The sequence below is a fragment of the Pseudomonas sp. 30_B genome (assembly GCF_017491605.1).
Lineage (GTDB): Bacteria > Pseudomonadota > Gammaproteobacteria > Pseudomonadales > Pseudomonadaceae > Pseudomonas.
Genome location: NZ_JAFGYY010000022.1, coordinates 57,672 through 99,347, shown reverse-complemented (window position 1 = coordinate 99,347; position 41,676 = coordinate 57,672). Strand labels below are relative to the sequence as shown.

Sequence of the window (41,676 nt, the reverse complement as noted above, 5' to 3'; positions counted from 1 at the left end):
AAGACCTTTGGTTACTTTGCGTCGTTTGGCAAAGTAACTCGCCCGAGGGGGCGAAACAAAATCTTCCAGCACACGCCGAAGCGGCGCAGAAACACCTAAACCCAGAAACGGCGGATAACGCCTTAGGCGTTATGCGCCCTACGAAAGCAGGAGCATCGCGGACGGAGAGGGGGAGTTCGCAGTGCTCAGACCAACGGAAGGCTAAAGCAGAACATCGTCCCGCAGGGCTCGACATTCTCCGCCCAGATATCCCCGCGATGGCGGCCGATGATGTTGTTGCACAACGCCAGCCCGATCCCGTTGCCGCTGACCTTGGAACTAAAAAAGCCGTCGAACAGCTTCTCCCGCGCGCCAGCGTCGATGCCCCGGCCACGGTCTTCCACGCAGAACCGGGCCTTGCCGTCGTCGATGCGGGTATGCAGGCGCAGTACGCGGCGCTCGGCCGGCAGGTCGGCCATCTCCTCGATGGCGTTGAACGCCAGGTTCAGGATCACCTGGCCGACCAGCACCTTCTCGCAGCTCACCCGCAGCGGCTCGGCGCTCGGCTCCACCTCCAGGCGAACCCCGGCATCCTGTGCCTTGAGGCTGATGAAGTAGCGGGTCTCGTGCAGCAGGTCGTTGAGGTCGACCACCTGTTCCGCCTGCTCCAGCTTCACCACGTACTCGCGCACGCTCTTGATGATCAGCGAGGCGTGCTCGATCTGCCGCACCGCGCTGTCCAGGCCCCAGGCCACCGAGGGGTCGATTTCGCCTTTCTGCGCGAGGCGGATGCTGGTGCCTTCGATGAAGTTGCGCGTCGCCGCCAGCGGCTGGCTCAGCTCGTGGGCGATGGCCACGGCCATCTCGCCCATGGCGTTGTAGCGCGCCAGGTATTCCAGCTTGCGCTCGCTCTGCCGGCGCGACTCCTCGGCGCGCACCTGCTCGGTCACGTCGCGGAACAGCAGCAGGTGGCCTTCCAGGTCGTCCTCGATCTCGATGTAGCGGCAGGTCGCATGGTGCCAGCGCCATTCGCCGTCGCGCCGCTGCAGGTGGTAGTAGACGCTGTACGGCGCGCGGTCGGGCGGGTTCAGCGCCAGGCGCGGGGCCAGGCGCTCGCGGGAGGGTTCGTCGCACCAGGCGAGGAAGTTCTCGCCCGGCAGGCTGTGTTCATCACCCTCCAGCAGGCGCGCCGCCGATTCGCTGAGGAAGCGGATATCGCCGGTGGGGCCGAGCACCACCACGCCCTCGGCGAGGTCCTGCATGAAGGCGTGCAGGCGGCTCTCGGTGCGCTTGAGGTCGCGCTTGACCTGCTCTTCGCGGGAGATGTCGCGGAACTGCACCATCAGCACGTCGCGCTCGGCCAGGTGCACCAGGGTGGCGACCGCCTCGGCGAGGATTTCCTCGCCCTGCTTGGAGCGATAGCACCACTCGATGGCGCGCTGGCCGGTGCGCGCCGCGCCTTCCAGCCAGCGCAGGCCGACCGAGCGGCGGTACTGCGGCGCGTGCTTGGTCATGTCCGGCGCCTTCAGCGGGATCAGCTCCTCCAGGGTGAAACCCAGCACCGTCAGGGCGGCGCGGTTGGCCCAGAGGATCTCCTTGGTCTGCGCATCGTGCAGGAGGATGCACAGCGGCAGGGCTTCGATCAGTTGCTGGAAGTCTTTCTCGGCGGGCTGCATGGAATGGCTCTCGCGGTGTACCCGCCCGTTATACCCGAGTGGGCCTCCGGCGACGCCTGGAATTTACCAGCGCGGGGCTAGGGGAAACCTTTAGTGGCCGGGCTGCACGCCCCAATAGAGGGGCTTTGGCCGGGCTCCCTACACTGGCCCCAATCGCCGCACCAGCGGTCTGGCCCGAACAAAAAATAACAACGGAGATGACGCCCATGCTGAGCCCAGCCGTCGCCGCACCAGAAGCGCCCCGCGAAGCCGTCGTGGACTTCGAGCAGGTACTCGACGAGGTGCGTCTGCGCCGCCAGGAATTCGACCTGCGCAGCCACGTTCCGCGCGACATGATCGAGCGCTTCAAGGATGTCGGCATCTATCGCGCGGCCACCCCGAAATGCTTCGGTGGCACCGCCATGGCGCCGGCCGATTTCCTCCGCCTGATCGAGCGCATCTCGGAAGCCGACGGCTCCGCCGGCTGGGTCGCCAGCTTCGGCAGCGCCAGCACCTACCTCGCCGCGCTGCCCAGGGAAAGCCAGGCCGAGCTGTACGCCAAGGGCCCGGACCTGGTGTTCGCCGGCGGCCTGTTCCCGCTGCAGCCGGCCGAGCAGGTGGAAGGCGGCTGGAAGGTCACCGGCACCTGGAAATTCGCCAGCGGCTGCAAGGGCGCCGACGTGCTCGGCGTCGGCATCGGCGCCGCCGGCCCCGGCGGGCGCCCGCGCACCGCGCTGCTGCCGGCCAGCCAGGTGGAAATCGTCGAGAACTGGGATGTGGTCGGCCTCAAGGGCACCGGCAGCCATGACCTGCGTCTGGACGGCGCCTTCGTCGAGGACCGCTGGACCTTCATCCGCGGCGGCGAAGCGACCATCGACGAACCTCTGTATCGCTACCCGACCATCGCCTACGCCGCCCAGGTGCTCGCCGTGGTCAACCTCGGCCTGGGCCGCGCCGCGCTCGACGAAGTGACCCGCATGGCCTCCGGCGGCGGCATCACCGGCGCGCCGAAACTGGCCGATCGCGCCTACGTGCGCCTCGAAGTGGGCAAGGCGGAAGCCGACCTGCGCGGCGCCCGCAGCTTCTTCTACGACGCCACCGAGGAAGTCTGGGCATCGATCCTCGCCGGCAACCCGGTCACCCCCGAGCAGGTCAGCCTGCTGCGCCTGGCTGCCGTACATGTGTCCCGCGCCGGCGCCGCCGCCGTGCAGCGCGCCTACGGCCTGGCCGGCACCTCGGCGATCTACCTGGGCAACCCGCTGCAGCGCTACCTGCGCGACGCCATGGTGGTCACCCAGCACGCCTTCCTCAGCGACGGCATGTACGACGGCGCCGGCGCGGTGTTCCTCGGCGTGCCGCCGATCCCCGGTTACCTGTAATCGCCCACGACAAGATCAAGGATTTTCAGCATGACCCAAGCCACCCAGGAACCCTTGCGCGTACTGTTCTGCATCGGCATCACGCAGAACTTCTTCGACCTCCCCACCGGCGAAGGCCTCGCCGTGTGGAAGGGCTTCAGCCAGATGATGGGCTCGCTCGGCGCGCTGCCCGGCGTGACCGTGCTCGGCGCGCTGGATGACGACCGCCTGATGGTCGGCGCTTCCACCACCTCGCCGTGGACCGTCTACATCATGGCCGACGTCGACTGCCACCAGACCGTGATCGACGCCTGCAACCTGTTCCGCACCACCCCGGTGAACGAATACAGCCTGTGGAAGTACGCCAAGGTCGAGGCCCGCATCGGCCGTCCGCTGACCATTCCCGAAGCCGCGCGGACCTGAACCATGGGCGATCTGGCGAACCTGCAACGCCGCCTGGCTGTGCTCGAAGCCGAGAGCCAGGTGCGCCGCCTGATGGCGCGCTACATGGACCTCTGCGATGTGCCGCGCAGCCCCCGTGCCAGTGAGGCCGAGCTGGCCGCGCTGTTCAGCGAGGATGCCGTCTGGGAAGGCGTCGGCCGCGAGACCGCGCAGACCTTCGGCAGCCACCAGGGCCGCGCGGACGTGGCGGCCTTTGTCGCTGCCTACCTGCCGCCGTCGCCGCACTTCGCGCTGAACCTGCACTTCCTCACCAGCGAAGCGATTCGCGTGGACGGCGAGGGTGCGCGCGGGCAGTGGCTGATGCAGCAGATTTCGACCTACGAAGGCGGCCGCAGCGAACTGTTCGGCACGCGCCTCGACATCGATTTCCGCTGCATCGACGGCACCTGGCTGATCAGCCATTTCCGCACCCAGCGCCTGTACCAGCAGCCGCTCGGCGCCACCCGCGAGGAGCAACCCGCATGAGTGTATTCGTCAGCGAATTCCAGCTTGGCGGCGACGGCCTGCGCGTCGCGGTCAAGGACACCCTCGACATCGCCGGCCACCCGACCCGTTGCGGCAGCCGCGCGCTGGCCGACGCCGCGCCGGCCGAACGCAATGCCGAGGTGGTCGACGCCGTGCTGGCTGCCGGCTGGCGCATCGTCGGCAAGACCAACCTGCACGAGCTGGCCTTCGGCGTCACCGGCATCAACGACTGGACCGGTACTCCGGGCAACCCGCAGGCGCCGGAACGTGTGCCGGGCGGTTCGTCCAGCGGTTCGGCGGTCGCCGTCGCCGCCGGGCTTGCCAATATCGCCCTGGGCACCGACACCGGTGGCTCGGTGCGCGTACCGGCGGCCTGCTGCGGGGTCGCCGGCCTGAAGCCGACCTACGGCCGCGTCAGCCGCGCTGGCGTGCATCCCGCTGCCAGCAGCCTGGACTGCGTCGGCCCGTTCGCGGCGAGCATGGAACAGCTGATCGCCGCGATGCAGGTGATCTGCCCGGGCTTCGGCGCCGTCGTCGCCCCCGAGGCCGGCGCCCGCGTGGCGCTGCTGGAGGTGGCCGCCGAGCCGAACCTGCTGTCGCGCATCGGCGTCGCCGCCGACCGCGCCGGCTGGCGCCGCGACAGCCTGCGCCTGGAGGGCTTCGACGAAGCCTTCGCCGCCGGCCTGACGGTGATCAATCACGAAAACTGGGCGGCCCTCGGCAGCCTGACCGGCAAGGGCCTGCTGGGCGCCGACATCGAACAGCGCCTGCTGGCCGCCAGCCTCACCGATGCGCTGGCACTGGCCGAGGCGGAGGCCGTGCGCCAGCGCTTCAGCCGGGCGGTGGACTCGGCCCTGGAGGACTACGACGTGCTGCTGCTGCCGACCCTGCCGGGCCTGCCGCCGCTGCTGCGCGAAGCCCGCGCCGGCGGCCGGATGATCGCCGGCCTGACCTCCCTGGTACGGCCTTTCAACCTCAGCGGTCATCCGGCGCTGACGGTGCCGGTGGAACTGGAAAGCGGCGGGCTGAAGATCGGCCTGCAGATCGTCGGCCGCAAGGGCGCCGACGAACGTGTCTGCGCCTTTGGCGCGCAACTGGAACAAGCACTGGCCGCCGAGCGGCCGGCCAACAAGAAAACGGCTTGAGGAGAAGCGCATGAACCTTATCGCCACCTCGCGCAGCACCGACGAACTGGTCCGGGGCGACCGCGTCGATGTTTCGCTGTACACCGACCCGGCGCTGTTCGAGGTCGAGATGGACAAGATCTTCTACCGCACCTGGGTGTGGGTCGCCCACGAGAGCGAAGTCCGCAACCCCGGCGACTTCAAGACCGCCACCATCGGCCGCCGCCCGGTGATCGTGGTGCACGACAAGAAGGGCAGCATCAACGTGCTGGAAAATCGCTGCCGCCACCGCGGCGCCACCGTGTGCGAGAAGCACAAGGGCAACGCCACCGGCTTCACCTGCCCGTACCACAGCTGGTCCTACGGCCTGGACGGCAAGCTGCGCGCGCTGCCGTACCCGGACGGTTACGAGGACATCCTCGACAAGTCCGAGCTGCCGCTGACCAGCCTGCGCGTGGGCAGCTACGCCGGCATGATCTTCGCCACCTACAACGACGAAGCCGAGCCGCTGGAAGACTTCCTCGGCGGGGCGAAGCACTGGATGGACCTGTTCATGAAGCAGGGCGCCGGCTACCCGATCAAGACCCAGGGCGAACACAAGTTCACCTTCAAGGGCAACTGGAAGATCCAGCTGGAAAACACCACCGACGGCTACCACTTCCCCATCGTGCACAAGTCGTTCATGTCCTCGGTGGACGAGGAAACCGAGGAAATGCTCTCGTTCATGACCGACCCGCAGGCGGTGACCCACGCCCTGGGCAACGGCCACAGCGTGATGGTGATGGTGCCCGAACACGTCGACCTCGACCACGACGACGGCACCGAGCAGCTCCAGGAGCGCTTCGCCCACGTCACCGAGGAACTGTCCAAGACCATGGAACCGGCACAGGTGCGCCGCATCGTCCGCTCGCTGCACGGCGCCGGCTTCAACCTCAACCTGTTCCCCAACGTCGCCATGTCGATGTCGTTCTTCCGCGTGCTGCGGCCGATCTCGGTGACCGAGACGGAAATCCGCCACGTGGCGCTGGGCATGGACGGCGGGCCCGAAATCGCCAACCGCGAGCGGATGCGCATCCACGAGCACTTCCAGGGCCCGTTCGGCTTCGGCAGCCCGGATGATGCCGAAGCCTGGGACCGCGTGCAGCGCGGCGCGCAGGCCAGCCCGAAGGCACCGATCCTGGTCAACCGCGGCCTGAACCGCGAAGTGATTGCCGAGAACGGCGACAAGGTCTCCCACGCCACCGACGAGGGCGGCATGCGCGAGGCGTACCAGATGTGGAAAAGGATGATGAGCCAATGAGCACTCTCGACACCCTGAACGGTCTGTCCGGCCCGCTGGCCCAGGCCATCGAATTCATCTGGCGCGAGGCCGAGCTGCTGGACCGCAAGGCCTATGCCGAGTGGACGTCGCTGTGGAGCGAGGAGGGCATCTACGTGGTGCCGATCGACCCGGACACCACCGACTTCGCCGCCAGCCTCAACTACGCCTACGACGACGCGCGCATGCGTGGCCTGCGCATCGAGCGCCTGACCTCCGGCCATTCGCCGTCGGCGGCGGACGCGGCGAAGACCGTGCGCAGCGTCTCGCGCTTCCGCCTGGTGGAAGCCGCCGGTGACGTGGTGGAAGTGAACTCCGCGCAGATCCTCTACGCCTACAAGCGCGGCGTGCACACCCCGTTCGTGGCCGACCTGACCCACCGCATCCGCTTCAGCAACGGCGTCGCCCGCCTGGAGCAGAAGGTGGTGCGCCTGATCAACTCCACCGATGCGCTCGCCGCGCTCGGCTTCCTGCTGTAAGGAGCGTCGCATGTCCCGAGTCGCACTGATTACCGGCGCGTCGCGCGGCCTGGGCGAGTGCATCGCCCGCCGCCTGCACGCCGCCGGCTACCGCGTGGCGCTGGCCGATGTGCGGCTCGACGCCGTGCAGCGCAACGCCGACCTGCTCGACCCGTCCGGTGCCACGGCCGTGGCCGTCGAACTGGACGTGCGCGAGAAGGCCGACTTCCAGCGCGCCCGCGACCTGCTCGCGGAACGCTGGGGCGGCTGCGACATCCTGGTGAACAACGCCGGGGTGTCGAAGGTCGCGCCGCTGATGGAGATCACCCCGGAAGAGTTCGACGCCTCGATGGCGGTCAACCTGCGCGGCACCTTCGTGGCGTCCCAGGTGTTCGGCGCGCACTTCGCCGAGCGCGGCTTCGGCCGGATCGTCAACATCGCCTCGCTGGCCGGGCAGAACGGCGGCACCGCCACCGGCGCGCATTACGCGGCGGCCAAGGGCGGCGTGGCGACCCTGACCAAGGTCTTCGCCCGCGAACTGGCCGGGCGTGGCGTGACGGTCAACAGCATCTCCCCGGGCCCGCTGGACCTGCCGGTGGTGCGCGAGACCGTGGCGCCGGAGCGGCTGGAGCAGATCCTGCAGATGATCCCGGTGGGCAGCCTCGGCTCGCCCGAGTACATCGCCGATACCGTGCTGCTGCTGGTGTCCGATAACGCGGCTTCGGTGACCGGGGCGTGCTGGGACATCAATGGTGGTCTGTTCATGCGTTGAGGATGTGGGGTGAGGGCAAAAGCCTCGCTCCGTTACCAACCGACGAACCCGTTCACTCTCCACAGGGGCCGGGTAGGGACCACAGAGCCCGCACCAAAGCCTTGCAAGGTAACGCCATGATGAAGGTAAGAATCGAAAGCATCGTCGACGAAGCCCTGGATATCCGGTCCTTCCGCCTCGTGCGCAGTGACGGCCAGCCGTTCGACATTTATGAGCCGGGCGCCCATGTCGACGTCACCGGTCCCACCGGGGTGACCCGCCAGTATTCGCTGTGCAGCCCGCCGGACGACCGCGTCGCCTACCTGGTGGCGGTGAAGAAGGAAGCCGCCTCGCGCGGCGGCTCCAGCGCGCTGCACGAGCAAGTCAGGGAAGGCATGGAGCTGGAGATGGGCGCGCCGCGCAACCTGTTCCGCATCGCCCCGGAGGCGAGCGAGCACGTGCTGTTCGCCGCCGGCATCGGCGTTACGCCGCTGCTGTCCATGGCCTACAAGCTCAACGCCAGCGGCCAGCCGTACCGCCTGCACTATTTTGCCCGCTCACCGGAGCACGCGGCCTTCGCCGGCCTGCTGGAGAGCGAGGCCTTCGCCGGCAAGGTGGAGTTCCACTACGGCGTCGAACCGGCGGACCTGGATGGCGAGCTGTCCGCCTGCGTGGAGCGCGCCAGCACGGCCGCTCACGTCTACACCTGCGGCCCGGCGCCGTTCATGAACAAGGTGGTGGAAGTCGCTTCGCGCACGCGCCCGGCGGACAACATCCACCTGGAACACTTCCAGGCGGACCCGGCGGCGAACTCCGCGCCGGCCGGTTCGTTCGAGGTGGAGCTGGCGAGCTCCGGCGTGGTACTGCAGGTGCCGGCGGACGCCAGCCTGGTCGACGTGCTGCAGGCCCACGGCTGCGACATCGACACCGAATGCCGCGAGGGCATCTGCGGGACCTGCATCGTCGAGGTGCTCGACGGCGAGCCGGAGCATCGCGACAACTGCCTGTCGACCAAGGAGAAGGCCGCCAACAAGCAGATCTGCGCCTGCGTCTCGCGGGCCCGGAGTGCGCGGTTGGTGTTGGATCTGTGATGCCCGAGTGAGCCGTGTAGCGGCGGCACGGCTCTCGTAGGACCTTGTCCGCGAAATCCAATGCGGCCGACTCGGAGTTCCATGTGAACGCTGGCGTCATGCGCTCGCGTAGGAGCGGACTTCGTCCGCGATGCTCTTGCTCTTCGTAGGGCGAATAACGCCTAAGGCGTTATCCGCCGAATCGAGGGTGGGTGTTTCTGCGCCGCTTTGGCTTGTGCTGAGAGATTTTGTTTCGCCCCCTCGGGCGAGTCCCTTTTGTCAAACGACACAAAAGGAACCAAAAGGTCTTGCCCCATCATCCGGCCCCGGCTTCGCCGGGGTTCCCTCGCTCCATCGAATTTTCAGGGGCCCGCGTCGACGGGCCATCCATGGCCCAACGACGCTCTCGCGGCATCCATGCCGCTCAACCCCTGAAACTCCGATTCCACTCGGCCTCCTGAAGGGGCGCTCGGAGTGCGCGGATATTTTTCTGGAAGTCTTCAAGAGCCAGAGCCGAAGCTGCGCTCCTCCGTAGGAGCGGACCTTGTCCGCGAAATCCATCTGCGAAATCCATGCTGACAGGAAGACGCCTGGGTTTGTCGCCGACCTGTAGGGCCGAGGGGGACGCCCAGTCCTTGCTCGCGAACCAAGGCTGATCGCGGACGGAGTCCGCTCCTACAAGAGCCACATGTGTTCGTAGGAGCGGACTCCGTCCGCGATGCTCCAGCGCTTCGCAGGGCGTGCGGAACGTCGGTGGGAACTCACTCCCGCTCCATCCCCGCCCAGTCCGTCCCCCGCACCAGCACGTCGCTCAGCGCCTGCGCCGCGCTGGAGAGCTTGTGCTCCGCCAGGCAGAACAACCCGATGCGCCGCTCGATGCGCGGCTCGTGCAGCGCCACGCAGCGCGCGCCCAGCTCTTCCATCTGCTGCCGGCACAGCCGTGGCACGGCGCTGACGCCAAGCCCCTCGGCTACCATCCGCCCTACCGTCACCAACTGGTGGCTCTCGAACGCCACCGGCAAGCGGCCGTGCCGCGCCGCCAGGCGGTCTTCCAGCAGAAGACGCACGGCGGACGGGCGTTGCAGGGTGATGAAGTTGTCTTCCAGCAATTGATCCCAGGTGACCTTGCTGCACTGCGCGAGCGGCGAATCCGCCGGCACCACGGCGACGAAACGGTCGGTGTAGAAGGGCGTGAACGCCAGGCCGTCGAAGCTGTCCGGCTCCAGGGCGATGCCCAGCTCCACCCGGCGGTTGCGCACCATCTCCAGCACCTGCTCGTTGATCACGTCGTGCACTGCCACGTTCACCTTCGGATAGCGGTCGCGGAAGGTGCGCAGCACGGCGGGCAGCAGGTTGCCGGCGAAGGAGGGCATGGCGGCGATGGAGACCTTGCCTAGCTGCAGGGTGAAGTGCTGGCGCATCAGCTCTTCGGCGTTGTCCCAGTCCGCCAGCAAGCTGCGGGCCACCGGCAGCAATGTCTCGCCCTCCGGCGTCAGCGCCACGCTGCGGGTGGTGCGCACCAGCAACTGGCCGCCGAGGGATTCCTCCAGGCTCTTGATCGCCAGGCTCAGCGCCGGCTGCGACAGGTGCAGGCGCTCGCAGGCCTGGGCGAAGCTGAGGGTCTGGGCCACGGCGAGAAAGGCGCGAAGCTGCTTGACGGTCATTGATAAGAAAACCGGATTAATCAATTGGAAAAACAAACTTAACAAATCAGTTGAGAGCGGTGAAGCTGCAACCGCTCTCTGACCAATGAGTCGGAAATTCCAAATACAAGAGGCAGCAGCAACATGGCAGGACTCGACAAGCGTGTAGGCAGTTACGAGGAAGCCCTGGCCGGGCTCACCGACGACATGACGGTAGTGGCTGGCGGCTTCGGCATCTGCGGCATCCCGGAAAACCTCATCGCGCAGATCCGCAGGATGGGCGTGAAGGGCCTGACCGTGGTCTCCAACAACTGCGGTATCGACGGCTTCGGCCTGGGCGTGCTGCTGGAAGACCGGCAGATCCGCAAGATGATTGCCTCCTACGTCGGCGAGAACGCCCTGTTCGAGCAGCAGCTGCTGTCCGGTGAACTGGAGGTCGAACTGACCCCGCAGGGCACCCTGGCGGAAAAACTCCGCGCGGGCGGCGCCGGCATCCCGGCCTTCTTCACCGCCACCGGCTACGGCACCCCGGTCGCCGACGGCAAGGAAGTGCGCGAGTTCGAAGGCCGCCACTACGTGATGGAGCGCGCCATCACCGGCGACTTCGCCATCGTCAAGGGCTGGAAAGCCGACCACTACGGCAACGTCATCTACCGCCACACCGCGCAGAACTTCAATCCGGTGGTCGCCACCGCGGGCCGCATCACCGTGGTCGAGGTGGAGGAGATCGTCGAGCCGGGCGAACTGGACCCCACCCAGATCCACACCCCCGGCATCTACGTCGACCGCATCATCCAAGGCACCTTCGAGAAGCGCATCGAGAAGCGCACCGTTCGTTCCTGAGCCCACCGGACAAGAGAGACAAGAACATGGCACTGACCCGCGAACAAATGGCTCAGCGCGTGGCGCGCGAGCTGCAGGACGGCTTCTACGTGAACCTGGGCATCGGCATCCCGACCCTGGTTGCCAACTACGTGCCCGAGGGCATGGAAGTGATGCTGCAATCGGAGAACGGCCTGCTCGGCATGGGCGCGTTCCCCACCGAGGACGAAGTCGACGCCGACATGATCAACGCCGGCAAGCAGACCGTCACCGCCGTGAAAGGCGCGTCGATCTTCTCCTCCGCCGAATCCTTCGCGATGATCCGTGGCGGCCACGTCGACCTCACCGTGCTCGGTGCCTTCGAAGTGGACGTGCAGGGCAACATCGCCTCCTGGATGATCCCCGGCAAGCTGGTGAAGGGCATGGGCGGCGCCATGGACCTGGTGGCCGGCGCGGACAACATCATCGTCACCATGACCCACGCCTCCAAGGACGGCGAGTCCAAGCTGCTGGAGCGTTGCTCGCTGCCGTTGACGGGCGCCGGCTGCATCCGCAAAGTGCTGACCGACCTGGCCTACCTCGAGATCGAGGACGGTGCCTTCATCCTGCGCGAAACCGCGCCGGGCGTGAGCGTCGCCGAGATCGCCGAGAAAACCGCCGGCCGCCTGATCGTTCCGGACGATGTCAAGGAAATGACTTTCTGATTCCCTGTACAGGAACGCACCATGCCCGCCAATCGCGCGCATGGCGCGCTCCTACAGGAAAAGCCTGCTTCGGAGTATCCAGATGCAAGACGTAGTGATTGTTGCCGCCACCCGTACCGCCATCGGCGCCTTCCAGGGCAGCCTGGCGAACATCCCCGCCCATGAACTGGGCAGCCTGGTCATCCGCTCGCTGCTCGAACGCAGCGGCGTGAAGCCCGAGCAGATCGACGAAGTCATCCTCGGCCAGGTGCTCACCGCCGGCGCCGGCCAGAACCCCGCACGCCAGGCCGCCATCGGCGCCGGCCTGCCGGTGGAAGTGCCGTCGATGACCATCAACAAGCTCTGCGGCTCGGGCCTGAAATCGCTGTTCCTCGGCGTCCAGGCCATCCGTTGCGGCGACGCCAGCGCGGTGATCGCCGGCGGCCAGGAGAGCATGAGCCTGGCGCCCTACGTGCTGCCCAAGGCCCGTACCGGCCTGCGCATGGGCCACGCCGAGCTGCAGGACACCCTGCTGCGCGACGGCCTGATCGATGCCTTCAACGACTATCACATGGGCATCACCGCCGAGAACCTGGCGGAGAAGTTCGGCATCAGCCGCGAGGCGCAGGACGCCTTCTCCGCGCAGTCGCAGCTCAAGGCCGCCTCGGCAATCGAGGCCGGGCGCTTCAAGGACGAGATCACCCCGGTGCTGATTCCCCAGCGCAAGGGCGAGCCGCTGTCCTTCGACACCGACGAGCAGCCGCGCGCCGGCACCACCGCCGAGTCCCTGGCCAAGCTCAAGCCGGCCTTCAAGAAGGACGGCACCGTCACCGCCGGCAACGCCTCCACCCTCAACGACGGCGCCGCCGCCGTGCTGCTGATGAGCGCCGACAAGGCCCGCGAACTGGGCCTGCCGGTCCTGGCGCGCATCCAGGCCTACGCCAGCAGTGGCGTCGACCCGTCGATCATGGGCATCGCCCCGGTCACCGCCACCCGTCGCTGCCTGGAGAAGGCCGGCTGGTCGCTGGACGAGGTCGAGCTGATCGAAGCCAACGAAGCCTTCGCCGCCCAGGCCCTGTCGGTCGGCAAGGAGCTGGGTTGGAACGCCGAGAAGGTCAACGTCAACGGCGGCGCCGTCGCCCTCGGTCACCCCATCGGTGCCTCGGGCTGCCGCGTACTGGTGACCCTGCTCCACGAAATGCTCCGCCGCGATGCCAAGAAAGGTCTGGCGACCCTCTGCATCGGCGGTGGCCAGGGCGTCGCCCTGGCGTTGGTCCGCGACTGACCAGGACGCGTTATTGGCGAGTACCGGGCCGTCCCCTGCATCGGCCCGGTCAGCGTGATGGGCGGTGGGCACACCGACAGACGGCATCACGCTGATCCGGCCCAGGCGATGTTCCCCGGCATTCGCCAAGGCCCTTGCGTCACCGCCCGGCCCGATTGGGTCGGGCGGCTTCTCTTGGAAGACCGGTTACACCTGCAGCATCTGCCATCGGTCCTGCCGTAGCCACGCACTCGGCGCCGGTGACAGCACGCCCGGATGTCGCAAGACATCCGGGTTTTTTATTGGACGATTGTGCACTTCCGTCCCTGCGAGACCGTCCGGCGTGCAGGAGCGATGGTCCTTGACCGGTCCGCCCGCGCTATCCTCGACCGCTAAACGCTCGCCTGCCTTGAGATGCGGGGTTGATCTAGGTTGGCTGCGGCGAGCCTGTGGTGGAGGGCGACCTGCCGGCGGCGCGGGATTCAGGTCAGGGGGCCGCGCGGCGATTCCCGATAGGTTTGAACGGGCGCCGCTGCCTATGGGTCATCCGTTATGGTCTCATCCACACGTCCGGGTCACCCCGTGCGTCGCCAGCATCCTGCTGGAAGGCGGCGCGGTGGTGGCGGAGAACATCCTTTGGACCTTGAGCGCCGGGAACTGCTCTACACCCTGGGCCGGTTACGACGGCTGGCGAGCTTCGCCCGGTGGAGTGCGCGGCAAGGCGTGCAAGGGCCTGATGGCAGAGGAGGTGCAGCATGGAACGATTCACCGGTGGTTGCCTGTGCGGCAACGTCCGTCTCGTGGCGTCAGGGCGTCCCTATCGGGTTGGCCTGTGCCACTGTCTCGACTGTCGAAAGCATCACGGCGCGCTGTTCCATGCGTCGGCGATATTCCCCCGGGAGGCGGTGGACATCGAAGGCGAAACCCGCGACTACGCCGGGCGGCATTTCTGTCCGCGCTGCGGGTCGTCGGTGTTCGGGCGCAGCGGCGATGAAGTGGAAGTGAGCCTGGGGGCGCTGGATGCCCCTGACCAGTTCCGGCCGACCTATGAGCTCTGGACTATTCGCCGCGAGGCCTGGCTGCCGCCATTTCCCCTGTCGCGGCACTACGAGCGGGACCGCGACACCTCGGAGCGCTCCGAGGAGTAGTCAGTCCGACTCGTCATCCGCCTGCCTGTTCAGGTGGAAGCGGCAGACCTCTCCGCCCCGGTGCATGCATTCGAGGTGTTCGACGGGATGCCCGCCCAGGGTGCCGATCAGTGCCAGGTCCAGCTCGCAGACTTCGGGGTGGAGGTCGGCCAGGTGATGGAACACGCAGTTGTGCGCGACGATTTCCAGCTCTCCCGAGCTGCGGGCGATGATCCGCGCTTCGTAGCCCGTTTCGTTCAGGTGCTCGGCGATGCGCGGCTCCGCCACCGGCTCGGGCTCCAGTTCAGCGGCCAGGCGCGTGCCGAGGTTGCGCATCATCCTGAGCAGGGCGTCATGCCCGATGAGTTGCGCGACCTCGCCGATCAGCAGGTCGGCGAGCAGTTGGTACTGCCGGGGAAACAGCTCCCGCCCGTGTGCGCTGAGCAGATACAGCTGCTCCGGACGGCGCCCGGTCGGGCGGGTGGGGCCGCGCACCACCAGGTCGTCGCGCTCCAGCGCCGCCAGGTGCTGGCGCACGGCGGTGCGGGTCACCGCCAGTTGTTCGGCCAACTCATCGATGCTCATGCCGCCCGCCCGGTAGAGCAGGGCGGCGAGCAGGTCCTGCTGGGTGCGGCCCATGCCCTGAAGCATTCGGCCTATGCCTTGAAGCATTCGCTTACCTCGCTCAGAACTTGTCCGGGAACTGCTTGACCAGCGCACCGTTCAGCGCGTCGGCGAGCATCAGGATGTGATGTCGCATGGCGTCCCAGGTCCTGGCTTCGCCGGCGTAGTCGTGGGCGCCGAACTGGTCGATCTGGGCGATGTGCTGGGCGCCATGGGTGCTGAGCATGGCTACCAGGTCCTTTTCGGGCAAGTTGGGGTTGGCCGAGGAAAGGAACTTGGCGATGGCGCCGGCATTGCTGGTGAGGTCGGCGATGGCGGCTTTGCGCCCGGCGGCGTCCTTGGCGACGCTGGCGTCACTGTAGTGCTTCACGGCCGTCCAGTGGCCGGCCAGCAGTTTGAGCAACTGGTCGGCGGCGGGCTGGCCGTAGAGCGGCGCGATGGCGTTGGCGATGGTCGTGGCGTTGGCCACCACCTGCTCGGCGGCGACCTTGGCCTGGGCCTTGTCGCCGTTCTGGTTGGCTTGCACGTAGTCGCGAATCCAGAAGATGTGCTCCCCCCACAGGTCGCGCAGGGCCAGGCGGTTGTCCTGCGCGGCAGTGGATGTCGCGGCCATCCCGGAGTGGGTGGCGGTTGCTGCGAAGGTCGGGGCGCAGAGCAGGGTGACGAGGGCGAAGAGTATCGATGAGCCGATTTTCATGACGGTAGCCTCTGAGGGTCGGTGATACTGCAAAATCAATTTAGGCATATAAAAATGCCGTAATTGATTTATCCGATGAGAGGTTATCTCCATGACGAAAGGAGGCTGCGTCGAGGTGGACGGGCTGCGACGGAAAATAGGTGCGGGAAAGGCTCGGTGTCCGCTTGGGTTGTGGACTCGACCGGCCGAGAGCCGCAATCGGCCGGAAGCAAAAAAGGAACAGCAACGGATGCAAAGTCATCGGGCTGGCGAGCCGCCGCCAGCCCGATGACGATGCACTGCCTCACCAGTTGTGCGTATAGCTGGCAGTCAGCACGGTACCCGGGGCGGGCAGGTGACTGGTGTTGTTGTTATTGCGCAGCAGTTGGCTGTACAGCGGGTAGTAGTCGCGATTGAACAGGTTCTGTATTCCGAGGCTCAGCTGGTCATCGGGAGTGACCCGGTACTGGCTGATCAGATCCACCGTCGTGTAGGTGTCCACCTCATGGCGACCAAAGCTCTCCACGCCATCAAGCCGATAGTCCTTGGAGTCGAAGAAGGTGGCCTGCAGACGGTTGTTCCAGTCCGAGGTCGGCTGGTACTGGACGTAGGCGGTCAGCTTCAGCGGCGGAACGCGGTAGCCCGTCATGTCCTGCCAGTCCTTGCCATCCGGCTTTTCACGTCCGCGCATCCAGGTGGCGCTGCCGCCTGCGCCCCACACCTCGTCGTCCGTCAGCCAGTCCGCGCTGGCTTCGGCACCGTAGATGCGCTCCTGGGTGCGGGTGAGAATCAGGCCATTGTTGAAGCTCTGCACGTCGCCCAGCTTGGAGGTGGTGTAGAACAGCGCCAGGGTGCCCAGCGTGTTGCTGCCAATGGCGCCGCGCCAGCCGAGCTCGTAGTTGTTGGTCTTGACCGGTTCCAGGTTCGAGGAGTCGATGTCGAAACCTCGGCGGGCATTGCGCAACTGAATGCCCACATCCGGAAGCTGGAAGCCCTGGCTGAAGGAGGCATAGATTTCCTGGCCGGCCACCGGCGAATAGACGATGCCGAGGTTCGACAGCACCGCGTCGTAGTTGATGTCGCCCCCTTTGACGGCCACGGGGGCGGCGGCCTTGGACTCGGACAACGGGACGAAGTCATCGAACTGGGCGGTGGAGTATTCGTAGCGTAGGCCGCCATCAACGGACCAGTGCTCGTCGAAGCGATGCTGCAACTGTGCGAATGCGCCGGCGCTGCGGGTCTTGAGCGGCGGCATGTAGGTGAGTTTGCCGGTCTTGTCGAAGACCAGGCCGCCACTGGCGTCATAGGCCGCCGGGTCGAACACGTCGAGCGGCATGTCGCTGCGCTCCTGGTTGTAGTCGCCGCCCCACACCAGTTCGGTATTGCCGCTTTCACCCAGCGGAGTGCGCAGGGTCAGACGGCTGCCGAAGACTTCGCTGTTCTGCATCACCTGGTCCACGTTGCCGCCGCGGGTTGCAACCGCGCGGGCATCGAACGGGGTGAAGCGGGTGAAGTAGTCCCGGTAGTACATCTGCGCCGAGAGCCGACTGCCGAGAATGTCGAGGTTCTCGTACTCCAGGTTCACCAGCGTGTTGCGGATGCGGTTCTGCTCATCGAGTTCCAGGCCCTTGATGGCGTTGGCGGGAACTGAGCCTGCCGGCAGTTTGGCGACACTGGGGTCCGTGGCGTAGTCCGTGTCCTGGCGGGCGTCGTAATGGCTGACCGCGAGCTGCACACGCTGGTCTTCGTCGATGTGCAGTCCGAGCTTGCCGCCGATGTTATAGATGTTCGAGTCGAACAGGTCACCCTGGCTCGGCTCCGGCGCAATGCGGTCGCCGTGGGCATCATAGGAGGCACCGATATGGCGGGTGCCGAAATCGAACGAGTAATCCACCGCGCCCTGGGAGCCCGCGAAGTACTGCTGGAACTGCCCGCCCAGCCCATCTTTGCCCAGACGGGTAAGCGGGGAAGTGGCGCTGAGGCTGGTTTCTGCACGATTCTCGCCACCGGCGGGACGCGTGGTGATGGAGATGATGCCGCCAGTGGCGCCGCTGCCGTAAATGGCGCTGCTGCCGCGTATGACTTCGACCCGCTCGATCAGCGCCGGATCGATGTTGGCCAGGTTGCGTGAGGAGTCGCGGTTGGTGTTGAGCGGGACGCCATCGACCATGACCAGCATGCTGCGCCCGCGCAGGGTCTGCCCGTATTCGGTGACGGTGCGGCTGGAATCGGACATGCCCGGAACCGCCTTGGCCAGCACGGTGGCCAGGCTTTCCGAGCCCTGACGCAGTTCCTCAAGCTGGGCATGCTCAATGACGGTGGACTGCCGCGTCGCAGAGACCAGGTCGCTGCTGGTACGTGAGGCGGTGATTTCCATCTGCTCCATTTCCAGGGGTTCGCTCCGGGGCGACGGAGAGGCCGCCGATGTCTCCTGGGCCTGGCTGGATGGGACGATGATGAAGGTATGCGAGTCCTTGGCCTGCACGTGCAGGCCACTGTCCCTGAGCAGTTGCTGAAGTGCTTCCTCCGGTGTGAAACGACCCTTTACCGCAGGTGCCTGCCGGCCCGCGCCCAGATCGCCTGCGAAGATGATCTGTACCGAGGACTGATGCGCAAGAGCGTTGATGGCCTGGCCAAGCGGGGCGGCAGGCAGATCCACGTCCACCTTTTCCTGGCCTTGGGCCGACATCGCGGTAAGCAGGCCGCTGGCGAGCAATGACAGGCGCAGGTGGCGACTCCGGAGGGAAAAATGCACTTCTCGTTTTCCTTTGCAGGTTGGCTATTCCTGGATAGCCGCCGTGGGAGTCGAGAAACCCTACCTGCGTTTGAGAATTATTTTCTTATGGACTTGCCTTGGATCTGAACGGCGCCGTCCCCTTGCCGCAGGACGACAACGGGCAGGATGCTCGGCAGCAGGTCGAGCAGCAGGTCGGCGTTATGCGCCTCGAAGACACCGGTTACTTTCAGGGAGGCCAGGCTCGGGTCGCTCATGAGAATGGGCGCCCGGCGATACTGGCGCAGCAGGGACACCGCTTCGCCCAGGGGCGTCTGCTCGAACACGATTCGATCATCTTTCCAGGCCATTGCAGTGGACGGGTCCACCTTGGCGACCAGCTTCAGTTGCCCGCGAATCGAATCGACCTGCTGCCCCGGCGTGAGGAAGACGGGCGATTGTGCTGCGTTTTCTCCGTCGACTTCGACACGTCCCCTGGCCAGGGTCACACGGACGTTGTCGTCATCCAGGCGACGAACATTGAACAGGGTTCCGAGCACCTGGACGCGCGTCGAGCCCGCGGACACCACGAAGGGGCGGTACAGGGCCGGGGACACATCGAAGAGCACCTGTCCCGAGTGCAGATCGACCTGGCGACTGCGCAGGTGCCAGCTGACATCGACATGGCTGCCACTGTCGAGCAGGAGCGTGCTGCCATCGTCCAGTACGACCGCACGCCGCTCGCCGATGGCGGTGCTGAAGCTCTCGCTCTTGTAGGCCGGGTTCAGCCAGGCCAGTGCCCCGGCGGCCACTGCGAGCAACAGGGCAGTACCGGCGGCCTTGTTCGATTTGCGAGGTTTCGGCTTGGGCGAGGGAAGCGGAAACAGCTTCTTCAGCTCTTCACGATGGCGTCCCAGCGCCTCATCCAGCGGGGCCTGCGAGGAGTTCTCCGAGGGCGACCGAGTCATGCGCGTACCTCGTTGCGGCCAAGCAATTCCCTGCAAGCCGTCAGCCCCAGGCGCAGATGCTTTTCCACGGTCTTGATGGAGATACCGAGGCGCTCGGCGACTTCTGCCTGGGGAATGTCGTGGATCTTGTGCATCACAAAGACTGCCTGGCAGCGGGGGGGAAGGCCTGCGATGGCATCGACGAGCAGCTGGAACTCCCGCTCGGCCTCGTATCGGCTGACCGGAGTTGCCGCCGTACAGGCCACGTCGGGGAGCTCGGGGACAGCTTGCACCCAGGTGGCTCGGCGGCGGTCGCTACGATAGCGGCTCACGGCAGTGTCGTGGGAGATTTTCCGCAACAAGGCAAGGGGCGTGTGGACATCCTCTTTCTCTCCGCGCTCCAGCAACTGCACGCAGACATCATGCACAACCTCGCGCGCCATGCCCTTGTCGCCGAAGCGCCGGCGAATGTGATCCACGAGCTCGTCGTAGTGACGAACCAATGTGGACAGCAGCGTAGGCTTGGCGGAATCGAACGACACAATGCACCCGGAAAAGGAGGCTGGCTCCGAAGAAAGTGGGCGATTGTAAATGAGAAACAGTTGCGATTTAAGTGCTGCCTATCTCCAAGCGATAGTCGAACATTCGCCCGGCCAGGCGACCAACCTTCGCTTCGGGTCTGAAGTTGCCGTCTGCTGGTAGTTGCACGATTGCGTTGGGACCGACTCCATGCACCGTGAACCGGGAAATCAATCCCTCCGACTTTCCGCAGGGCTTGCAGAAAGTCCTTGGCAAAGCCCGCCACTGGACTATAGTTAGCCATATGGCTAACTATGAAGCGGCAATCAGCGATGTTTTCCATGCGCTGGCGGACCCCACCCGCTGCGCCATCATCGGCGCGCTCGGTCTCGGCGCGCAGCCGGTGTCGACCCTGGCGGCGCCGTTCGACATGGCGCTGCCGTCCTTCATGAAGCACCTGACGGTGCTTGAACGCAGCGGACTCATCCGCAGCCACAAGCAAGGCCGGACCCGCACCTGCGAGCTGGTGCCGCAACGGCTCGTACAGGCCGAGCAGTGGATCGCCGAGCAGCGCGCCCTGTGGGAAGCGCGCTCGGACCGCATGGCCGAATTCGTCGAACAACTTCACCAAAAGGAGCAGGACCATGACCCGGAATGCTGAACGCGCCGACTCGCGCGACCTGATCATCACCCGCGTACTCAACGCCCCACGCAGCGCCCTGTGGCGTGCGTGGTCGGACCCCGCGCTGCTCAAGGAGTGGTGGTGCCCCAAGCCCTGGACCACCGAGGTTCTGGCCTTCGAGCTGAAGCCCGGCGGCGCCTTCCATACCCTGATGAAGGGGCCGGACGGCGGTGTCAGCGACAACCCCGGCAGTTTCCTTGAAGTCGTGCCCGGCGAGCGCCTGGTGTTCACCTCGATGCTCACCGAAGGTTGGCGGCCGAACACGCCCTGGATGGGTTTCACCGCGATCATCAGCATGACCGACGAAGGCAGCGGCTGCCGCTATACCGCCCACGTCATGCACCCCGACGACGCCTCACGGGAAAAGCATGAAGAGATGGGCTTCTTCGAGGGCTGGGGCACCGTCATCACCCAGCTCGAAGCTTTCGCCGCCACACTGGGTTGATCAGTTATTGCGCTGCTTTCACGTGCTGGAAGGCTACTCATGATTTGAAGTCAAAAGACTTTGCCGTGCCGGCGTCTTAATCGCACAAGGCGAAGCCGGCAGACTGGGCTCCATTGGAACCGATCAACCTTCCTGGAGCCCCAAACATGAGCATTCCTTCCTTCGGCCTCGGCACCTTCCGTCTGACTGGCCAAGCTGTCATCGACTCGGTACGCACCGCGCTTGAGCTGGGCTACCGCACCATCGACACCGCGCAGATCTACGGCAACGAGGCCGACATCGGCCAGGCCATTGCCGAGAGCGGCGTACCGCGCTCCGAGCTGTTCCTCACCACCAAGATCTGGGTGGAGAACTACGCCGCCGACAAACTGATCCCCAGCCTGCGCGACAGCCTCGCCAAGCTGCGCACCGATCACGTCGACCTGACCCTAATCCACTGGCCGGCGCCGGGCAATGGCGTCGAGCTGCCCGAATACATGGCCGCGCTGGCCGAGGCCAAGAAGCTGGGCCTGACCCGCCAGATCGGCATCTCCAACTTCAACATCGACCTGACCCGCCAGGCCATCGCCGCCGTGGGCGAGGGCGAGATCGCCACCAACCAGATCGAGCTCAGCCCCTACCTGCAGAACCCGGCGCTGACCGCCTTCCTGAAAGAGCAGGGCATCAAGGTCACCTCCTACATGACCCTGGCCTACGGCAAGGTGCTGAAGGACCCGCTGCTGGCCGAGATCGCCGCCAAGCACAACGCCACCGTCGCGCAGGTCGCCCTGGCCTGGGCGCTGCAGCTGGGTTATGCGGTGATCCCGTCCTCGACACGTCGCGAGAACCTCGCCAGCAATCTGCTCGCCCAGGAGCTGCGCCTGGATGCCGACGACATGGCGAAGATCGCCACGCTGGAACGCAACGGCCGTGAAGTCAGCCCGGAAGGCCTGGCTCCGATCTGGGATTGATCGCCATGTCCGCACCCCTTGATCGCCTGACCGCCGGCGGCTTCAGCGTCGGCCTCGAAGCCCCGCTGGACAATGACTGGACGCCCGCCGGCGAACGGGCACGGCAACAGGCCGGCCGCCGTCACGGCGAGCCGGACCTGGCGCAGCACGCGATGCTTGCCCAACTGGCCGACCGCCTCGGTTTCCGGGCCCTGTGGGTGCGCGACGTCCCGCTCTACGACCCGTCGTTCGGCGACGCCGCCCAGGTCTTCGAGGTGTTTTCCTACCTCGGCTACCTGGCCGGCGTGACCCGCGACATCCTGCTCGGCACTGCCGCCGTGGTGCTGCCGATCCGCGAGCCGCTGCTGACCCTGAAGTCGGCGGCGAGCGTGCAACGTCTGAGCGGCGACCGCCTGCTGCTCGGCGTGGCCAGCGGCGACCGGCCGGTGGAATACCCGCTGTTCGGCCGCGACTTCGAAGGCCGCGGCGGCAACTTCCGCGAGCAGATCGCACTGCTGCGTGATGCCGCGCGGTCGAGCCTGCCCGAAGGCATGGCCGTGCTGCCGGCGCCGGCTTCACCGCTGCCGCTGCTGGTGGCGGGGCTGGCGCAGCAGAGCCCGGACTGGATCGGTGCGAACCTGGACGGCTGCCTGGCCTATCCCGGTACGCCGGAGGACCACCAGCGCCGCGTCGCCAACTGGCGCGCGGTGGCCGGGGCCAAGCCTTATTCGAGTTTCATCCACCTGGACCTGGCCGAGCGCGCCGACGAGCCCCTGCGGCGCTGGCGCTTCGGTTTCCGTGGCGGCCGCGACGCGCTGGCCGCCGAACTGCGCGCGCTGCGTGCCGCCGGCGTCGACCACGTCGGCCTGCAACTGCGGCGCAACCTGCGGCCCCTCGACGAGACCCTGCACGAGATCGCCGAGTACGTGCTGCCCGAATTCCATGCCCAATCGACCACGGCGGTCGCGCCGCTGGAGGAGATTTGCAATGTCTGAGAATGCATCCCCGCTGTTCCAATCCCATGCCCTGGGCGGCCTCGAACTGCCCAACCGCATCGTCATGCCGCCGATGACCCGTTCCCGCGCCAGCCAGCCGGGCGACGTGCCCAACGAGCTGATGGCCGAGTACTACGCCCAGCGCGCCAGCGCCGGCCTGATCGTCAGCGAGGGCACCTGGATTTCCCCGCTGGGCAAGGGCTACGCCTGGACGCCGGGCATCCATTCGCCGGCCCAGGTTGCCGGTTGGCGCAAGGTCACCCAGGCGGTACACGCCGCCGGTGGGCGCATCTTCGCCCAGCTCTGGCATGTCGGCCGGCTGAGCCACATCAGCCTGCTCGACGGGCAGTCCCCGGTGTCCTCGTCGGCCCTGCAGGCCGAAGGCGTCAACGTCTTCGTCGCCGAGACCGACGGCACTCCCGGTTTCGTCCAGGCTTCTAAACCGCGCGCACTGAAGACCGAGGAAATCCAGGGCATCGTCGACGAATACCGCCAGGCCGCGCGCAATGCCATGGCTGCCGGTTTCGATGGCGTCGAGCTGCACGCCGCCAATGGCTACCTGGTCAACCAGTTCATCGACTCCAACGCCAACGACCGCACTGACCAGTACGGCGGCTCGCTGGAGAACCGCCTGCGCTTCCTCGGTGAAGTGGCCCGGGCGCTGATTGAAGGCACCGGCGACAAGAGCCGCGTCGGCATCCGCCTGGCGCCGCTGACCACCCTCAACGGTTGCGTCGACGCCGACCCGGAAACGACTTATCTGGCCGCCGCGCGCCTGCTGGGCGAGATCGGTGTGGGCTACATCCATATCGCCGAAGCCGACTGGGACGACGCCCCGCACATGCCGCTGGCATTCAAGCGGCGCCTGCGCGAAGTCTTCCCCGGCACCCTGATCTACGCCGGCAAGTACACCGCCGAACGCGCCAATGCAGCGTTGAACGAAGGCTGGGCGGACCTGATCGCCTTCGGCCGGCCCTTCGTCGCCAACCCCGACCTGCCCGAACGCCTGCGCCAGGGCGCGCCGCTCAATGCGCACCAGCGCGAAACCCTGTTCGGCGGCGGCGCCGTTGGCCTCACCGATTACCCCCGCCTGGCCGTCCAATGACCCGGGCCGTGTCACCGCCTCACGGGTTCTCCTGCGGGAACGCCAGCGGCGGCTGGTCCAGGTCGATGGCGCTCTGGGTGGTGCTGGCGACACGGGCCTTGAGCCATTCGCTGAAGGCCTTCACCACGGCCCGCTCGGCCTTCAGCGGGTCGGTCACCAGGAAGTAGCCGCGGTTGGACTGGATGGTGATGTCGAAAGGGCGCACCAGCAGGCCACGGCTCAGGGCGTCGCCGCTGAGCAGGTTGTCGCCGATGGCCACGCCCTGGCCGGCGATGCAGGCGGCGATGGTGCTGGTGGCGTCGGCGAACAGCACGCCGGAGGTGAACTCGATGTCCCGCGCGCCGACCGCGCCCAGCCACAGGCGCCAGTCGGCGAAGTCGTTCATGTGCAGCAGCGTCTGGCCGGCCAGGTCGCCCGGTGATTTCAGGCCGTTGCGGGCGTTGAGCAGCCGCGGGCTGCACACCGGGAAGAAGTGCAGGGCGACGATGGGCTCGACGATCTGGTTGGGCCAGTCGCCGGTGCCGTAGGCGATGAACAGGTCGGCCTCCGCCGCGCTGGTGTCCTGCGGTGTGCGGGGCGTGACCACGTGCAGTTGCACCTGCGGGTACTGCGCGAGGAAGTCGCCCAGGTGCTGGCACAGCCAGTAGGTGGCGAAGCCCGGATTGCAACTGATGCAGAGGCGGCCGATGACCTGCTTTTCGTCGAAGCTGCTGCCGGCCAGTTGTACCTCGGCGAGGATGCGCCGCACGTCGCGGGCGTAGCGCTCGCCCCGCCAGGTGAGGCGCACGCCGCGTCCGGTGCGCTCGGTCAGGGCGAAGCCCAGGCGCTCCTCCAGGGTCGCGATGCGGTGGCTGACTGCGCTGCGGGTGAGGTTCAGCTCCGTCGCGGCGGCGGACACGCTGCCCAGCCGGGCCACGGCATCCAGCGCGCGCAGGGCGGTCATCGAGGGAAAGTGCATGGGGTTTCCTGGTCGGCAATTGGTGAAACTATCTGGACAAACTAGCCAAATTGTTTCGCTTGTTGTGAATTCTGCTTCACCAATACTAGGCCACACGACAACCACAACAGGCAACGATGAGGAAGCCCGCCATGTCGAAGTTCAAGGCCTACGTCCAGCAATGGATCGACGAGCACCGCCAGCAGCTGTCCGACTGGCACCAGGTGATCTGGCATTTCGCCGAGCCGGCCTTCCGCGAGTACAAGTCCTGTGCCTGGTACGTGGAACTGCTGCGCAAGGAAGGCTTCACGGTGGAAGAGGGCAGCGGCGGCATGCCCACCGCCTTCGTCGCCACCTTCAGCAATGGCGAGGGCCCGGTGCTCGCCACCTATGCCGAGTACGATGCGGTGCCCGGCAACTGCCAGGCGGCGGCCACCCGGCAGATGCCGCGCGAGGGGCTGTCGAAGTACGCGCCGGGCCACACCGACCCGCACTCCGCGCTGGGCATGAGCGCTCTGGGCGGCGTGCTGGCGGCCAAGGCGGCGATGCTGGAATTCGGCGTCAAGGGCACCATCAAGTTCTTCGGCGAGCCGGCGGAAAAGCTCCGCGCCTCCAAGCCGGTGCATGCCGCCAAGGGCTACTACGACGACATCGACGCGGCCGTCAGCTTCCACCCCACCTACATGCTGCCGCTGAACAACACCACCACCTGGGACACTCACTGCGGCATTGCCTACTCGTACATCTACACCTTCACCTGCGAAGACCCGCAGAACTGGATCGCCGCCGACCGCTACAGCCCGATTCCGCAGAACCACCTGGCGGCTCGTGCTCCCGGCGCCAACGATGCGCTGGTGCACTTCTACACCCTGAACGAAAGCCTGCGCCGCTCGACGCTGCCGTTCACCGGCCTGTGGAGCTTCAACGAAGCCATCCTTACCGCAGGGCAGGCCACCGCCGACAACCTGCCGCCGCACATCTCGCAGATCCAGTACCTGCTGCGCTGCGACTCCATCGAGCAGGCCGAGACCATTTCCACGGTGATGGACAACAACGCCGCCGCAGCCGCCATGGCCACCGGCTGCAAGTGGAAGAAAACCTGGGTCTGCAAGTCCCGTGGCGGCCTGGCCAACCACGCGCTGGCCCAGGCCTGCTACGACAACCTGGCGCAGGTCGGTGCGCCGACCTGGGGCGAAGCGGCGATTGCAGTCGCCCGCGAGATCCAGAGCAACCTCGGCCTCGAACCGATGGAGGAACCCTTCCTGCCGGCCACCGAAGCCCTGATCGAGCCGCAGGAGTGCGAGCGTCAGCTGCGCCTGCAGATGCCGGCCTGGCAGAAGTACCTGACCTCCGACGACTACCCCGAGTACACCTGGCATTGCCCGACCGTGCGCCTCTACGTGGCGCGGCCGATGCTCAGCGCGCCGGCCGGCTACACCTACCCGGACTGGGTCGCCAACGCGCTGGGCGGCATCCGCGAGACCATCGACCCGATGATCGAGGTGGCGTCGAAGACCATCGGCAGCACCCTGATCGAGCTGTTCACCGAGCCCGACCTGCTGGCCGAGGCCACCCGCGAGTTCAACGAACGCACCGGCGGTGGCATCGGTGGCACGCAGTGGCAGGCACCGCTGCTGCCGAAGGACTTCCAGGTGCCGCACCGCTTCCGCTGGCCGGAATACATCCGCACGGTGCGGGGCGAGGAATGGTGGATTCCCGCGCGCGACGATGAGTGAGCGCAGCGTCTGATCGAACCGGCGCCAGGCCTTGAGCCTGGCGCTGGCGGGCGTTCGCCCCCACGAGCCGGCGCAATCCTTGGCCTCTGGCCCGACCAGCGGCCGCCTTCCCGGCCAGATGATTGATCCATGTCCATGAACCGCCTGGGAAGCGTTGTCCCGCAGCCTGACCTGCTACAGACTTTTGCCTCTTGTATACAGTTGGAGGTTCGAATCATGCGCAGATCATTCGCTGCATTGGCATTCACTGTTCTGGCATCGCAGGGCGTCATTGCCGGGGAAACCACCAACACGGCGGTCGGTGGTGGCGTCGGTGGCGCCTTGGGAAGCGTGGTTGGCCAGGCGGTGGGTGGAAGCACCGGCGCGGCGATCGGCGCGGGTGTCGGTGGCGCCGCAGGGGGCGCGATGTCGGCAAAGGACGGCAAGAAAACCGAAGCGGCCATCGGCGGTGGCCTTGGCGCTGCAGGCGGTCAAGTGATTGGCAACAAGGTGGGTGGCTCGACCGGAGGCGCCATCGGTGCCGGGCTGGGTGGCGCAGCGGGCAGCGCCATTGGCAACAACCTGGCGGATGACGACAACCACGACCACCACAAGTCCAGCCACAAGCACAAACATAAGCACAAGTAAGTCGGGTGCTTGGCCAAAGGGCCCGCTTTTCGCGGGCCTTGTTGTTTGGCTGCAGGGAAGAAAACGCTCCGCGACGGTCGCTGCCCCTGGCGCGGGTCCGGCACTTTCTGCCTGAACCGGCGCAGCGGCGGGCTCAGCCCTGGGGTGTGTTCGCAGATGGGCTGGCCTGGGCCTTCGCAATCACGATGAGCAGATTGTTCTCCCGATAGACCTCCGCGCCAGGCGGTATCCACGCCGGCACGGCGCCGCCGGATTTTCCGGAAAGGTTCAGGAGGATGCCGACGGGCCCCTGGGCAGTGTGCTGGGCCAGCCATTGCGGCATGTGCTCGGTGGTGACTTTCCGATCCGCGGCGTCGGGGTACGAGAGGCCGTACTGCAGCTCGCCCTGCACGTCGAGCAGGTCTACGTCGCTGCGGTCCAGCCGCCATGCCAGCGCCGATGCAGCGCCTAGTTCATTGCTGAGCAGGGTCTTCGACGCCTTCAGGGCGTCCAGATGGCGGGCGATGAAGGTGTCCGGCATCTTGTTGTCGACCACCGATAAGGGCATCGCCGCGGGCAGCAACGCGACCAGCACCCAGAGGCCGAACGCCGGGGCGAACCAGTAGTGCACCGGACGCTTCCACTGGATGAAGCCGCAGACCGCCCAGGCCAGGCATACCACCAGGGCCAGGGCGACTTGTAGGGGCTGGTGGGTGTAGACCGGGTGCACGACCTGGATGCCGATCAGGCCGAGCAGGGCGGCGCCACCCAGGCCCAGGTTGAGCAGCCCGTTGCGGGTAAGCGCGAGCAGGTCGTTCTGCCGCAGCTTGTCCACCAGGCTGTTGGCCATCAACAGCGCCAGCGGCACGAAGCACGGCAGGATGTAGGTCGGCAGCTTGCCCTTGCTCAGGCTGAAGAACAGGAAGGGCATGGCGAACCAGAGGGACAGGAAGGCGGTGCGTCGCTCCTTGCGCTCGCCCCAGGCCCGTTTCAATGCGGGCACGACCAGCAGGGTCCAGGGCAGGGCGCCGGCGAACAGCAGCGGCACGAAGAACCAGATGGGCGCGGCGTGCTGCGCGTTGTTGCCGGCGAAGCGGCGGATATGTTCGTTCCAGAAGAAGAACTGCCAGAAATCCGCTTCGCGCTGGTGGACCAGGATGGCCCAGGGCAGGCTCAGCGCCACGGCCACCAGGACCGCCAGCGGTCCGCCCTTGAGCAGCTCGCGCCAGCGCTGGTGCAGCACGGCGTAGGGCGCGACCACGATCACCGGTAGCAGCCAGGCAAGGAAGCCCTTGGTCATGAAACCCATGGCGCAGGCCACGCCGAGCAGGCCCCAGCCGACCCAGCGTTCCCGCGGGTTGTCGCCTTCCAGGGCGAACCAGCAGGCCACGAGGCCGAGAGTGAGCCACAGTGTCAGCTGCGGGTCGATGTTGGCATAACCGGCCTGCCCGGCGGCCAGGCCGAAGCTCATGTAGAGCAGGCTGGCGGTCCAGCTCTTCCAGGTGTCGTTCCACAGCCGGCGGCCCAGCAGCCAGATCAGCCCCACCGTCGCGGCGGAGGTCAGCGCCGAGGCGATGCGCGCCCCGAACAGGTTGTCGCCGAACAGTGCCTGGCCGATGGCGATCAGCCAATAGCCGCCGATGGGCTTCTCGAAATAGCGCAGCCCCATGAAGTGCGGGGCCACCCAGTTACCGCTGTTCAGCAGTTCCTGGGCCGCCTGGGCGTAGCGGGTTTCGTCGGGTATCCAGAGGCCGTGGGCGCCCAGCGGAGCCAGGAAAAACACCACGAAGGCGATCAGCAGCGCCGGGTAGGCCGCCGCCGGCAATGCGCCGTGGATGGATGGGGTATGCGATTTCGGAGCCCGCTGCGACGTGAGCGTGATGTCCTTCATCGGGTCGGTTCCTCGATGGTCTCGTGCGCCTTTGTTGGCGTGATGAAGGAGATTACGAGGCGAAACTTAGCTGGGGCTGAGGGCGTCGCCCAGATGGACGACGCAGGCTGAAAAGAGCTAGACAGCCGTGATCAGCCGATGGAGAGTTCGAGGATGTCGTCCCCGTACTCGTCCCGTTCCCCGGTCGGCACCCAGCCCAGGTAGCGATAGAAGCCATGGGAGCGAACCTGTGGATCGCTGGAGCAGGCCAGGAACAGGCGCTTGAGTCCTTGGCGCGCGAGCGTCTCTGTCATCAGCCCGAGCAAGGTCTTGCCGATTCCCTGTCCCTCGTAGGCGGGGAGCAGGGCGAGGACGACGATTTCCCCCGACTCCCGGTCGCCGAAGCAGTAGCCGATCATCCGGCCTTGCCAGCAGGCCACGAAACCCGGGCAGCTGCCGTCCTGAATACCTCGGCTCCAGGATTCGGCGGTGATACCCAGTGCGCGCAGTTCCTCCTCGGAAAATGCGTTCTCTCGCGTCAATCCGCGGAGGGTGATGCACAGGGCTGCGTCATCCGGTACGGCGGGGCGAAACGTCAGGCCGGTCATGGAGAGTCTCACTGTAATGATGAAACGGGGACAGGGGACGTGGTCATCCGTTCGCCCTCGCATCTGCCAGCACGCACAGCAGCTCGAACATCAGGGTTGCAGCATTGAGCGCGGTCATTCCGGAAGGGTCCAGGTCCGGCGCGACCTCCACCACATCGCCGCCGATGAGGTGGAGGCCGCGCAGTCCCTTCAGCAGGCGCATGGCTTCGCGCATGGAGATGCCGCCGGCTTCGGGGGTGCCGGTTCCGGGGGCGAAGGCGGGGTCGAGGCCATCGACATCGAATGACACATAGGTCTGGCCGTCCCCCACGATGCGGCGTACTTCCTGGAGCACGCCGTCGACGCCCAGTTCGTCGAACTCCTCGATGAAAATGACCCGCATCCCGCATTCGAGGCTGAAGTTCGGGGTGCCCGAATGCTCGGAGCCACGGATGCCGATCTGGATCGTGCGCCGTGGGTCGAGAAGGCCATCTTCGACCGCTCTTCTGAATGGCGCTCCGTGGAAGAATTTCGACCCGTAGAGGCTGTCCCAGGTATCGGTGTGGGCGTCGATGTGGACCATGCCGATGGGGCCGTCTTTCGCCAGCGCCTTGAAGATCGGATAGGTGATCGAATGGTCCCCGCCGACCGTGAGAGGCATGATTCCGCGTGCGCAAATCTCCCGGTAATAGTTCTCGATGCAGGCGTGGGCGTCCTCGATGTTGTACATGCGATCCAGGTAGACATCGCCCAGGTCGCGAATGGTGCACAGGTCGAAAGGTGCAATGCCCGACGCGTGATTCCGGGTGCGCATGAGGCAGGATTGCTGCCGGACCCCACGGGGGCCCAGGCGCGCGCCCGGCTTGAAGGAGGTGCCGCCATCGAATGGCACGCCGATGAGGCCGATATCGACGCCATCCAGCGTGTCCGCGACGGGGGCGCGCATGAAGCTCGCAATCTCGTTAAATCTCGGGCGCTTTTGCGGGTCGTATGAAGTCCCGTCCGAGAAGTTTGTCTTGAGTTTGGATTCGGACATGGTTACCCCCGCAGTTGCCGCAAGTCTGGAAAACATTTTCATGGGTTGTCGCCCGATGCCAGGCAACGGTCTCGAAGCCTGTGTACTGGGCGCAATGGGCCGTCGAAATGACCTCGGCTTTCATTTAAACGGCGGTTCAGGCGGGGATAAATAGTGAGTCGGCAAGTTGTTGGTTAATTGTATTATTAAGATAATTCAATGGTCTCTTGACAGATTTCAACTGCCATGAGAACAAGGCCGGCCATTGACGTGTGCGGTTGCATGATGAAAGAGAACATATACAACATTCGCCTGCTGCGGGTTTTCGTTGCGGTGGTCAGGAACAAGGGATTTTCTGCGGCGCAGCAGGACCTGAACATGTCGACGCCGGCCATCAGCGGCTATATGAGCCAGCTCGAGGCGCAACTGGGCATGCCGCTCTGCAGCCGGGGGAGGTCGGGGTTCAGCCTGACCAGCAAAGGACAATTGATTTACGATGAGGCGCAGAATCTTTTAAATCAGATCGACGGATTCGAGAATTACGTACTTGAGTTGAAGGGCGAATTGCGGGGGACGATTTCTGTCGGGATACTCGATTCCATGATAACCGACAAGCAGGTCAATATAGTGGACCTGCTTGGGAACTTTGCATCGAATCATCCCAAGGTGCATGTCAATCTCAAACTGCTGAGTCCTTTCGAACTTCAACGGGAAGTCCTGGAAGGAAAGATCGACCTGGCAATAGGTTCGCTCCCGACCAGGATGAGCGGATTGAAATATATCGACCTCTATATCGAGCAGCATTGGCTGTATTGCAGTGACAGGCATCCGTTGTCCCGCGAGTTGCAGAAGACCCCGGAGAAAGTCAGGCAGTATGCCCTGGTCAAGCGGGGCTATTGGTCGAGCGCGGAAGTGGCGAGGCATGGATTCAAGGAATGTTCCGCCACCATCGACAGCATGGAGGCCGAACTGATCCTGGTGTTGTGCGGAAGCTATATCGGCTATCTGCCGGACCATCTGGCGCAGCAATGGGAAGAGCAGGGGAAGCTCATCAGGCTTCTCCCGGAGCACTTCGGATACCAGGCCGAATTCTCGCTCATCATGAAGAACGGGCGGACGCGGGAGCCGCTGATCCAGGCGTTCAGGGATGAAATGGGCAGGTTGTACGACAAGGAGATCAGGTAGCGGTCTCCTGTATTCGCGTATGTCAGGTAAAGCGTGCTCGATCCCGTCGCATTGGTCATAATCCTGCTGCGTGCAGAACGCTGACGCCCTTGCTGATCGGCACCGCCCTTGTTGCGTGCGGAGGTCAGCGATTGGTAGGCTGATAGTTAATAATATTAATAAATTTCCGGGTGTGTGATGGCGATCAAGGTGATGGAGGCTCGCGAGGTTGACGAGCCGCGTGCGGTGCTGCCGGGTTGGGAAGAGCAGTACACGCAGATGTCAGCTGGTCGCTTTTGCGGACGACTCGTGCACGCGGAGACGGGAGCGGTCCAGCTCTACGAAGAAAGCATGAACCTGCGGGTCGAGCAGGAATTCCATGCCCCCGCCGATACCCTGGTGTTCAGCTTCGACATGAACGACAGCGCCCTCTACCTGCTGGATGGGCACACGCACAACGCATGGGTCACCCCCGAGAATTACCGTGAAGTCGCCGTGGTGCTGAAGGACGCCTCCGCCTGGGGCCGTTCCGCCGCGGACTTCGAAAGCCTGGTGCTGCAACCCCTGCGCTCGGCGAACTGCAGCGCCTTCGCCAGTTCCTTGAGCCAGCTGCTGGCCGGCGCCGTGGAAGGTCACGTCAACGTCGATGCGCCCGGATTCGCCCAGCAGGTGGCCGATGGCTGTTTCTCGCTGCTGGAGGCGGCCGTCGACGTGGGCCAGCGCCGTCGCTCCGACCGCAACGCCAAGCGCGTCGTCGAGCGGGTGAAAGAGGTGGTCAACGATTGTCCGCAGGACAGCTTCGGCGTTCCCGAGCTGGCGGAAATCGCCGGTGTCTCGGTGCGCCAGTTGCAGCAGTCGTTCGTCCAGTATGCCGGCATGCCGCCCACCGTGTGGCTGCGCAACCGCCGGCTGAATGCTGCCCGACGTGACCTGCTGGCCGCTGGCGGCGCGGGTGTCAATGTGGCCGAAATTGCGATGCGCTGGTCGTTCTGGCATCTGGGGCGATTCTCCCAGGCTTACCAGGCGCTGTTTGGCGAGTATCCGAAGGCAACGCTCAAGCGCGGAACCGAGCGCTGCGTCGTGAGCATGCTGCCGAGCTGAAAAAAAGCGGAGCTCCCTCGGCGAGACGCTCCGCCTGGCTTATTCAGCCAATTGCCTCTCGAATCCTGTACCAGAGCATGCCCATCGCCAGCAGGGGCGAGCGCATCAGCTTGCCGCCCGGGAAGGTCAGGTGCGGTACCGCGCTGAACACGTCCAGCCCCTGGCTCTGGCCTGCTGAAATGGCTTCGGCCAGCAGTTTGGCGGTCCAGTGGGTCACGTTGAGGCCGTGCCCGGAGTAACCCTGCGCGAAGTACACGTTCGGGTGCTGGGCCAGACGACCCACCTGCGGGAAGCGGTTTGCCGTGATGCCGATCATGCCGCCCCACTGGTAGTCGATGCGCACATCGGCCAGTTGCGGGAACACCTTCAGCATCTTCGGCCGCATGTAGGCGCCGATGTCCGCAGGGTCCCGCCCGGAGTAGTGGCAGGCGCCGCCGAACAGCAGGCGACGATCGGCGGTCAGGCGGTAGTAATCCAGCCCCACCTTCTGGTCGCACAGCGCCATGTTCTGCGGGATCAGCTTCGCCGCCACGTGCTCCGGCAACGGTTCGGTGACGATGACGTAGCTGCCCGCTGGCAATACCTTGCCGGTCAGGCGCGGCTCCAGCTCCTCCAGGTGCGCGTTGCAGCCCAGCACCAGCTTGTCCGCGCGCACCCGGCCGTTGGCGCAGTGCAGCGTGACCGAACTGCCGTGGGTGATGCGCAGCACCGGGCTCTGCTCGAAGATCTTCACCCCCAGGTTGCTGGCGGCCCGTGCTTCACCGGTCACCAGGTCCAGCGGATGCAGATGGCCCGAGCCCATGTCGATCAGGCCGCCGGCATAGCAGTCGCTGGCCACCACTTCATGGATCTGCCCGGCGCCCACCAGCCTGGTCGGATGCCCATAGCCCATTGACTGCAGCTCGCGCTGTTCCTCCGCCATGGCGGTGAACTGCGCGGGGGTGTTGGCCAGCTCGCAGAAGCCCCAGCGCAGGTCGCAGTCGATGTTGAACTGCTGGATGCGCTCCGCCACCAGCTTCACCGAGTCGAAACCCGCCTGGTTCAGGTAGCGGACGCCATCCTCGCCGACGTACTTGGCGAAGCCACTGACGTCGTGGCCGATGCCGCGGATCAGCTGTCCACCGTTGCGACCGCTGGCTCCCCAGCCGATGCGGCGGCCTTCCAGAAGCACCACGGAGTGGCCCCGAAGGGCCAGCTCCAGTGCCGTGTTGACGCCGGTCAGACCGCCGCCGATGACGCAGACCTCTGCGTGAACCTCGCCCTCCAGGGCGGGGTAGGTCTGCTTGTCGCGCGCAGTGGCCGCGTAATAGGACGCGGCGTGTTCGCCGGCATGAATCATGGGACGTTCTCGAGTCATTGGTTGAACTTGATCTTGCTCCAGCTGCGGGTCATCAGGCGCATGATCTTGGGCGGCGGCGCCTTGGCGATGTACAGCTTGTCGAGCACGGCCTGGCTCGGGTAGACCTCGGGGTTGTTCTGCATCTCCTCGGGCAGCAGCGTCTTGGCGTCGCCGTTGGCGCTGGGGTAGCCGACGTACTCGCTGATGCCAGCGATCACCTTCGGATCGAGGATGTAGTTGATGAACGCCAGGGCCTGCTCCGGATGGGTCGCATCCGACGGGATCGCCATCAGGTCGAACCACAGGTTCGCGCCTTCCTTGGGAATGGTGTAGGCGATCTCGATGCCGTTCTTGGCTTCCTTGGCCCGCGCGGCCGCCTGGAAGACGTCGCCGGAATAGCCGAAGGCCACGCAGATGTTGCCGTTGGCCAGGTCCGAGATGTACTTCGAGGAGTGGAAGTAGGTGACGTACGGGCGCACAGCCACCAGCTTGGCCTCGGCCTTGGAATAGTCCGCCGGGTTGGTGCTGTTGGCGTCCAGGCCCAGATAGTTGAGCACCGAGGGGATCATCTCGTCGGGCGAGTCCATGAAGGCCACGCCGCAGGCGCTGAGCTTCTTGATGTTCTCCGGCTCGAACAGCACCGACCAGGAGTCGATCTTGTCGACGCCCAGCACTTCCTTGACCTTGGCGACGTTGTAGCCGATGCCGTTGGTGCCCCACAGGTAGGGTACCGAGTGCTTGTTGCCCGGGTCGTTCTGTTCCAGCAGCTTGAGCAGCGTCGGGTCCAGGTGCTTCCAGTTCGGCAGCTTCTCGCGGTCCAGTTCCAGGAAGACCCCGGCCTGCACCTGGCGCGTCAGGAAGTGGTTGGAGGGCACCACCACGTCGTAGCCCGAACGGCCTGCCAGCAGCTTGCCTTCCAGGGTCTCGTTGGAATCGAAGACGTCGTAGACCGGTTTGATTCCGGTGGTCTTCTGGAAGCCGGCGAGGGTGTCCGGGGCAATGTAATCGGTCCAGTTGTAGATACTGACCGTGGGGGCGGCGATGGCGGTTTTCGCCATTGCCGCCAATGCGAAGGCCGCAAGGGGCTTCAGCAGTTTCATGTCGACTCCTATCCGTATTCTTGTGATTGGGCGGGATCGGGTGCGTCAGACGCTCAGCAGCAGGAATTCACGTTCCCAGGAGCTGATCACACGCTTGAAATTCTCGTGCTCGGCGCGCTTCACCGCGACGTAGCCCTGGACGAACTTGCGCCCCAGGTACTCTTCCAGCACCTGGCACTCTTCCATGTGCGCCAGCGCGTCCTCGATGGTGATCGGCAGGCGCAGGTTGCGGCGCTCGTAGGCGCGGCCCTCGACCGGAGCGCTGGGGTCGATCTGCTCGACCATGCCCAGGTAGCCGCAGAGCAGGCTGGCGGCCAGTGCCAGGTAAGGGTTGGCGTCGGCGCCCGGCAGGCGGTTTTCCACGCGCATGGCTTCCGGCGAGGCTGCGGGTACGCGCAGGCCGACGGTGCGGTTCTCCACGCCCCACTCGACGTTCACCGGCGCGGAGGTGTCCGGCAGGAAGCGGCGGAAGGAGTTCACGTTCGGCGCGAACATCGGCAGCACTTTCGGGATGTACTTCTGCAGACCGCCGATGTAGTGCAGGAACAGCTCGCTCATGGTGCCGTCGACGTTGGCGAAGATGTTCTTGCCCGTCTTGATGTCCAGCACGCTCTGGTGGATGTGCATGGCGCTGCCCGGCTCGTCGGTGATCGGCTTGGCCATGAAGGTCGCCGCCACGTCGTGCTTGAGCGCGGCTTCGCGCATGCTGCGCTTGAACACGGTGATCTGGTCCGCGAGGCTCAGGGCGTCGCCATGACGGAAGTTGATTTCCATCTGCGCCGGGCCGTCTTCGTGGATCAGGGTGTCCAGGTCCAGGCCCTGGGCTTCGCACCAGTCGTAGACGTCTTCGAACAGCGGGTCGAATTCGTTGGCCGCGTCGATGGAGAAGCTCTGGCGACCGCTTTCCGGACGGCCGGAACGGCCTACCGGGGCTTCCAGCGGGAAGTCCGGGTCGCTGCTGCGCTTGGTCAGGTAGAACTCCATTTCCGGCGCGACGATGGGGTTCCAGCCCTTGTCCGCGTACAGCTTCAGTACGCGCTTGAGCACGTTGCGCGGCGACAGCTCCACGGGGTTGCCGTACTTGTCGTAAGTGTCATGGAACACCATCGCGGTCGGCTCGATCGCCCAGGGCACCACGAACACCGCGTCCGGATCGGGACGGCAGACCATATCGATGTCCGCTTCGTCCAGCAGGTCGTAGTAGATATCGTCGTCGACATAGTCCCCGGTGACGGTCTGCAACAGCACACTCTCGGGGAGGCGCATGCCTCCCTCGCCGAGGAACTTGTTGGTCGGGGAAATCTTGCCGCGGGCGATACCGGTCATGTCACTGACGACGCACTCGACTTCGGTGATCTGGTGTTGCTTCAGCCAGGAACTCAGCTGATCGGCGGGGGTGCTCATGCAAGCCTCTAATGGTTGGATGGAACGCACAGGAAGGAAGTCGACCGCATATGGGGCGACGCATGGCTAGTGTTGGGGAGAGCCGGGCCTTCGTTCTATCCACTTTCCGCAGATTCCGGGTACGCAGAGCGTTTTTCTCGGCATGGCGTATTTGGGCGCCTGCTGGCCGCGGGGCCTTGGGTAGTCTGATCGGGGGATGTGGGGTGCCTCGGCCAGCCCCTATGTTGGCTGCCGCACGCGTAGCGCCTTCCTGATCGAGCAGCCTGTCTCCCTGGCTTTCTGCACACCCGAGCCTGCCGTGCCGACACCACCACGGACTTCATCTGGAGAGCGGAATGACAGACTTCGCAGGCAAGGTCGTAATAGTGACGGGCGCTTCCACCGGCCTCGGCCGGCAGACCGCGCTGCGGTTCGCCGAGGCGGGCGCGCACCTGGTGCTGGCCGATATCGAAACCGTCAGCGGCGAGGAAACCGCCCATGCCGTGTCCGCGGCGGGAGGCGGCGAGGTGGTGTTCGTTCGCACGGACGTTTCCCGCAGCGCCGACGTCGAGCACATGGTGAGCGAGGCGGTGCGCAGGTTCGGTCGGATCGACTGCGCTTTCAACAACGCCGGTATCGCCCAGCGCGGCCGGCCGGTGGCCGAGTTGCCGGAAGAGGAGTGGGACCGCGCCATCGGGGTCAACCTTAAGGGCGTGTGGCTGTGCCTGAAGTACGAATGCGCGCAAATGCTCAAGCAGGGTGGCGGCAGCATCGTCAACACCTCGTCGATCATGGGCGTGGTCAGCGGCCCTGGCCTCTCCGCGTACTCCGCGTCGAAGTCGGGCGTGCTTGGGCTGACGCGCTCCGTTGCGCTGGATTACGCCACCGCCGGCATCCGGGTCAACGCGGTTTGCCCCGGTGGCATTGCCAACACTGCGATCACCAATCGCGCGGACGTCCAGGACGCCATGGAGAGCCTCAAGATGGCCACGCCCATGGGTCGCCTCGGCGAGCCGGACGACATTGCCAGCGCGGTCATGTGGCTGTGTTCGCCGGCGTCGCGCTTCGTCACCGGCCAGGCCCTGACCATTGATGGCGGCTTCACCGCCTGGTGATCGGCGTAAAGCACTGCGTACGAGTCATCCGTTTTCTTGACCTGCGTTTGACTCGTCTTTGACATCCCGGACTTGATCATGAGGCATACAGTCAACCGACGAGTCATTGCCGTGCCGATCAATTCCCTCTCTGCCGCCATGCTCCTGCTGGCGCTTGCCACTCCGATGAAGGCCCACTCGGAAGACCTGCCGGTGCGCGGCTGGATCGAAGAGGCGAAAATCTATCCCGAGGGCGTCCCGGTCAAGGCCAAGCTGGACACCGGCGCGCTCACCTCGTCGATGGACGCCAAGGACATCGAATACTTCGACAAGGACGGCAAGAAGTGGGTGCGTTTCAAGGTCGTGGCGAAGAACAGCGACACCGGGGATGAATCCGTACAGGAGTACGCCCGTCCCGTCCTGCGCAAGGTGAAGGTTCGCGGCGCTGGCGGCGTGGACCACCGGCCGGTGGTGTCGATGCAGATCTGCCTCGGCAACCAGATGCTCGACGAAGAATTCTCGCTGCGCGACCGCAAGAACATGATCTACCCGGTGCTGATCGGTCGTAAGACCCTGGAACACGTGGGCCCGGTCGACGTACGGCGGACCTTCACCCAGCAGCCGAAGTGCCAGGTCTGACCTAGCGCCACAGCCACCGGTAGTAGAGCACGGCCAGCAACAGCCAGATCGCCACGATCACCACGGCGGCCGCCTTGCTGCGGGGGCGCTGCGAGCTGGCGCGCTCGAATTCATCCGCCTGGAGCTTGCTTGCGGCATACACCTGCGCGGGTACGAGGCGAATGATCAGCCAGATGGACGCCGGCAGGATCAGCAGGTCATCCAGCAGTCCCAGCACGGGAATGAAGTCCGGTATCAGATCGATGGGGCTCAGCGCGTAGGAAACCACCAGCAGGCACAGCAGCTTGACCGGCAGGGGCGTTTCCGGGTGCTTCCAGCAGAACCACAGGATCATGGTTTGCCGTTTGATCGAGCGGGCCCACTGCTTGAGTCTTGCGAACATCGTGCGTTACCGGTGAAAGGGAGTGCCTAACCTACACCGCGCGCTGTGAAATTCCGGTTGGCTAGTGAAGAACCGCGCGGAACAGGGACACCAGTGCGGCGCCAATGATCGGCGAAAGCCACAGGCCCAGGGTCTGCCGGAAAAAATCCTGCAGATAGGTGGTCAGCTGAAGGTCGTACGGCGGCATGTCGGAGGAGTACTGGGCGTAGCCGATCATCGCCAGGATGAAGCCGCCGCCCACGAAGAAGCCCGCCATTCTCGGCAGCACGCCTTTCACGCGGGTATAGGCGAACAGGGCGCCGCAGAGAATGCCGCAGAGAGTAGCCAGGGCTTCGAAACCGTCTTCGGGCTCGGCGAACCATTGATCGCCGTACAGGCCGATCAGCCGCCCCGCATACCAGCCGGCCAGGCTGCCGAGCAGCAGCGCGGTGCAAAGAAGCGAGGGAGTGCGCACGTCCGGACGGAACTGCATTTGGCCAACTACCTGGGAATTCGTATTCAACGAAGGGGCGGGATTATACGTCCATCTCGCTCCTCGCGGCGCATCGCGGTCGGAGTCCGCTCCTGCAAGAGCCCCTCACCCTTGCCCTCTCCCAGGGGGAGAGGGGACCGTTCGGTGCGGGATCGAAGGGCGCATCTCCATGACAGGCATGGCTTCGACTTCCCCGTAGGAGCGGACTTTGTCCGCGATGCTTTTGGGCTTTTGGGTTGGGTGTTTCTGCGCCGCTCCGGCGTGTGCTGAGAGATTTTGTTTCGCCCCCTCGGGCGAGTTACTTTGCCAAACGACGCAAAGTAACCAAAGGTCTTGCCCCTGCATCCGGGTCCGGCTTCGCCGGACTCCCCTCGCTCCATCGGAGTTTCAGGGGCACGCGTCGACGGGCCATCCATGGCCCAACGACGCTCTCGCGGCATCCATGCCGCTCAACCCCTGAAACTCCGATTCCACTCGGCCTCCTGAAGGGGCGCTCGGAGTGCGCGGAGATTTCTCTGGAAATCTTTAGAGCCAGAGCGATGAGCAGGCTTTCGTAGGAGCGGACTCCGTCCGCGATGATCCGGCAGGGGCTGTACGTCGCATCGCGGATAAGTCCGCTCCTGCAGACGCAGCCCCTTCGGGGCGCCTGCAACGCTGTAGGGGCAGGGTGTTATCATGTGCCCCCTCGCCGACAGCATGGGCCGTCTGTGCCGATTCAGTGCTGAACGAGTTTTGAATGGATACGAACCAAGCGTGGTGAGTTGAGTGAAGCGCAGCGACGTGAAAGCCCGGATTGCCGCCGGCATTTCTTTTGACACCCATGTGATCGCCAACCCGGCCAACACCCGGGAGTGGATCGTGTTCTTCAAGAAGGACGCGGGGCGAAGCTTTTTCCTGGTGGATGAGGACGAGCAGGTCGAGTCCTTTGCGCACCTGGATGGTCTGGTCGGCGAGTTGCGCGAGCTGGGCATCAAGAACGTGGAAATCCATCTCTGACCCGCAGGGCCATTCGGAGGCATCGCCATGTCTGATCAGTACCGGTCTCCGCGAACGACGGACAACGCAGTGGGTGGGGGCGGCCAGTGAGTTGTTCGACCCAGCGCAAGATCGACCATCTGCGCCGGCAGATCCCCGATTTCGCCTGCGTGCCCGGCTGCCACGATTGCTGCGGGCCGGTGACCGCGTCGTCCGAGGAAATGTCGCGCCTCCCGGTAAAGAGCGACGCCGAGCATGACGCCGCCCTGGCGCATTGGAACTGCGTGCACCTGGGGCCCGACGGCTGCGAAGTGTACGACGAGCGTCCGCTGATCTGCCGCCTGTTCGGCACCACTCCGAGCCTGCCATGCCCGCGCGGCCGCGGGCCGGAAGTCCCGATCGACGAGCAGGTCGAGCGCCAGGTGCATGAGCTGATCGCCACCACCCGGCAGGTGCTCGTCTAGCGGGGCATGTAGCCCAGCTGCCAGGAACGCGGAACAAAGTAGACGATCACGGCCAGCGCGCAGGCCAATGCGCTGCTCACGGCCATTGCGCCCAACCCCAGGTGATGCTCCAGGAAGGCCCCGGCCGCGCCGCCCAGCAGCATGCCGCTCCAGGGCACGAGCTGGACCCGCCAGCCATTGTTGCGTTCACCCAGCAACCAGCGCCCGAGGCCACGGCCGAAGCGGGACAGCGCACCGGTCACGTAGGTCAGGCCGATGGGCATGCCATTCACCTGTTCCACCACCGCGTTCAGCATCCCCATCGACAGGATTGCCGCAACGAAGGCCGGCAGGTTCCGCGCTTCGGGCCAGAGGGCGGCGAAGCCAAGCAGCGCCGCGACAATGATGAGCAAAGGTGTGGCGCGCCGCTTGAATCCTCGGGCCAGGACGACACCCAGGGCATTGCCGGCAATGAAGCACAGCACCGCGAGCGACAGCCGCCCGAGCGTGGTCAGGTCGTGGTCGTTCACGGCGACGGCGAGCCGGGTGGTGTTGCCACTCATGAAGGACACGAAGTCGCCGGTGGCCAGGAACCCGATTGCATCGGTCATGCCCGCCAGCACGGACAGCCCGGCGACGAGCCCCAGCCCGACGCGCCCGCGCAACAGGTGGATCCGCGATCTCTTGGCGCTGCGAGGCTTGGGAGCATGAGGGAGCATCTAGGGAGGCGCCTGGCTGGATAAGGGGAGGGCGTCAGCTTTGCGCCGTGGGCACTTCGTCTTCGCTGATGCAATGCTCGATTTCGGTCACCTTGCGCAACGCGAGATCGGCATTGGGATAGGCGCCAAACATGCGGCCCTGGTAGAAGACCACCCAGACGAAACCTGACGGCTCCAGGTCCGGAAGCTCTCGCAGCAGGGTCTGGAATCTGGCGGGCAGATCGTCGATGTGCATCTGTGCCATACCGCGCAGGATCATGACGGGTCACCTCTCTTTCGGTCCGCGCTATTTTCGAACTC

The 41,676-nt window shown here is 65.5% G+C and carries 43 protein-coding genes; 25 read left to right on the top strand and 18 right to left on the bottom strand.

Annotated features, from left to right (window positions below; genetic code table 11):
- Positions 1-185: 185 nt before the first annotated feature.
- A complete protein-coding gene (locus J5M67_RS21610) occupies positions 186-1,655 on the bottom strand; it encodes a PAS domain S-box protein (RefSeq protein WP_207887367.1) in 1,470 nt (489 codons plus the stop codon).
- Between the two features lie 206 nt (positions 1,656-1,861).
- Between J5M67_RS21610 and J5M67_RS21605 the strand changes: the two genes are divergently transcribed.
- From J5M67_RS21605 to J5M67_RS21570, 8 genes are all read left to right on the top strand, one after another.
- Entirely contained in the window at positions 1,862-3,013 is a 1,152-nt protein-coding gene (locus J5M67_RS21605) for an acyl-CoA dehydrogenase family protein (RefSeq protein WP_207887366.1), read from the top strand.
- 30 nt (positions 3,014-3,043) lie between these two features.
- Positions 3,044-3,415, top strand: coding sequence for a hypothetical protein (locus J5M67_RS21600; protein WP_207887365.1), 372 nt, complete (start codon positions 3,044-3,046; stop codon positions 3,413-3,415).
- Between the two features lie 3 nt (positions 3,416-3,418).
- The gene (locus tag J5M67_RS21595; RefSeq protein WP_207887364.1) at positions 3,419-3,919 is read left to right on the top strand and encodes a nuclear transport factor 2 family protein; all 501 of its coding nucleotides are present in this window, start codon (positions 3,419-3,421) and stop codon (positions 3,917-3,919) included.
- Positions 3,916-5,064, top strand: coding sequence for an amidase (locus tag J5M67_RS21590; protein ID WP_207887363.1), 1,149 nt, complete (start codon positions 3,916-3,918; stop codon positions 5,062-5,064). Before J5M67_RS21595 ends, J5M67_RS21590 begins: the two co-directional genes overlap by 4 nt.
- A gap of 10 nt (positions 5,065-5,074) precedes the next feature.
- Complete coding sequence (locus J5M67_RS21585; protein ID WP_207887362.1) at positions 5,075-6,343, top strand: aromatic ring-hydroxylating dioxygenase subunit alpha; 1,269 nt, start codon at positions 5,075-5,077, stop codon at positions 6,341-6,343.
- Positions 6,340-6,840 carry an aromatic-ring-hydroxylating dioxygenase subunit beta gene (locus tag J5M67_RS21580; RefSeq protein ID WP_207887361.1) on the top strand — a complete coding sequence of 167 codons (501 nt, stop codon included), beginning with the start codon at positions 6,340-6,342 and terminating at the stop codon, positions 6,838-6,840. The genes J5M67_RS21585 and J5M67_RS21580 overlap by 4 nt, the downstream gene beginning before the upstream one ends.
- A gap of 10 nt (positions 6,841-6,850) precedes the next feature.
- Entirely contained in the window at positions 6,851-7,591 is a 741-nt protein-coding gene (locus tag J5M67_RS21575) for an SDR family NAD(P)-dependent oxidoreductase (protein WP_207887360.1), read from the top strand.
- Between the two features lie 116 nt (positions 7,592-7,707).
- Positions 7,708-8,661 carry a PDR/VanB family oxidoreductase gene (locus tag J5M67_RS21570; protein WP_207887359.1) on the top strand — a complete coding sequence of 318 codons (954 nt, stop codon included), beginning with the start codon at positions 7,708-7,710 and terminating at the stop codon, positions 8,659-8,661.
- A 740-nt stretch (positions 8,662-9,401) separates the two neighbouring features.
- Here the strand turns inward: J5M67_RS21570 and J5M67_RS21565 are convergent.
- A complete protein-coding gene (locus J5M67_RS21565) occupies positions 9,402-10,304 on the bottom strand; it encodes a LysR family transcriptional regulator (RefSeq protein WP_207887358.1) in 903 nt (300 codons plus the stop codon).
- A 123-nt stretch (positions 10,305-10,427) separates the two neighbouring features.
- On the opposite strand from J5M67_RS21565, the gene J5M67_RS21560 reads away from it, so the two are divergent.
- From J5M67_RS21560 to J5M67_RS21545, 4 genes are all read left to right on the top strand, one after another.
- Positions 10,428-11,126, top strand: coding sequence for a CoA transferase subunit A (locus J5M67_RS21560; protein WP_152223835.1), 699 nt, complete (start codon positions 10,428-10,430; stop codon positions 11,124-11,126).
- 26 nt (positions 11,127-11,152) lie between these two features.
- The gene (locus tag J5M67_RS21555; protein WP_017520958.1) at positions 11,153-11,809 is read left to right on the top strand and encodes a CoA transferase subunit B; all 657 of its coding nucleotides are present in this window, start codon (positions 11,153-11,155) and stop codon (positions 11,807-11,809) included.
- A gap of 82 nt (positions 11,810-11,891) precedes the next feature.
- Entirely contained in the window at positions 11,892-13,073 is a 1,182-nt protein-coding gene (locus J5M67_RS21550; protein WP_207887357.1) for an acetyl-CoA C-acetyltransferase, read from the top strand.
- A gap of 734 nt (positions 13,074-13,807) precedes the next feature.
- Positions 13,808-14,200: a GFA family protein gene (locus tag J5M67_RS21545; protein WP_207887356.1), complete on the top strand. Its 393-nt coding sequence runs from the start codon at positions 13,808-13,810 to the stop codon at positions 14,198-14,200.
- On the opposite strand, the gene J5M67_RS21540 is transcribed toward J5M67_RS21545, so the two are convergent.
- The 5 genes from J5M67_RS21540 to J5M67_RS21520 form a co-directional block, all read right to left on the bottom strand.
- Positions 14,201-14,830, bottom strand: a complete 630-nt coding sequence (locus J5M67_RS21540) for a metalloregulator ArsR/SmtB family transcription factor (RefSeq protein WP_207887355.1) — start codon at positions 14,828-14,830, stop codon at positions 14,201-14,203. It lies immediately after the preceding gene.
- A gap of 34 nt (positions 14,831-14,864) precedes the next feature.
- Positions 14,865-15,416 carry a hypothetical protein gene (locus J5M67_RS21535; protein ID WP_243434806.1) on the bottom strand — a complete coding sequence of 184 codons (552 nt, stop codon included), beginning with the start codon at positions 15,414-15,416 and terminating at the stop codon, positions 14,865-14,867.
- A 367-nt stretch (positions 15,417-15,783) separates the two neighbouring features.
- A complete protein-coding gene (locus J5M67_RS21530; RefSeq protein ID WP_207887353.1) occupies positions 15,784-18,234 on the bottom strand; it encodes a TonB-dependent receptor in 2,451 nt (816 codons plus the stop codon).
- Positions 18,235-18,311: 77 nt separating this feature from the next.
- Positions 18,312-19,160 carry a FecR family protein gene (locus J5M67_RS21525; RefSeq protein ID WP_207887352.1) on the bottom strand — a complete coding sequence of 283 codons (849 nt, stop codon included), beginning with the start codon at positions 19,158-19,160 and terminating at the stop codon, positions 18,312-18,314.
- Complete coding sequence (locus J5M67_RS21520; RefSeq protein WP_207887351.1) at positions 19,157-19,681, bottom strand: RNA polymerase sigma factor; 525 nt, start codon at positions 19,679-19,681, stop codon at positions 19,157-19,159. Before J5M67_RS21520 ends, J5M67_RS21525 begins: the two co-directional genes overlap by 4 nt.
- A gap of 194 nt (positions 19,682-19,875) precedes the next feature.
- On the opposite strand from J5M67_RS21520, the gene J5M67_RS21515 reads away from it, so the two are divergent.
- From J5M67_RS21515 to J5M67_RS21495, 5 genes are all read left to right on the top strand, one after another.
- Entirely contained in the window at positions 19,876-20,319 is a 444-nt protein-coding gene (locus J5M67_RS21515; RefSeq protein ID WP_368735948.1) for an ArsR/SmtB family transcription factor, read from the top strand.
- The gene (locus J5M67_RS21510) at positions 20,303-20,785 is read left to right on the top strand and encodes an SRPBCC family protein (protein WP_207887350.1); all 483 of its coding nucleotides are present in this window, start codon (positions 20,303-20,305) and stop codon (positions 20,783-20,785) included. The genes J5M67_RS21515 and J5M67_RS21510 overlap by 17 nt, the downstream gene beginning before the upstream one ends.
- Positions 20,786-20,931: 146 nt before the next feature.
- Positions 20,932-21,735, top strand: a complete 804-nt coding sequence (gene dkgB / locus J5M67_RS21505; protein ID WP_207887349.1) for a 2,5-didehydrogluconate reductase DkgB — start codon at positions 20,932-20,934, stop codon at positions 21,733-21,735.
- A 5-nt stretch (positions 21,736-21,740) separates the two neighbouring features.
- Complete coding sequence (locus J5M67_RS21500; RefSeq protein WP_207887348.1) at positions 21,741-22,709, top strand: TIGR03571 family LLM class oxidoreductase; 969 nt, start codon at positions 21,741-21,743, stop codon at positions 22,707-22,709.
- Entirely contained in the window at positions 22,702-23,814 is a 1,113-nt protein-coding gene (locus J5M67_RS21495; RefSeq protein WP_207887347.1) for an alkene reductase, read from the top strand. The genes J5M67_RS21500 and J5M67_RS21495 overlap by 8 nt, the downstream gene beginning before the upstream one ends.
- A gap of 19 nt (positions 23,815-23,833) precedes the next feature.
- On the opposite strand, the gene J5M67_RS21490 is transcribed toward J5M67_RS21495, so the two are convergent.
- Positions 23,834-24,772, bottom strand: coding sequence for a LysR substrate-binding domain-containing protein (locus J5M67_RS21490; protein ID WP_207887346.1), 939 nt, complete (start codon positions 24,770-24,772; stop codon positions 23,834-23,836).
- Positions 24,773-24,903: 131 nt separating this feature from the next.
- Here J5M67_RS21490 and J5M67_RS21485 point away from each other — a divergent pair, with 131 nt between their 5' ends.
- Positions 24,904-26,487 carry an amidohydrolase gene (locus J5M67_RS21485; protein WP_207887345.1) on the top strand — a complete coding sequence of 528 codons (1,584 nt, stop codon included), beginning with the start codon at positions 24,904-24,906 and terminating at the stop codon, positions 26,485-26,487.
- 216 nt (positions 26,488-26,703) lie between these two features.
- Positions 26,704-27,114 (top strand): YMGG-like glycine zipper-containing protein, encoded by a 411-nt coding sequence (locus J5M67_RS21480; protein ID WP_207887370.1) that lies wholly within the window; start codon positions 26,704-26,706, stop codon positions 27,112-27,114.
- Between the two features lie 133 nt (positions 27,115-27,247).
- Here J5M67_RS21480 and arnT read toward each other — a convergent pair whose 3' ends face one another.
- The 3 genes from arnT to speB all read right to left on the bottom strand — a co-directional run bounded on the left by arnT (position 27,248) and on the right by speB (position 30,586).
- A complete protein-coding gene (gene arnT / locus J5M67_RS21475; protein WP_207887344.1) occupies positions 27,248-28,984 on the bottom strand; it encodes a lipid IV(A) 4-amino-4-deoxy-L-arabinosyltransferase in 1,737 nt (578 codons plus the stop codon).
- 131 nt (positions 28,985-29,115) lie between these two features.
- Positions 29,116-29,571, bottom strand: coding sequence for a GNAT family N-acetyltransferase (locus J5M67_RS21470; RefSeq protein WP_207887343.1), 456 nt, complete (start codon positions 29,569-29,571; stop codon positions 29,116-29,118).
- 43 nt (positions 29,572-29,614) lie between these two features.
- Complete coding sequence (gene speB, locus J5M67_RS21465; RefSeq protein ID WP_207887342.1) at positions 29,615-30,586, bottom strand: agmatinase; 972 nt, start codon at positions 30,584-30,586, stop codon at positions 29,615-29,617.
- 264 nt (positions 30,587-30,850) lie between these two features.
- On the opposite strand from speB, the gene J5M67_RS21460 reads away from it, so the two are divergent.
- Entirely contained in the window at positions 30,851-31,750 is a 900-nt protein-coding gene (locus J5M67_RS21460; RefSeq protein ID WP_207887369.1) for a LysR family transcriptional regulator, read from the top strand.
- 330 nt (positions 31,751-32,080) lie between these two features.
- Entirely contained in the window at positions 32,081-32,830 is a 750-nt protein-coding gene (locus tag J5M67_RS21455; RefSeq protein WP_243434798.1) for a helix-turn-helix domain-containing protein, read from the top strand.
- Between the two features lie 43 nt (positions 32,831-32,873).
- On the opposite strand, the gene J5M67_RS21450 is transcribed toward J5M67_RS21455, so the two are convergent.
- From J5M67_RS21450 to J5M67_RS21440, 3 genes are read right to left on the bottom strand one after another with little or no spacing between them, the layout of a single operon-like run.
- A complete protein-coding gene (locus tag J5M67_RS21450; RefSeq protein ID WP_207887340.1) occupies positions 32,874-34,169 on the bottom strand; it encodes an FAD-binding oxidoreductase in 1,296 nt (431 codons plus the stop codon).
- Between the two features lie 14 nt (positions 34,170-34,183).
- The gene (locus J5M67_RS21445; protein ID WP_207887339.1) at positions 34,184-35,269 is read right to left on the bottom strand and encodes a polyamine ABC transporter substrate-binding protein; all 1,086 of its coding nucleotides are present in this window, start codon (positions 35,267-35,269) and stop codon (positions 34,184-34,186) included.
- Positions 35,270-35,314: 45 nt separating this feature from the next.
- Positions 35,315-36,673, bottom strand: coding sequence for a glutamine synthetase family protein (locus J5M67_RS21440; protein WP_207887338.1), 1,359 nt, complete (start codon positions 36,671-36,673; stop codon positions 35,315-35,317).
- 335 nt (positions 36,674-37,008) lie between these two features.
- On the opposite strand from J5M67_RS21440, the gene J5M67_RS21435 reads away from it, so the two are divergent.
- Positions 37,009-37,767, top strand: a complete 759-nt coding sequence (locus J5M67_RS21435) for a glucose 1-dehydrogenase (protein ID WP_207887337.1) — start codon at positions 37,009-37,011, stop codon at positions 37,765-37,767.
- A gap of 78 nt (positions 37,768-37,845) precedes the next feature.
- Positions 37,846-38,385: an ATP-dependent zinc protease gene (locus tag J5M67_RS21430; protein ID WP_207887336.1), complete on the top strand. Its 540-nt coding sequence runs from the start codon at positions 37,846-37,848 to the stop codon at positions 38,383-38,385.
- A 1-nt stretch (position 38,386) separates the two neighbouring features.
- Here the strand turns inward: J5M67_RS21430 and J5M67_RS21425 are convergent, their stop codons facing one another.
- The gene (locus tag J5M67_RS21425; RefSeq protein ID WP_207887335.1) at positions 38,387-38,767 is read right to left on the bottom strand and encodes a YkvA family protein; all 381 of its coding nucleotides are present in this window, start codon (positions 38,765-38,767) and stop codon (positions 38,387-38,389) included.
- A 61-nt stretch (positions 38,768-38,828) separates the two neighbouring features.
- Positions 38,829-39,239 (bottom strand): hypothetical protein, encoded by a 411-nt coding sequence (locus tag J5M67_RS21420; protein WP_207887334.1) that lies wholly within the window; start codon positions 39,237-39,239, stop codon positions 38,829-38,831.
- 765 nt (positions 39,240-40,004) lie between these two features.
- On the opposite strand from J5M67_RS21420, the gene J5M67_RS21415 reads away from it, so the two are divergent.
- Both J5M67_RS21415 and J5M67_RS21410 read left to right on the top strand, forming a co-directional pair.
- Positions 40,005-40,235 (top strand): hypothetical protein, encoded by a 231-nt coding sequence (locus J5M67_RS21415; protein WP_207887333.1) that lies wholly within the window; start codon positions 40,005-40,007, stop codon positions 40,233-40,235.
- A gap of 86 nt (positions 40,236-40,321) precedes the next feature.
- Positions 40,322-40,678, top strand: coding sequence for a YkgJ family cysteine cluster protein (locus tag J5M67_RS21410; RefSeq protein WP_207887332.1), 357 nt, complete (start codon positions 40,322-40,324; stop codon positions 40,676-40,678).
- On the opposite strand, the gene J5M67_RS21405 is transcribed toward J5M67_RS21410, so the two are convergent.
- Positions 40,675-41,376 carry a YoaK family protein gene (locus J5M67_RS21405; RefSeq protein ID WP_207887331.1) on the bottom strand — a complete coding sequence of 234 codons (702 nt, stop codon included), beginning with the start codon at positions 41,374-41,376 and terminating at the stop codon, positions 40,675-40,677. The genes J5M67_RS21410 and J5M67_RS21405 overlap by 4 nt on opposite strands.
- Before the next feature lie 34 nt (positions 41,377-41,410).
- Positions 41,411-41,635, bottom strand: coding sequence for a hypothetical protein (locus J5M67_RS21400; RefSeq protein WP_207887330.1), 225 nt, complete (start codon positions 41,633-41,635; stop codon positions 41,411-41,413).
- Between the last annotated feature and the right edge of the window lie 41 nt (positions 41,636-41,676).

Excerpts from the sequence above, each read along its gene's own strand:
- J5M67_RS21510 (WP_207887350.1), top strand. The coding sequence starts at position 20,303 with ATGACCCGGAATGCTGAACGCGCCGACTCGCGCGACCTGATCATCACC.
- J5M67_RS21450 (WP_207887340.1), bottom strand. The coding sequence starts at position 34,169 with ATGATTCATGCCGGCGAACACGCCGCGTCCTATTACGCGGCCACTGCG.
- J5M67_RS21585 (WP_207887362.1), top strand. The coding sequence starts at position 5,075 with ATGAACCTTATCGCCACCTCGCGCAGCACCGACGAACTGGTCCGGGGC.
- J5M67_RS21420 (WP_207887334.1), bottom strand. The coding sequence starts at position 39,239 with ATGCAGTTCCGTCCGGACGTGCGCACTCCCTCGCTTCTTTGCACCGCG.
- J5M67_RS21540 (WP_207887355.1), bottom strand. The coding sequence starts at position 14,830 with ATGCTTCAGGGCATGGGCCGCACCCAGCAGGACCTGCTCGCCGCCCTG.
- J5M67_RS21570 (WP_207887359.1), top strand. The coding sequence starts at position 7,708 with ATGATGAAGGTAAGAATCGAAAGCATCGTCGACGAAGCCCTGGATATC.
- J5M67_RS21565 (WP_207887358.1), bottom strand. The coding sequence starts at position 10,304 with ATGACCGTCAAGCAGCTTCGCGCCTTTCTCGCCGTGGCCCAGACCCTC.
- J5M67_RS21550 (WP_207887357.1), top strand. The coding sequence starts at position 11,892 with ATGCAAGACGTAGTGATTGTTGCCGCCACCCGTACCGCCATCGGCGCC.
- J5M67_RS21545 (WP_207887356.1), top strand. The coding sequence starts at position 13,808 with ATGGAACGATTCACCGGTGGTTGCCTGTGCGGCAACGTCCGTCTCGTG.
- J5M67_RS21405 (WP_207887331.1), bottom strand. The coding sequence starts at position 41,376 with ATGCTCCCTCATGCTCCCAAGCCTCGCAGCGCCAAGAGATCGCGGATC.
- J5M67_RS21480 (WP_207887370.1), top strand. The coding sequence starts at position 26,704 with ATGCGCAGATCATTCGCTGCATTGGCATTCACTGTTCTGGCATCGCAG.
- J5M67_RS21580 (WP_207887361.1), top strand. The coding sequence starts at position 6,340 with ATGAGCACTCTCGACACCCTGAACGGTCTGTCCGGCCCGCTGGCCCAG.
- J5M67_RS21400 (WP_207887330.1), bottom strand. The coding sequence starts at position 41,635 with ATGATCCTGCGCGGTATGGCACAGATGCACATCGACGATCTGCCCGCC.
- J5M67_RS21535 (WP_243434806.1), bottom strand. The coding sequence starts at position 15,416 with ATGGCCGCGACATCCACTGCCGCGCAGGACAACCGCCTGGCCCTGCGC.
- J5M67_RS21435 (WP_207887337.1), top strand. The coding sequence starts at position 37,009 with ATGACAGACTTCGCAGGCAAGGTCGTAATAGTGACGGGCGCTTCCACC.
- J5M67_RS21425 (WP_207887335.1), bottom strand. The coding sequence starts at position 38,767 with ATGTTCGCAAGACTCAAGCAGTGGGCCCGCTCGATCAAACGGCAAACC.
- J5M67_RS21605 (WP_207887366.1), top strand. The coding sequence starts at position 1,862 with ATGCTGAGCCCAGCCGTCGCCGCACCAGAAGCGCCCCGCGAAGCCGTC.
- J5M67_RS21445 (WP_207887339.1), bottom strand. The coding sequence starts at position 35,269 with ATGAAACTGCTGAAGCCCCTTGCGGCCTTCGCATTGGCGGCAATGGCG.
- J5M67_RS21430 (WP_207887336.1), top strand. The coding sequence starts at position 37,846 with ATGAGGCATACAGTCAACCGACGAGTCATTGCCGTGCCGATCAATTCC.
- dkgB (WP_207887349.1), top strand. The coding sequence starts at position 20,932 with ATGAGCATTCCTTCCTTCGGCCTCGGCACCTTCCGTCTGACTGGCCAA.
- J5M67_RS21500 (WP_207887348.1), top strand. The coding sequence starts at position 21,741 with ATGTCCGCACCCCTTGATCGCCTGACCGCCGGCGGCTTCAGCGTCGGC.
- J5M67_RS21595 (WP_207887364.1), top strand. The coding sequence starts at position 3,419 with ATGGGCGATCTGGCGAACCTGCAACGCCGCCTGGCTGTGCTCGAAGCC.
- J5M67_RS21470 (WP_207887343.1), bottom strand. The coding sequence starts at position 29,571 with ATGACCGGCCTGACGTTTCGCCCCGCCGTACCGGATGACGCAGCCCTG.
- J5M67_RS21490 (WP_207887346.1), bottom strand. The coding sequence starts at position 24,772 with ATGCACTTTCCCTCGATGACCGCCCTGCGCGCGCTGGATGCCGTGGCC.
- J5M67_RS21575 (WP_207887360.1), top strand. The coding sequence starts at position 6,851 with ATGTCCCGAGTCGCACTGATTACCGGCGCGTCGCGCGGCCTGGGCGAG.
- J5M67_RS21485 (WP_207887345.1), top strand. The coding sequence starts at position 24,904 with ATGTCGAAGTTCAAGGCCTACGTCCAGCAATGGATCGACGAGCACCGC.
- J5M67_RS21590 (WP_207887363.1), top strand. The coding sequence starts at position 3,916 with ATGAGTGTATTCGTCAGCGAATTCCAGCTTGGCGGCGACGGCCTGCGC.
- J5M67_RS21600 (WP_207887365.1), top strand. The coding sequence starts at position 3,044 with ATGACCCAAGCCACCCAGGAACCCTTGCGCGTACTGTTCTGCATCGGC.
- J5M67_RS21460 (WP_207887369.1), top strand. The coding sequence starts at position 30,851 with ATGAAAGAGAACATATACAACATTCGCCTGCTGCGGGTTTTCGTTGCG.
- J5M67_RS21555 (WP_017520958.1), top strand. The coding sequence starts at position 11,153 with ATGGCACTGACCCGCGAACAAATGGCTCAGCGCGTGGCGCGCGAGCTG.
- arnT (WP_207887344.1), bottom strand. The coding sequence starts at position 28,984 with ATGAAGGACATCACGCTCACGTCGCAGCGGGCTCCGAAATCGCATACC.
- J5M67_RS21610 (WP_207887367.1), bottom strand. The coding sequence starts at position 1,655 with ATGCAGCCCGCCGAGAAAGACTTCCAGCAACTGATCGAAGCCCTGCCG.
- J5M67_RS21560 (WP_152223835.1), top strand. The coding sequence starts at position 10,428 with ATGGCAGGACTCGACAAGCGTGTAGGCAGTTACGAGGAAGCCCTGGCC.
- J5M67_RS21525 (WP_207887352.1), bottom strand. The coding sequence starts at position 19,160 with ATGACTCGGTCGCCCTCGGAGAACTCCTCGCAGGCCCCGCTGGATGAG.
- J5M67_RS21440 (WP_207887338.1), bottom strand. The coding sequence starts at position 36,673 with ATGAGCACCCCCGCCGATCAGCTGAGTTCCTGGCTGAAGCAACACCAG.
- speB (WP_207887342.1), bottom strand. The coding sequence starts at position 30,586 with ATGTCCGAATCCAAACTCAAGACAAACTTCTCGGACGGGACTTCATAC.
- J5M67_RS21455 (WP_243434798.1), top strand. The coding sequence starts at position 32,081 with ATGAACCTGCGGGTCGAGCAGGAATTCCATGCCCCCGCCGATACCCTG.
- J5M67_RS21495 (WP_207887347.1), top strand. The coding sequence starts at position 22,702 with ATGTCTGAGAATGCATCCCCGCTGTTCCAATCCCATGCCCTGGGCGGC.